This window comes from Streptomyces lincolnensis (assembly GCF_021173675.1).
In the GTDB taxonomy this organism is placed as follows: domain Bacteria; phylum Actinomycetota; class Actinomycetes; order Streptomycetales; family Streptomycetaceae; genus Streptomyces; species Streptomyces lincolnensis_B.
Window position 1 is genome coordinate 115,344 of sequence record NZ_JAIHON010000001.1, and the last position, 56,513, is coordinate 171,856.

The 56,513-nt window shown below is 72.4% G+C and carries 51 protein-coding genes and 1 pseudogene (2 of these 52 cut by a window edge); 24 read left to right on the top strand and 28 right to left on the bottom strand.

What is annotated here, in order from left to right:
* Positions 1-96, top strand: the final stretch of a protein-coding gene (locus K4B79_RS00515; RefSeq protein ID WP_232024135.1) for a hypothetical protein. Its footprint begins 753 nt before the window's first position; the window shows 96 of its 849 coding nt (coding positions 754-849); its start codon lies off the left edge, out of view; its stop codon occupies positions 94-96.
* 55 nt (positions 97-151) lie between these two features.
* Here the strand turns inward: K4B79_RS00515 and K4B79_RS00520 are convergent, their stop codons facing one another.
* The 4 genes from K4B79_RS00520 to K4B79_RS00535 are packed head-to-tail and all read right to left on the bottom strand — an operon-like array spanning position 152 to position 3,930.
* Entirely contained in the window at positions 152-607 is a 456-nt protein-coding gene (locus tag K4B79_RS00520) for a MaoC family dehydratase (protein WP_232024136.1), read from the bottom strand.
* Between the two features lie 8 nt (positions 608-615).
* Positions 616-2,115: an acyl-CoA synthetase gene (locus K4B79_RS00525; protein WP_232024137.1), complete on the bottom strand. Its 1,500-nt coding sequence runs from the start codon at positions 2,113-2,115 to the stop codon at positions 616-618.
* A 10-nt stretch (positions 2,116-2,125) separates the two neighbouring features.
* Positions 2,126-3,010 carry an amidohydrolase family protein gene (locus tag K4B79_RS00530; RefSeq protein ID WP_232024138.1) on the bottom strand — a complete coding sequence of 295 codons (885 nt, stop codon included), beginning with the start codon at positions 3,008-3,010 and terminating at the stop codon, positions 2,126-2,128.
* 2 nt (positions 3,011-3,012) lie between these two features.
* Positions 3,013-3,930 carry an SDR family NAD(P)-dependent oxidoreductase gene (locus K4B79_RS00535; RefSeq protein ID WP_308280345.1) on the bottom strand — a complete coding sequence of 306 codons (918 nt, stop codon included), beginning with the start codon at positions 3,928-3,930 and terminating at the stop codon, positions 3,013-3,015.
* A 260-nt stretch (positions 3,931-4,190) separates the two neighbouring features.
* Between K4B79_RS00535 and K4B79_RS00540 the strand changes: the two genes are divergently transcribed.
* From K4B79_RS00540 to K4B79_RS00555, 4 genes are all read left to right on the top strand, one after another.
* Positions 4,191-4,616 (top strand): MarR family winged helix-turn-helix transcriptional regulator, encoded by a 426-nt coding sequence (locus K4B79_RS00540; RefSeq protein ID WP_232024139.1) that lies wholly within the window; start codon positions 4,191-4,193, stop codon positions 4,614-4,616.
* A gap of 10 nt (positions 4,617-4,626) precedes the next feature.
* A complete protein-coding gene (locus K4B79_RS00545; RefSeq protein WP_232024140.1) occupies positions 4,627-5,457 on the top strand; it encodes an IclR family transcriptional regulator in 831 nt (276 codons plus the stop codon).
* A gap of 93 nt (positions 5,458-5,550) precedes the next feature.
* Positions 5,551-6,753, top strand: a complete 1,203-nt coding sequence (locus K4B79_RS00550; RefSeq protein ID WP_232024141.1) for a sensor histidine kinase — start codon at positions 5,551-5,553, stop codon at positions 6,751-6,753.
* Positions 6,750-7,418: a response regulator gene (locus K4B79_RS00555; RefSeq protein ID WP_232024142.1), complete on the top strand. Its 669-nt coding sequence runs from the start codon at positions 6,750-6,752 to the stop codon at positions 7,416-7,418. Before K4B79_RS00550 ends, K4B79_RS00555 begins: the two co-directional genes overlap by 4 nt.
* 2 nt (positions 7,419-7,420) lie before the next feature.
* Here the strand turns inward: K4B79_RS00555 and K4B79_RS00560 are convergent, their stop codons facing one another.
* Entirely contained in the window at positions 7,421-7,828 is a 408-nt protein-coding gene (locus tag K4B79_RS00560) for a VOC family protein (protein WP_232024143.1), read from the bottom strand.
* A 204-nt stretch (positions 7,829-8,032) separates the two neighbouring features.
* Here K4B79_RS00560 and K4B79_RS00565 point away from each other — a divergent pair, with 204 nt between their 5' ends.
* Both K4B79_RS00565 and K4B79_RS00570 read left to right on the top strand, forming a co-directional pair.
* Positions 8,033-10,132 (top strand): MMPL family transporter, encoded by a 2,100-nt coding sequence (locus K4B79_RS00565; RefSeq protein ID WP_232024144.1) that lies wholly within the window; start codon positions 8,033-8,035, stop codon positions 10,130-10,132.
* Positions 10,133-10,359: 227 nt separating this feature from the next.
* A complete protein-coding gene (locus K4B79_RS00570; RefSeq protein WP_232024145.1) occupies positions 10,360-11,745 on the top strand; it encodes a glycoside hydrolase family 16 protein in 1,386 nt (461 codons plus the stop codon).
* 45 nt (positions 11,746-11,790) lie between these two features.
* Here K4B79_RS00570 and K4B79_RS00575 read toward each other — a convergent pair whose 3' ends face one another.
* Together K4B79_RS00575 and K4B79_RS00580 are read right to left on the bottom strand one after the other, a co-directional pair.
* The gene (locus K4B79_RS00575) at positions 11,791-12,228 is read right to left on the bottom strand and encodes a spore germination protein GerW family protein (protein ID WP_232024146.1); all 438 of its coding nucleotides are present in this window, start codon (positions 12,226-12,228) and stop codon (positions 11,791-11,793) included.
* A 108-nt stretch (positions 12,229-12,336) separates the two neighbouring features.
* Positions 12,337-13,254: a helix-turn-helix domain-containing protein gene (locus K4B79_RS00580; protein WP_232024147.1), complete on the bottom strand. Its 918-nt coding sequence runs from the start codon at positions 13,252-13,254 to the stop codon at positions 12,337-12,339.
* Positions 13,255-13,400: 146 nt separating this feature from the next.
* Between K4B79_RS00580 and tkt the strand changes: the two genes are divergently transcribed.
* From tkt to K4B79_RS00620, 8 genes are all read left to right on the top strand, one after another.
* Positions 13,401-15,476, top strand: a complete 2,076-nt coding sequence (gene tkt / locus K4B79_RS00585) for a transketolase (RefSeq protein ID WP_232024148.1) — start codon at positions 13,401-13,403, stop codon at positions 15,474-15,476.
* A gap of 19 nt (positions 15,477-15,495) precedes the next feature.
* Positions 15,496-16,641, top strand: coding sequence for a transaldolase (gene tal, locus K4B79_RS00590; RefSeq protein ID WP_232024149.1), 1,146 nt, complete (start codon positions 15,496-15,498; stop codon positions 16,639-16,641).
* Positions 16,638-18,269, top strand: coding sequence for a glucose-6-phosphate dehydrogenase (gene zwf, locus K4B79_RS00595; protein WP_269462953.1), 1,632 nt, complete (start codon positions 16,638-16,640; stop codon positions 18,267-18,269). Before tal ends, zwf begins: the two co-directional genes overlap by 4 nt.
* Entirely contained in the window at positions 18,266-19,201 is a 936-nt protein-coding gene (opcA, locus tag K4B79_RS00600; protein ID WP_232024150.1) for a glucose-6-phosphate dehydrogenase assembly protein OpcA, read from the top strand. The genes zwf and opcA overlap by 4 nt, the downstream gene beginning before the upstream one ends.
* Positions 19,194-20,876: a glucose-6-phosphate isomerase gene (gene pgi / locus K4B79_RS00605; protein ID WP_232024151.1), complete on the top strand. Its 1,683-nt coding sequence runs from the start codon at positions 19,194-19,196 to the stop codon at positions 20,874-20,876. Before opcA ends, pgi begins: the two co-directional genes overlap by 8 nt.
* Positions 20,877-20,886: 10 nt before the next feature.
* Complete coding sequence (gene gnd, locus K4B79_RS00610) at positions 20,887-21,765, top strand: phosphogluconate dehydrogenase (NAD(+)-dependent, decarboxylating) (RefSeq protein WP_232024721.1); 879 nt, start codon at positions 20,887-20,889, stop codon at positions 21,763-21,765.
* Positions 21,766-21,772: 7 nt separating this feature from the next.
* Positions 21,773-22,360, top strand: a complete 588-nt coding sequence (locus K4B79_RS00615) for a histidine phosphatase family protein (RefSeq protein WP_232024152.1) — start codon at positions 21,773-21,775, stop codon at positions 22,358-22,360.
* A 132-nt stretch (positions 22,361-22,492) separates the two neighbouring features.
* Complete coding sequence (locus K4B79_RS00620) at positions 22,493-23,956, top strand: membrane-associated oxidoreductase (protein ID WP_232024153.1); 1,464 nt, start codon at positions 22,493-22,495, stop codon at positions 23,954-23,956.
* Positions 23,957-23,984: 28 nt separating this feature from the next.
* On the opposite strand, the gene K4B79_RS00625 is transcribed toward K4B79_RS00620, so the two are convergent.
* The gene (locus K4B79_RS00625; protein WP_232024154.1) at positions 23,985-25,781 is read right to left on the bottom strand and encodes a bifunctional sugar phosphate isomerase/epimerase/4-hydroxyphenylpyruvate dioxygenase family protein; all 1,797 of its coding nucleotides are present in this window, start codon (positions 25,779-25,781) and stop codon (positions 23,985-23,987) included.
* Between the two features lie 76 nt (positions 25,782-25,857).
* Complete coding sequence (locus tag K4B79_RS00630) at positions 25,858-26,739, bottom strand: shikimate dehydrogenase (RefSeq protein WP_232024155.1); 882 nt, start codon at positions 26,737-26,739, stop codon at positions 25,858-25,860.
* Between the two features lie 153 nt (positions 26,740-26,892).
* Here K4B79_RS00630 and K4B79_RS00635 point away from each other — a divergent pair, with 153 nt between their 5' ends.
* The gene (locus tag K4B79_RS00635) at positions 26,893-27,558 is read left to right on the top strand and encodes a TetR/AcrR family transcriptional regulator (protein WP_232024156.1); all 666 of its coding nucleotides are present in this window, start codon (positions 26,893-26,895) and stop codon (positions 27,556-27,558) included.
* Positions 27,559-27,871: 313 nt separating this feature from the next.
* On the top strand, positions 27,872-29,212 hold the full coding sequence (locus tag K4B79_RS00640) for an MFS transporter (protein WP_232024157.1): 1,341 nt from the start codon (positions 27,872-27,874) through the stop codon (positions 29,210-29,212).
* Positions 29,213-29,457: 245 nt separating this feature from the next.
* On the opposite strand, the gene K4B79_RS00645 is transcribed toward K4B79_RS00640, so the two are convergent.
* The 3 genes from K4B79_RS00645 to K4B79_RS00655 form a co-directional block, all read right to left on the bottom strand.
* The gene (locus K4B79_RS00645) at positions 29,458-29,781 is read right to left on the bottom strand and encodes an STAS domain-containing protein (RefSeq protein ID WP_232024722.1); all 324 of its coding nucleotides are present in this window, start codon (positions 29,779-29,781) and stop codon (positions 29,458-29,460) included.
* A 350-nt stretch (positions 29,782-30,131) separates the two neighbouring features.
* Positions 30,132-30,704 (bottom strand): RNA polymerase sigma factor, encoded by a 573-nt coding sequence (locus K4B79_RS00650; protein WP_232024158.1) that lies wholly within the window; start codon positions 30,702-30,704, stop codon positions 30,132-30,134.
* Positions 30,701-30,970 (bottom strand): hypothetical protein, encoded by a 270-nt coding sequence (locus K4B79_RS00655; RefSeq protein ID WP_232024159.1) that lies wholly within the window; start codon positions 30,968-30,970, stop codon positions 30,701-30,703. Before K4B79_RS00655 ends, K4B79_RS00650 begins: the two co-directional genes overlap by 4 nt.
* Before the next feature lie 425 nt (positions 30,971-31,395).
* Here K4B79_RS00655 and K4B79_RS00660 point away from each other — a divergent pair, with 425 nt between their 5' ends.
* Genes K4B79_RS00660 through K4B79_RS00670 form a run of 3 tightly spaced genes read left to right on the top strand, consistent with a single transcriptional unit; the run spans position 31,396 to position 35,776 of the window.
* A complete protein-coding gene (locus K4B79_RS00660; RefSeq protein WP_232024160.1) occupies positions 31,396-34,818 on the top strand; it encodes a CHAT domain-containing protein in 3,423 nt (1,140 codons plus the stop codon).
* Positions 34,815-35,129 (top strand): hypothetical protein, encoded by a 315-nt coding sequence (locus tag K4B79_RS00665; protein ID WP_232024161.1) that lies wholly within the window; start codon positions 34,815-34,817, stop codon positions 35,127-35,129. Before K4B79_RS00660 ends, K4B79_RS00665 begins: the two co-directional genes overlap by 4 nt.
* On the top strand, positions 35,126-35,776 hold the full coding sequence (locus K4B79_RS00670) for a hypothetical protein (RefSeq protein ID WP_232024162.1): 651 nt from the start codon (positions 35,126-35,128) through the stop codon (positions 35,774-35,776). The genes K4B79_RS00665 and K4B79_RS00670 overlap by 4 nt, the downstream gene beginning before the upstream one ends.
* A gap of 49 nt (positions 35,777-35,825) precedes the next feature.
* Here the strand turns inward: K4B79_RS00670 and K4B79_RS00675 are convergent, their stop codons facing one another.
* Both K4B79_RS00675 and K4B79_RS00680 read right to left on the bottom strand, forming a co-directional pair.
* Complete coding sequence (locus K4B79_RS00675; RefSeq protein ID WP_232024163.1) at positions 35,826-36,236, bottom strand: VOC family protein; 411 nt, start codon at positions 36,234-36,236, stop codon at positions 35,826-35,828.
* 368 nt (positions 36,237-36,604) lie between these two features.
* Positions 36,605-37,054 carry a PPOX class F420-dependent oxidoreductase gene (locus tag K4B79_RS00680; protein WP_232024164.1) on the bottom strand — a complete coding sequence of 150 codons (450 nt, stop codon included), beginning with the start codon at positions 37,052-37,054 and terminating at the stop codon, positions 36,605-36,607.
* A gap of 183 nt (positions 37,055-37,237) precedes the next feature.
* Between K4B79_RS00680 and K4B79_RS00685 the strand changes: the two genes are divergently transcribed.
* Both K4B79_RS00685 and K4B79_RS00690 read left to right on the top strand, forming a co-directional pair.
* Positions 37,238-38,473, top strand: a complete 1,236-nt coding sequence (locus K4B79_RS00685) for a serine hydrolase domain-containing protein (RefSeq protein WP_232024165.1) — start codon at positions 37,238-37,240, stop codon at positions 38,471-38,473.
* A gap of 166 nt (positions 38,474-38,639) precedes the next feature.
* The gene (locus tag K4B79_RS00690) at positions 38,640-39,659 is read left to right on the top strand and encodes a hypothetical protein (RefSeq protein ID WP_232024166.1); all 1,020 of its coding nucleotides are present in this window, start codon (positions 38,640-38,642) and stop codon (positions 39,657-39,659) included.
* A gap of 60 nt (positions 39,660-39,719) precedes the next feature.
* On the opposite strand, the gene K4B79_RS00695 is transcribed toward K4B79_RS00690, so the two are convergent.
* From K4B79_RS00695 to ribA, 5 genes are all read right to left on the bottom strand, one after another.
* The gene (locus K4B79_RS00695) at positions 39,720-40,874 is read right to left on the bottom strand and encodes a saccharopine dehydrogenase family protein (RefSeq protein WP_232024167.1); all 1,155 of its coding nucleotides are present in this window, start codon (positions 40,872-40,874) and stop codon (positions 39,720-39,722) included.
* The gene (locus K4B79_RS00700) at positions 40,867-41,934 is read right to left on the bottom strand and encodes a saccharopine dehydrogenase (RefSeq protein ID WP_232024168.1); all 1,068 of its coding nucleotides are present in this window, start codon (positions 41,932-41,934) and stop codon (positions 40,867-40,869) included. Before K4B79_RS00700 ends, K4B79_RS00695 begins: the two co-directional genes overlap by 8 nt.
* Entirely contained in the window at positions 41,931-43,076 is a 1,146-nt protein-coding gene (locus K4B79_RS00705) for an NAD(P)/FAD-dependent oxidoreductase (RefSeq protein ID WP_308280347.1), read from the bottom strand. The genes K4B79_RS00700 and K4B79_RS00705 overlap by 4 nt, the downstream gene beginning before the upstream one ends.
* Positions 43,073-44,053: an ornithine cyclodeaminase family protein gene (locus K4B79_RS00710; RefSeq protein ID WP_232024169.1), complete on the bottom strand. Its 981-nt coding sequence runs from the start codon at positions 44,051-44,053 to the stop codon at positions 43,073-43,075. Before K4B79_RS00710 ends, K4B79_RS00705 begins: the two co-directional genes overlap by 4 nt.
* 121 nt (positions 44,054-44,174) lie before the next feature.
* Entirely contained in the window at positions 44,175-44,834 is a 660-nt protein-coding gene (ribA, locus tag K4B79_RS00715; protein ID WP_232024170.1) for a GTP cyclohydrolase II, read from the bottom strand.
* Positions 44,835-44,872: 38 nt separating this feature from the next.
* Here ribA and K4B79_RS00720 point away from each other — a divergent pair.
* A pseudogene (locus K4B79_RS00720) lies at positions 44,873-45,622 on the top strand (creatininase family protein); the annotation flags it as partial.
* On the opposite strand, the gene K4B79_RS48515 reads toward K4B79_RS00720, so the two are convergent.
* From K4B79_RS48515 to K4B79_RS00745, 5 genes are all read right to left on the bottom strand, one after another.
* Positions 45,505-46,725: a lysylphosphatidylglycerol synthase transmembrane domain-containing protein gene (locus K4B79_RS48515; protein ID WP_374208410.1), complete on the bottom strand. Its 1,221-nt coding sequence runs from the start codon at positions 46,723-46,725 to the stop codon at positions 45,505-45,507. The pseudogene K4B79_RS00720 and the gene K4B79_RS48515 sit on opposite strands and share 118 nt — an antisense overlap.
* A gap of 719 nt (positions 46,726-47,444) precedes the next feature.
* Positions 47,445-48,599, bottom strand: coding sequence for a class I SAM-dependent methyltransferase (locus K4B79_RS00730; protein WP_232024171.1), 1,155 nt, complete (start codon positions 48,597-48,599; stop codon positions 47,445-47,447).
* 11 nt (positions 48,600-48,610) lie between these two features.
* Positions 48,611-49,840, bottom strand: coding sequence for a glycosyltransferase family 4 protein (locus tag K4B79_RS00735; RefSeq protein WP_374208402.1), 1,230 nt, complete (start codon positions 49,838-49,840; stop codon positions 48,611-48,613).
* Entirely contained in the window at positions 49,837-50,235 is a 399-nt protein-coding gene (locus K4B79_RS00740) for a 6-pyruvoyl trahydropterin synthase family protein (protein WP_067442843.1), read from the bottom strand. The genes K4B79_RS00735 and K4B79_RS00740 overlap by 4 nt, the downstream gene beginning before the upstream one ends.
* Before the next feature lie 116 nt (positions 50,236-50,351).
* Entirely contained in the window at positions 50,352-51,335 is a 984-nt protein-coding gene (locus tag K4B79_RS00745) for a zinc-dependent alcohol dehydrogenase (protein ID WP_232024172.1), read from the bottom strand.
* A 108-nt stretch (positions 51,336-51,443) separates the two neighbouring features.
* Between K4B79_RS00745 and K4B79_RS00750 the strand changes: the two genes are divergently transcribed.
* Complete coding sequence (locus K4B79_RS00750) at positions 51,444-52,217, top strand: CDP-alcohol phosphatidyltransferase family protein (protein WP_232024726.1); 774 nt, start codon at positions 51,444-51,446, stop codon at positions 52,215-52,217.
* Between the two features lie 26 nt (positions 52,218-52,243).
* Here the strand turns inward: K4B79_RS00750 and K4B79_RS00755 are convergent, their stop codons facing one another.
* The 4 genes in view from K4B79_RS00755 to K4B79_RS00770 are tightly spaced (at most 15 nt apart) and all read right to left on the bottom strand, a layout consistent with a single transcriptional unit that may run on beyond the window.
* Positions 52,244-52,690, bottom strand: coding sequence for a GNAT family N-acetyltransferase (locus K4B79_RS00755; protein ID WP_232024173.1), 447 nt, complete (start codon positions 52,688-52,690; stop codon positions 52,244-52,246).
* 12 nt (positions 52,691-52,702) lie between these two features.
* Positions 52,703-53,947: an MDR family MFS transporter gene (locus tag K4B79_RS00760; protein WP_232024174.1), complete on the bottom strand. Its 1,245-nt coding sequence runs from the start codon at positions 53,945-53,947 to the stop codon at positions 52,703-52,705.
* Positions 53,944-55,725: an ABC transporter permease subunit gene (locus K4B79_RS00765; protein WP_374208403.1), complete on the bottom strand. Its 1,782-nt coding sequence runs from the start codon at positions 55,723-55,725 to the stop codon at positions 53,944-53,946. The genes K4B79_RS00760 and K4B79_RS00765 overlap by 4 nt, the downstream gene beginning before the upstream one ends.
* Before the next feature lie 15 nt (positions 55,726-55,740).
* Positions 55,741-56,513: the 3' portion of an ABC transporter substrate-binding protein gene (locus K4B79_RS00770; RefSeq protein WP_232024176.1), read on the bottom strand. Its footprint extends 721 nt past the window's final position; 773 of the gene's 1,494 nt are visible here — the last part of the coding sequence; its start codon lies off the right edge, out of view; its stop codon occupies positions 55,741-55,743.

Genomic DNA, 56,513 nt, shown 5'->3' on the forward strand with positions numbered 1-56,513 from the left:
GACGTCACCGACGGCACCCTGCGGGTGGAGATGATCCCGCCGGGGGTGTGCGCGGTCTCGACGGCGGTGTACTCCTACCGGCAGGCGACCGGCTGATCACCCCACCGGACCGGCGGCCGGAGCCGTCTCGGCCGCCGTCCTGCCCCGGTGCTCAGGCGTAGAACCGCGACAGGCTCTGCAGCACCGCCGCCGGCTTGGCCCCGCCCTCGATCTCGATGCTGCCGTCGACGGCGATCTGCACCCCGCCGGGCACGTCCTCGACCTCGGCCAGCCGCGCGACCAGCCGGATGCGCGAGCCGACCTTCACCGGGGCGGGGAAACGCACCTTGTTCAGGCCGTAGTTGACCTTCGTGGTGACGCCCTGGACGTCGAGCAGTTCGGTGAACAGCGGGATGAACAACGACAGCGTGAGATAGCCGTGGGCGATGGGGGCGCCGAACGGGCCCTCGGCCGCGCGCTCGGGGTCCACATGGATCCACTGGTGGTCGCCGGTGGCGTCGGCGAAGGTGTTGATCCGCTCCTGGGTCACCTCGATCCACTCGCTGGTGCCGAGGTCGCCGCCGGCGAGCTTCTTCAGTTCGTCGAGGCCGTTCACGGTGAGGCTCATGGGGTTCCTTAACTGTTGCCGTAGCGCTTGCGCACCCGGGACTTGAGGAGCTTTCCGGAGGCGGTGCGCGGGAGTTCGTCCGCGATCACCACCGACTTGGGGATCTTGTACTTGGCGAGGCGTCCGGACAGCGAGGCGAGCACCTCGTCGGAGTCCAGTGCGGCGCCCTCGCGCGGGACGACGACGGCACGCGGCACCTCGCCCCACTTGTCGTCCGGGACGCCGATGACCGCGCACTCGACGATGTCCGGGTGGGCGAGGAGGAGGTCCTCGATCTCGGCGGGGTAGATGTTCTCCCCACCCGAGATGATCATGTCCTTGATGCGGTCGACGATGAAGACGTAGCCGTCCTCGTCGACCCGGGCCGCGTCGCCGGTGCGGAACCAGCCGTCGGCGAACGCCGCCGCCGTCTCCTCCGGCAGTCCCCAGTAGCCGGACATCACGGCCGGGCCGCGCACCACCACCTCGCCGTTCTCGCCCGGCTCCACCGGGGTGAGGTCGGGCCGCAGGACCCGTACGTCGGTGAAGAAGTGGGGTACTCCGGCCGAGCCCGCCTTGCTGACGGAGCGCTCCCCGTCGAGGAAGCAGACACCGAGCGCCTCGGTCATGCCGTAGCCCTGGAGGAAGGTCAGACCGCGCGCCTGGTACACCTCGATGAGCGGGGTCGGCACCGGGGCGCCGCCGCAGCTGAGCATGCGCAGGCTGGACAGGTCCGCCTGCGGCCAGCGCGGATGGCGGGCGATCTGCTCGAACATCGCCGGCACCCCGAACATGTAGGTGATCCGGTGCCGGGACACCAGGTCGAGGGTGTCGCCCGGGTCGAACGCCTCGACCAGGACGCAGGTGCCGCCCTTGAGCAGCACCGGCAGGGCCAGCACGGTCAGGCCGGCGATGTGGAACAGCGGCGCGGAGACCAGGGCCCGCTCGTCGGCGTGCAGGTCCTTGTCGATGAGGAAGTTGACCGCGTTCCAGGTCGCGTTGGCGTGCGAGAGCATCGCGCCCTTGGGGCGGCCCGTCGTCCCCGAGGTGTACAGGATCAGGCAGGTGTCGTCGGCGGCGACCGGCTCGTCGATCGGCTCGTCCGGCGCCTCGGCGAGCGCCGCCTCGTACTCGGCGCCGACCTCCAGATACGTCCGGACGTCCGTGCTGCCGGGCAGTCCCGCGACCAGCCCGGTGTGCGAGGGGCCGTAGACGAGGACCTTCGCTCCGGAGTCGGCGAGCTGGTAGGCGATCTCGGGGCCGGCGAGGCGGGTGTTCTGCGGTACGAAGATCGCGCCGAGCATGCCCGCCGCGAACAGTGTTTCGAGGAAGGAGGGGTGGTTGGGTCCCAGGTAGGCGATGCGGTCGCCGCGCCGGACGCCCCGGGCGCGCAGGGCGTGGGCGAGGCGGGTGGTGCGGGTGTGCAGCTCCGCGTAGCTGACGGCCGTGTCGCCGTGGATCAGGGCGGTGCGGTGCGGTGTCTTGCGGGCCCGGCGCGCGGGCCACGACCCCAGTCCCTCGTTGCGCATCTGTGGCCCCTTACGGTTTCGTCAGCCCGAGCAGGCGGGCGGCGTTCTCCTTGAGGATCTTCGGCTTCACCTCGTCCTTGATCGACAGCTTCTCGAAGTCGGCGAGCCAGCGGTCGGGGGTGAGGACGGGGAAGTCGGAGCCGAAGAGGACCTTGTCCTTGAGCAGCGTGTTGGCGTACTGCACCAGCTGCGGCGGGAAGTACTTCGGCGACCAGCCGGACAGGTCGATGTGCACGCCCGGCTTGTGGGTGGCGACGGCGAGGGCCTCGTCCTGCCAGGGGAAGGACGGGTGCGCCAGGATGATCTTCAGGTGCGGGAAGTCGGCGGCCACGTCGTCCACATGGAGCGGGTTGGAGTACTTCAGCCTGATCCCGCCCCCGCCGGGGACGCCGGCGCCGATGCCCGTCTGGCCGGTGTGGAAGAGGGCGATCGTGCCCGTCTCCTCGATCACCTCGTAGAGCTCGTAGGCCACCGAGCGGTCGTTGGGGAAGAAGCCCTGGATGCTGGGGTGGAACTTGAAGCCCTTCACCCCGTACTCCTCGACCAGGCGCCGGGCCTGCTTCACGCCCGCCCTGCCGCGGAAGGGGTCGATGGAGGCGAAGGGGATCAGCACGTCCGCGTTGGCCGCCGCGGCCTCGGCGACCTCCTCGTTCGGGACGGGCGGGGTGCCGGTGGCGGACTCGGCGTCGACCGTGAAGATCACCGCGGCCATCTTCCGCTCGCGGTAGTAGGCGGCGGTCTCCTGAAGCGTCGGCTTCCGCTTGCCCTCCACCTTGAAGTAGGCGGAGGAGGCGTCGTGCAGATCGTCGTCCAGGGAGGAGTGGCCCCGGGAGGAGACCTCCGCGTGGGTGTGCACGTCGATCGCGACGAGTTCCTCGACGTTGAGGTTCGCCATGGTCAGGCCTCCGGGAACTTCGGGGCCGGGACGCCGACACTCTCGGGTTCGGCGCCGACCGAGGTGTGCCAGACGTCGGCCAGGGTCTCGGGGGTCCAGCCGCCGTCGGCGTAGGCCGCGCGGATCTCCTGCGGATGGGACCAGAGTGCCACCTTGTCGCCGCCGATGCCGATCGCCTGGCCCGTGATGCCCCGGGCGGCCTCGGAGGCCAGGAAGGGCACGAGGGCGGCGCAGTCCTCGGGGGTGCCGAAGCCCTCGCCCTTGCGCAGGAAGGCCGGGAGCGGCTCGCCGTTCCTCATGGCCTCGATGTAGGGGGCGAAGGCGGGGATGGTCTCGGTCATCGCGGTGGCGGCGACCGGCACGATCGCGTTGACGGTGATGTTCGCGCGGCCCAGCTCCATGGACCAGGTGCGGGCGAAGGCGGCGATGCCGGCCTTGGCGGCGGAGTAGTTCGTCTGCCCGAAGTTGCCGCGCTGCCCGGCCGGGGAGCCGACCAGGATCAGGGTGCCGCCCTCGCCCTGCTCGCGCATCCGGACGGCGGCGGCGCGGGCGCAGGTGAAGGTGCCCTTGAGGTGGGTGGTGATCACCGCGTCGAAGTCCTCGTCGGACATCTTCCACAGGACCTTGTCGCGCAGGATGCCCGCGTTGGTGACGAGGATGTCGAGCCGGCCGAACTCCTCCACGGCACGGGCCACGAGCCGGTCGGCGGCCTCGGAGGTACCGACCGGGACGACCTCGGCGACGGCCGTGCCGCCCGCCTCGGTGATCGACTTCACGGCCTGCTCGGCCACCGCCTCGTCGATGTCGTTGACGACCACGGAGGCGCCGTGGGCGGCCAGGGCCTGCGCGTAGGCGAGGCCGAGGCCCCGGCCGCTGCCGGTGACGACGGCGACCTTGCCGGAGAGATCGATGCTGGGCACGACGGTGTCCCTTCCCATGGGGGTACGGCTGAGGGTGCGACTTCGGTACGGGTTCGGTACGGGGGTGGTGCGGGTGTGGTGCGGCTACGGGATCGAAGCTAAGAGCAATAATTGTTGACGTCAATAGTTGTTGATGACCTACGGGTGCGTCATGCTGGAATCTCCGTGTCCCACCGACGCCGCGGACCGAGCCCAGGGAGCCCGCCATCACACGCCAGCACGTCACGAACCCGAACCCGATCGACGCGGACGAGCCGTGGATGCGCGGGCTGCACGCGGACACGGGCTATCTGCTGTACCGGCTCGGGCTGCGCTCGGGTCAGCTGTTCAACACGTTCCTCCAGGAGTCGGGGCTGCGGCTGCGCCACTACGCGGTGCTGCGCTTCCTCGCCGGCTCCGACGGCGCGCTCCAGCGCGAGCTGAGCACCCGGCTCGGCTACGACCCCAGCGCCATCGTCGGACTGGTCGACGACCTGGAGAAGCTGGGGTTCGCCGAGCGCCGCCCCTCCCCCGACGACCGGCGCAGCCGCATCGTCGTGCTCACCGCCGACGGCCGCGCCTTCCTGCGCGACACCGACGAGGCCGGGCTGCGCGTCACGAACGACCTGCTCCTGCCCCTCGACTCCGCCGAACGCGATGTGCTCCACTCGCTGCTCCAGAGAATCGCCGAGACCGGACTCGGGTGAGGGCCTGCCGATGACCACCGACGCCGACCGGCCCCGGGCCGTACGGAGCAGGAGTGCCGGGCCGCGGCGCGGCGTGCGGTCCGACGGCGCCCGGTCCGCGCCCGACCGGCTGCTGTCGGTCCTCGGGGCGTTCGACCACGACCACCCCGCGCTGTGCCTCACCGACATCAGCCGCCGGGCCGGTCTCTCGCTGACCACCACCCACCGCCTGGTCGGCGCGCTCACCGACTGGGGCGCCCTGGAGCGGGACGAGTCCGGCGTCTACCACGTGGGGCTGCGCCTGTGGGAGGTCGCGGCCCTGGCCCCGCGCGGACTCGCGCTGCGCCAGGCGGCGCTGCCGTACCTGGAGGACCTGTACGAAGCCACCCACGAGAACGTGCAGTTGGCGGTGCGCGACGGCTCCGAAGTGGTCTACATCGAGTGGATCGCCGGGCACTCCTCGGTCGGCGTGCACATCCGCGTCGGCGCCCGCTGGCCCCTGCACGTCACCGGCGTCGGACTGGCCCTGCTGGCCTACGGCGACCCCGAGCTCCAGGAGCGGTACTGCGCGGGACCACTCGCCGCCTTCACGCCGTACACGATCACCGAACCGGGCCGGCTGCGCCGGGTGCTGGCCGAGGTGCGGCGCTCCGGTGTGGCGGTGAGCGACCGTCAGGTCACCGACGACGCCCTGTCGGTGGCGGCGCCCGTCCGCGGTCCGGACGGTCAGCTGGTGGCGGCCGTCTCGGTCGTCGTGCCGCAGGAGAGCGCCCAGGTGCCGGCGCTGATCCCGGCCGTGCGGCTCGCGGCGCGCGGCATCTCGCGGGCGCTGGGATGGCAGCCGGAGACGAGCGGCTCGTAGGCCTCGCCCGGCGGTGGATATCCCTCGCACCGGTGAGGACGCGGCCGCCGGGCCATCGTGATACTGGGACGGTCCCCCGCTGAGGAGCCGCCCATGTCCGCTCTCCCCCGGACCTCGTGGATCGGGCCCGTCGTCACCCGTCTGAGGACGACCAACCCGTACGTCGTCGACACCGCGCTCGCCGCGCTCGTGCTGTTCGCCGCCTCCCTGCAGTGGCTGTTCCCCGACGAGGGCGACGACCGTCTCACCTGGCAGGGCTGGCTGCTCGCCGCCGCCACGGCGGTGCCCCTGATCTGGCGGCGCCGCTTCCCCTACACCTCCGCCTGGGCGGTGTCGGTGGCCACCCCGGCGATGGCCGTCTACCACGCGCCCCCGCCGGACGTGCTCTACGGCGGTTTCGTCGTCCTCTACACGATGGCCGCCCGGGGCCGGACCGGGCAGCGGCGCACCATGCTCGTGGGCTGGCTGCTCGGATCCGTGCTGACCATGGCGCTCAAGGAGCACTCCCAGCCCTTCGAGTACGCCTTCCACGTGACCGGCACGATCTGCGCCTACGGGCTCGGCGTGCTCGCCCGGGTCCAGCGCGCCTACACCGCCGCCGTCGAGGACCGGGCCCGGCGCCTGGAGCGGGAGCGGGCCGCGGAGACCGCGCGGGCCATCGCGCAGGAACGCGCCCGGATCGCCCGGGACATGCACGACATCCTGGCCCACGCGGTGAGCCTGATGGTCGTCCAGGCCGAGGCCGGTCCGGTCGTGGTGCGCAGCGATCCGGCACGCGCCGAGGCCGCCTTCGACGCGATCGCGGCGAGCGGACGGGACGCGATGACCCAACTCCGCCGGATCCTCGGGGTGTTGAAGGAGGAGGAACGCAGAAACGGCGCGACCCGGCTGCCCCAGCCCGACCTCGCCGGACTGCCCGCGCTGATCCGTCAGGTCGCCGCCTCGGCCGACCTGCGCGTCGACCTGCGCGTCACCGGCGCACCACGCCCGCTCGCCCCGGACACCGAGGTCGCCGCCTACCGGGCCGTGCAGGAAGCCCTGACCAACACCGTGAAGCACGCGTACGCTTCCTGCGCACAGGTCGAACTCCACTGGGGCGAGGACGGGTTGACACTGACGGTGACGGACGACGGCAGGGGTCCGGCGCACTCCCCGGGCGGGCACGGGCTCATCGGGCTGCGGGAACGGGCCGCCGCCTGCGGGGGCAGCGCACAGGCCGGTCCGGGCCCGGACGGCGGGTTCCGGGTGGTCGTACGGCTGCCGGTCGCCGCCGACCGGGAGGCGGCCGTCGGGTGAGCATCCGGGTGGTCGTCGCCGACGACCAGGAGCTGGTCCGCAGCGGCTTCAGCATGATCCTGGAGGCGCAGCCGGACATCGAGGTGGTCGCCGAGGCCGGGGACGGCGCCGAGGCGGTCGACGCGGTGCGGCGGCACGCACCCGACGTGCTGCTCCTCGACATCCGCATGCCCGTCATGGACGGCCTGGAGGCGGCCCGGCGGGTGTGCGCGCAGTCCGGCTGCAAGGTGGTCATGCTGACCACGTTCGACCTGGACGAGTACGTGTACGAGGCCCTGTACGCGGGCGCCAGCGGCTTCCTCCTCAAGGACGTCCGCCGGGACGACCTGGTGCACGCCGTCCGCGTGGTCGCCGCCGGCGACTCCCTGCTGGCCCCCGCCGTCACCCGCCGCCTGGTCGCCGACATCGTGCGCCGCCGCCACGAGGAGGCCACCGCCGCCGTCACCCCGGACCGGCTCGACGTCCTCACGGCCCGCGAGGTCGAGACCCTGCGGATGCTCGCCCGCGGGCTGTCCAACGCGGAGATCGCCACGACCCTCTTCGTGAGCGAGCACACCGTGAAGACCCACGTCAGCAACGTCCTGAGCAAGCTGGGCCTGAGGGACCGCGTACAGGCGGTGATCTGCGCGTACGAGACCGGCCTGGTGACACCGGGTGCTCCCTAGGACTACTCCTGGTCCAGCTCCGTGAACAGGGTCAGCTGGAGCGAACCCGGCGCCTCCAGGCGGGAGTTGAGGGAGTTCCACGGCGTGCGGGTCGGCTCGGCGACCACCTCCGCTCCCGCCTGCGCGAGCCTGACCGTGGTGGCCTTGGAGTCGTCCACCTCGAACGCCACCCGGATGTGCCCGGCCACCCGCCGCCCGACCTCCACCTCGTCGATGAAGGCCGCGTGGTTCGGGTCGGTCAGCTCCAGCGTGGCGCGGCCGGCCTCCAGGATGGTGACCCGGCCCCCGGGCGAGGAGAACGCGGCGCGTTCGGGCAGGCCGAGGACGTCACGGTAGAAGCGCAGCGCCTCGTCGTAGTCGTCCGCGGTGACGACGAGACGGAGTTCACGGACGGCGGGTGCGTCGGACATACGGGCTCCTCGAAGATCGCGGGTGTCTGTTCTCCCTCAACCCGCCGACCGGTACCGGTGATTCCTCCCTCCGGGGGATGAGAAGCCGCGCCGGATCCCCCGTACGGGCGAGGCCGCGAAACCGCTCGCCCCGGCGATCCGGTGATCACGCCCGAGGCACGACGCTGAGGACGCCATCGACCACCGACCTCGCCGGGAGGCACCGTGCTCTCCACACTCGCCAGGGCCTCGACCCGTCGCCCGCTGACCGTCATCTGCCTCTGGGTGGTCTTCCTGCTGCTCGGTTTCGGGCTCGGGACGGGTGTCTTCGGCAAGCTCTCCGACGACGTGCCCGACGTGCCCGGCACCGAGTCGGACCGGGCCGACGACCACCTCTCCGGCATCTCCCCGACCGGCGAGAGCGTCACCGCCGTCGTCGCGGGCGAGTCCGTGTCCGACGCCGCCCTGCGCGTCCAGGTCGAACGGACCGTGGCCGAGGTCCGCGAGATCGCCGGGGTCGCCACCGTCCCGGACCCCTACGGCACACCCGGCCTCGTCGCCCGCGACGGACAGGCCCTCATCATCCCCGTCACCTTCGAGGGCGGCCTGAGCGACGAGGCCGAGGAGGAGGCGACGGACGCGGCCGTGGCCCGCATCCAGGAGATCGACGCGCCCGACGTCCACGTCAGCGGCGGCGAACTGCTCGGCAGGCAGCTCGGCGAACGCGCCCAGGAGGACGTGAAGAACGCCGAGTTGATCTCCCTGCCGATCGTCCTCGCCCTGCTGCTCGTGGTGTTCGGCGGGCTGCGCGCCGCCGCGCTGCCCCTGGTGATCGCGGTCAGCGGGATCGCGGGCGCGTTCCTGGCGCTGTTCGCCTTCAGCCAGGTCACCGACATCTCGGTGTACGCGATCCAGGTCACCACCATGCTCGGCCTCGGACTCGCCGTGGACTACGCCCTGTTGATGCTGGTCCGCTTCCGCGAGGAACGCCGGCACACCGAGGACGTCGTCGAGGCCGTGCACCGTACGGTGGCGGCGGCCGGGCGGACCGTGCTGTTCTCCGGGCTCACGGTCGCCGTCAGCCTGACCGGTCTGCTGGTCTTCCCGAGCGTGTTCCTGCGCAGCATGGGCCTGGCGGTGGCCGCGGTCGTCGTCATCGACATGCTGGCCGCGGTGACGCTGCTGCCCGCCCTGCTCGCGAAGTTCGGCGGGAAGATCGCCCCCTCCCGCGCGAAGGCACAGGGCGAGGAGGGCCGCCTCTTCGCCCGCCTCGCCCGCTTCGCCGCCCGCCGCCGGATCGCCGTCCTGGTCACCGTCGTCCCGGCCCTGCTGGTGCTGGCCCTGCCGGTCACCGGGATGCGGATCGCCATCGGCGACGCCCGGCAGCTGCCGTCCTCCACCGAGGCGCGGCAGTTGTACGACACCGTGGGCGCCCACTTCCCGCCGGGCACCGGGGTGTCTCCGGTGACCGTCCTCGACCCCGGTACCGACCCGGCCACGGCCGACCGGATCCGCGCCCTGTCCCCGACCGCCGAGTCCCGCGAACTACCGGGCGGCCACACCGTCGTGGAGCTCCAGCCGCCCGGGAGCGTGGACGGAAAGGCGGCGACCGACCTGGTCGAGCGCGTCCGGGACGTCCGCGGCGACGAACCGGTCGAGGTGACCGGCGTCGCGGCCCGGCTGGTCGACTTCCGCGCGATGCTGGGCGAGCGGGCGCCCTGGGCGGCGCTGACCGTCCTGGCCGGGATCTTCGTCCTGCTGTTCGCGTTCACCGGCTCGGTGCTGATCCCGCTGCGCACGATCGCGACCACGCTGCTCAGCCTGGGCGCCGCGCTCGGGGTCGTGGTCTGGGTCTTCCAGGACGGCCACCTGGCCGGACTGCTCGGCGCCGAGGGCCTGGGCGCGCTGAGCCTGACCGCCCCACCGCTGATCATCGCGATCGCCTTCGGTCTGGCCATGGACTACGAGCTGTTCATCCTGGCCCGGATGCGGGAGGCGCGGCAGCACGGCGGCGACGACCGGGAAGCCGTGGTGACCGGGCTGCGCCGCTCCGGCCGGGTCGTCACCTGCGCCGCCCTGCTCCTCGCCGTCGTCTTCGGCGCCTTCATGACCGGCGGCTTCTCCCCCATCCTCCAGATCGGCCTCGGCCTCACCCTGGCCGTGCTGATCGACGCGACCGTCGTACGGATGCTGCTCGTCCCCGCGACGATGGCGCTGCTCGGCCGACGGGCCTGGTGGGCGCCGAAGCCGCTGCGGCGGGCGCACGAGCGGTTCGGGCTGCGGGAGGAGGAGGCGACCCGGGAGTCGGTGACGACGAGCGCCTGACGCGGACCGGAAGGACAGCACCACGGCGGGTCATCGCCGTGGTGCTGTCCTTCCGTCCGTCCGGTTGAGCCGATTCGCACTGTTCATGGAGTGAACTCACCTGCGGCGGACCGACTTTCACTGTTTCACCTCTTGACGACCGGAGGTGCCGAGAGCACATTGGGCCCACTTTGAGAGCGCTCTCAGAGGCACCCGCGCACCCTTTCCCATACCCGAGAGGCACCCCCATGCGTGAAACCTCCGGAAAGCCCAGACGCCGGCGCGGCCTCGCCGCGGTCCTCGCCACGTTCGGCCTCGCCGCCGCGGTGGCCGGTGCCGCCACCCTCCCCGCGAACGCGACCGCGCCCCCACCCCCCTCCGGCTGGACCCAGATCTTCGTCGACGACTTCAACGGCTCCGCGGGCACCGGCGTGAACACCTCCAACTGGCAGTACGCCACCGGGACTTCGTATCCGGGCGGGCCCGCCAACTGGGGCACCGGCGAGGTCGAGACGATGACCAACAGCACGAGCAACGTCTCGCTCGACGGCAACGGCAACCTGCGCATCACCCCGCTGCGCGACTCCGCCGGCCGCTGGACCTCCGGCCGCATCGAGACCAACCGCACCGACTTCCAGCCCCCGGCCGGCGGCAAGCTCCGGGTGGAGGCCCGGCTCCAGATGCCGAACGTCACCGGCGTGCCCGCCGAGGGCTACTGGCCCGCGTTCTGGATGCTGGGCGCGCCCTACCGGGGCAACTACCAGAACTGGCCGAGCGTCGGCGAGCTGGACATCATGGAGAACGTCCACGGCCGCAACCAGGTGTGGGCCACCATGCACTGCGGCGTCAACCCGGGCGGCCCGTGCAACGAGACGACGGGCCTCGGCAACTCCACCACCTGCCCGGGCAGCACCTGCCAGTCCGCCTTCCACACCTACACGATGGAGTGGGACCGCTCGGTGTCCCCGGAGACGATCCGCTTCCTCGTCGACGGCACCCAGTTCCACTCGGTCAACGCGAGCCAGGTGGACGCGACCACCTGGTCCAACGCCACCAACCACGGCTTCTTCATCATCCTGAACGTGGCGATGGGCGGCGCCTTCCCCGACGCCTTCGGCGGCGGCCTGGACGCGGACACCCGCTCCGGCGTCCCCATGGTCGTCGACTACGTCCAGGTGCTCTCGGCCGGGGGCGGCGGCACCACACCTCCGCCGTCGGGCACCCGGGACGCCTACGGCACCATCCAGGCCGAGTCCTACGACAGCCAGTCCGGCACCAGCACCGAGACCACCTCCGACACCGGCGGCGGCCAGAACATCGGCTCCCTCGCGAACGGTGACTGGGCGCTCTTCCGGGGCGTGAACTTCGGCTCCACCGGGGCCACCCAGTTCGTCGCCCGCGTGGCCGGCGGCGCGCCGGCCGGCGTCAGCGGCCTGGTCGAGGTCCGCCTCGACAGCCGTACCGCCACCCCCGTCGGCAGCTTCTCCCTCGCCAACACCGGCGGCTGGCAGTCCTGGAGAACGGTCCCGGCCAACATCAGCCGCATCACCGGCACCCACGACGTCTACCTCACCTTCACGAGCGGCCAGCCGGCGGACTTCGTGAACGTCAACTGGTTCACCTTCGGTCGCTGACACGGCGGTCGGCCCGGCGCCCCGCGAACTCGCGGGGCGCCTTCGTCACGTGCGTCGGCGGAGCACCCGGGCGGCTCTCGGGAGCAGGGTGCCGACGGCCTTCGGGAGCAGGGCGCCGACGGCGAGGGCCGCGAGCGGGACCATCACGTCCGCCCACGGGTCGCGGATCGGTCGGTACGTGGTGAAGCCGTCCCGGATCTCGATGTAGCCGACGGGCCGGGACTCGGCCCCTCCGCCACCGGTGCCGGTGGCCCCGTCCCCGTCCGGGTGTCCGACCCCGCCGCCGAACCCGACGGAGACCCTGGCGACCGGAATGACCGTGGCGCCGTGGGCGGTGACGGGCTCGCCGTAGACGACGGCCGCCGATGCCTGGCCGCCGAGCTTCTCGGCGAGGCGTTCCAGCAGGGTGGCGGAGGTCGGGGCCGCCGTCGCGTCCGCGGCGGCCCGGCGTTCGGGCGCGGTGTCGTGCTCGGGGTCGCTCATGGCGGGTGGCTGTCCTTCGTGGGAGCGGTGCGTGGAGGTACGGCCTTGCGCGAGCCGCTTCACGATAGGCGGGAGGCCGTCCCGCCACCAGGGTCGTCGAGGTGCCCGCTACCGCAGCTCCGCCCGGAAGGCCGCCGGCGTCATCTCCGTGTGCTGCTGGAAGAACTTGGAGAAGTTGGCCGCGTCGGGGAAGCCGACGGCCGCGCCCACCCGTCCGATCGGCATGTCCGTGTGGGCCAGGAGCCGTTTCGCCTCCAGGATCACGCGCTTGTCGATGAAGCCCTTGGGGGTCTGACCGGTCGCGGCGCGGACCGCGCGGACGAGGGTGCGGCGGGAGTAACCGAGGGCGTCGGCGTAGGCGCTGACGCTGTGGTTGGTGGCGAAGCCCTTCTCCACGGCGTCGCGGAAGAGGGTGAAGGTGGTGTCGGACTGCCGGCGGACCGCCTCCGCGGAACTGGTCGCCAGATGGGCCAGGCGCAGCAGGAACGCGGTGAGGGAGTGGCGCAGGACCGCGGTGTGCAGGCTGAGCGGGAGGGTCGTGGTGTCCTCGTACTCCCTGCGCAGTTGGGCCAGGGACGACGTGAGCCCCTCCAACTGGGGCCCGGACGGGCGCAACAGCGGCGGCAGGTCGTAGCGGTACAGGCCCGTGGCCTCCACCGTGGCGCGGGGCAGGAAGCCGGGCTGCATGGTCAGGACGGTTCCGCGGTACCCGCTCGTGGGCGCGAAGCGGTGCACCTGGCCCGGCCGGATCCACAGCAGGTCGCCGGCCGTCGCCTCGTACTCGGCGAAGTCGACCATGTGGCGTACCGGCCCGCCGCTGAACAGCATCACGATGTGGAAGTCGATGCGGTGCACGCGATGCAGGGGCACGTCGGCCGGCCAGGCGGTCTCGCCTCCCATCGGGCCGACCTGCATGCCCACCCCCCACACGCTCCGCTCGACCGGAAAGGGGAACGTTCTGATCCCGTCCACCCCGCCGTCACCGTCTCCGCCTTGGATGGAGTCTTGGATGGTTCTGTCCGCCATGTCCTTCTCGTGCCGCCTAGCCGGAGCGTTCCGTGTCCCACTTTCACCACAGGCTGACACACGGCGACCTTCCCCCGTATAAGTCAGACTTTTAGATTTGAACGCGTCAGGCCAGCTACTTCGCTCCGATCGAGGACTTCTTGAAGATGAGCACGCAGACCACGGACAGCTTCGAATGGACCGAACTCGACCGGCGTGCCGTCGACACCGCGCGCCTGCTCGCCGCCGACGCCGTGCAGAAGGTCGGTAACGGCCACCCCGGCACCGCGATGAGCCTCGCCCCGGCGGCGTACACGATCTTTCAGAAGGTGATGCGTCACGATCCGGCCGACCCCGAGTGGACGGGCCGCGACCGCTTCGTGCTCTCCCCCGGGCACACCTCGCTCACCCTCTACACCCAGCTCTTCCTCGCCGGGTACGAGCTGGAGCTCGACGACCTGAAGGCCTTCCGCACCCACGGGTCGAAGACCCCCGGCCATCCCGAGTACGGTCACACGGCCGGCGTGGAGACGACGACCGGCCCGCTCGGGCAGGGTGTCGCCAACGCCGTGGGCATGGCGATGGCCGCCCGCTACGAGCGCGGCCTGTTCGACCCGGAGGCCCCCGAGGGCGAGTCCCCCTTCGACCACACCATCTGGGGGATCGTCTCCGACGGCGACCTCGAGGAGGGCATCTCCGCCGAGGCCTCCTCCCTGGCCGGCCACCAGAAGCTCGGCAACCTGGTCTTCCTCTACGACGACAACCACATCTCCATCGAGGGCGACACCGCGACCGCCTTCTCCGAGGACGTGCTGAAGCGGTACGAGGCCTACGGCTGGCACGTCCAGCGGATCGAGCCCGGCGAGGACGGCGACATCGACGTCCACGCCCTGTACGCGGCCCTGAAGTCCGCGCAGGCCGAGACCGAGCGGCCCTCGATCATCGCGATGCGCACGATCATCGCCTGGCCGGCCCCGAACGCCCGGAACACCGAGGCCTCGCACGGCTCCGCGCTCGGCGCGGACGAGGTCGCCGCCACCAAGCGCCTCCTCGGCTTCGACCCCGAGCAGAGCTTCGAGGTCGCCGACGAGGTCCTCGCCCACACCCGCAGGGCCCTCGACCGGGGCGCCGAGGCGCACGCCGCCTGGGACAAGCGGATCGACAAGTGGCGCGGCGCGCAGCCCGAGCGGGCCCGGCTCTTCGACCGGATCGTGGCCGGTCAGCTGCCCGAGGGCTGGGAGTCGGCGATCCCGGTCTTCGAGGAGGGCAAGGCGGTCGCCACCCGCGCCGCCTCCGGCAAGGTGCTCCAGGCGCTCGGCGCGGTCGTCCCCGAGCTGTGGGGCGGCTCGGCCGACCTGGCCGGCTCCAACAACACCACCATCGACAAGACCAGCTCCTTCCTCCCCAAGGGCAACCCGCTGCCGGAGGCCGACCCGTACGGCCGCACCATCCACTTCGGCATCCGCGAGCACTCCATGGCCGCGGAGATGAACGGCATCGCCCTGCACGGCAACACCCGCATCTACGGCGGCACCTTCCTGGTGTTCTCCGACTACATGCGCAACGCCGTCCGCCTGTCCGCGCTGATGCAGCTGCCCGTGACCTACGTCTGGACGCACGACTCCATCGGCCTCGGCGAGGACGGCCCCACCCACCAGCCCGTCGAGCACCTCGCCTCGCTGCGCGCCATCCCGGGCCTGAACATCGTCCGCCCGGCCGACGCCAACGAGACCGCGATCGCCTGGGCCGAGATCCTGAAGCGGCACGCCACCGACCCGGCCCCGCACGGCCTCGCGCTGACCCGCCAGGGCGTGCCGACGTACGCGCCCAACCCCGATGCGGCGAAGGGCGGTTACGTCCTTCAGGAGGCGTCGCAGCAGACCCCGGACGTCGTCCTGATCGCCACCGGCTCCGAGGTCCAGCTCGCCGTCGCCGCGCGCGAGCGGCTGGAGGCCGAGGGGGTCGCCACCCGGGTGGTGTCGATGCCGTCCGTGGAGTGGTTCGAGCAGCAGCCGCGCGAGTACCGCGACAGCGTCCTTCCGCCGTCCGTGCGAGCCCGTGTCGCGATCGAGGCCGGGATCGGTCTGACGTGGTACCGCTTCGTAGGTGACGCAGGACGCATCGTCTCCCTCGAACACTTCGGCGCCTCCGCCGACGCCAAGACCCTCTTCGCCGAGTACGGCTTCACCCCCGAGAACGTCGTCGCCGCGGCCCGGGAATCGCTGGCCGCCGCGCGTGGTTGATCCGACCGCCAGAAAGAAGATGATCACTGTGACCGAAGCAACCGCGACCGCGGGAGCACTCAAGCGCCTGTCCGACGAGGGCGTCTCCATCTGGCTGGACGACCTCTCCCGCAAGCGGATCGAGTCCGGCAACCTCGCCGAACTCGTCGAGACGAAGCACGTGGTGGGTGTCACCACCAACCCGTCCATCTTCCAGGCCGCCATCGGCTCCGGAGAGGGCTACGACGAGCAGCTGACCGACCTCGCCGTACGGGGTGTCACGGTCGACGAGGCCGTACGGATGATGACGACCGCCGACGTGCGCGCCGCCGCCGACATCCTGCGCCCGGTGTACGACGCCACCCTCGGCCGGGACGGCCGGGTCTCCATCGAGGTCGACCCGCGCCTGGCGCACGACACGGCGGCCACGATCGCCGAGGCCAAGCAGCTCGCCTGGCTGGTCGACCGCCCCAACGTCATGATCAAGATCCCGGCGACGAAGGCCGGCCTCCCGGCGATCACCGAGGTCGTCGGCCTCGGCATCAGCGTCAACGTCACGCTGATCTTCTCCCTGGAGCGCTACCGCGAGGTCATGGACGCCTACCTCGCCGGACTGGAGAAGGCGCAGAAGAAGGGCCTGGACCTCTCCTCGATCCACTCAGTGGCCTCCTTCTTCGTCTCCCGCGTCGACTCCGAGATCGACAAGCGGCTGACGGTCCTCGGCACGGACCAGGCCCTGGCGTTGAAGGGTCGGGCGGCCCTCGCCAACGCGCGGCTGGCCTACGAGGCGTACGAGAGTGTCTTCGCCGGTGAGCGCTGGACCGCCCTCGGCGGTGCCCGCGCCAACAAGCAGCGCCCGCTGTGGGCCTCGACCGGCGTGAAGGACCCGGCGTACAAGGACACCCTGTACGTCGACGAGCTGGTCGCGCCGGGCACCGTCAACACGATGCCCGAGGCCACGCTGAACGCCACCGCCGACCACGGCCGGATCACCGGCGACACGGTGAGCGGCGGCTACGCGCAGGCCCGCGCGGACCTGGCCGCCGTAGAGGCGCTCGGGATCTCGTACGACGAGGTCGTGCGGCAGCTGGAGGAGGAGGGTGTCGCGAAGTTCGCGGTGGCCTGGCAGGACCTGCTGGACGCCGTGACGAAGTCGCTGAACGGCAAGGGGGTGGACGGGGAATGAGCAAGAAGGCTTCCGAGAAGGCGGCGACCGCGCCCGAGGAGGCGGCCGCTTCCGAGCAGACCGCGTCGGAGGGTGCGGAGGTGACCGTCCCGGTGCTCCCCGCGGCCGAGTGGTCCAACCCGCTGCGGCACCCGCAGGACCGCCGGCTCCCCCGGATCGCCGGACCGTCCGGACTCGTCATCTTCGGCGTCACCGGCGACCTGTCCCGCAAGAAGCTGATGCCGGCCGTGTACGACCTGGCCAACCGCGGCATGCTGCCGCCGGGCTTCTCGCTGGTCGGCTTCGCCCGCCGGGACTGGGAGGACGAGGACTTCGCACAGATCGTCCACGACTCCGTCCGCGAGCACGCCCGCACCGAGTTCCGCGAGGAGGTCTGGCAGCAGCTCGCCGAGGGCATGCGGTTCATCCCGGGCGACTTCGACGACGACACGGCGTTCAAGCAGCTGCGCCAGACCGTCGACGACCTCGACAAGGCGCGCGGCACCAGCGGCAACTACGCCTTCTACCTCTCCGTACCGCCGAAGTTCTTCCCCAAGGTCGTCCAGCAGCTGAAGAAGCACGGCCTCGCCCAGGCACCCGAGGGTTCCTGGCGGCGCGCGGTGATCGAGAAGCCGTTCGGGCGGGATCTGGTGAGCGCCCGTGAGCTGAACACGATCGTGCACGACGTGTTCGAGCCGGACCAGGTCTTCCGGATCGACCACTACCTCGGTAAGGAGACCGTCCAGAACATCCTGGCGCTCCGCTTCGCCAACCAGATGTACGAGCCCATCTGGAACCGGTCGTACGTCGACCACGTACAGATCACGATGGCCGAGGACATCGGCATCGGCGGCCGGGCCGGCTACTACGACGGCATCGGCGCCGCCCGTGACGTCATCCAGAACCACCTGCTCCAGCTGATGGCGCTCACCGCGATGGAGGAGCCGATCGCCTTCGACGCCGAGTCGCTGCTCACCGAGAAGCTCAAGGTGCTGAAGTCGGTGCGGCTGCCGGAGAACATCGGCGAGCACACGGTGCTGGCGCAGTACGCGGAGGGCTGGCAGGGCGGCGCGAAGGTGGCCGGGTACCTCCAGGAGGAGGGCATCGACCCGCAGTCGAGGACCGACACCTACGCGGCCATCAAGCTGGAGATCGACAACCGCCGCTGGGCGGGCATCCCCTTCTACCTGCGCACCGGCAAGCGGCTCGGCCGCCGGGTCACCGAGATCGCGGTGGTCTTCAAGCGGGCGCCGCACTCCCCCTTCGACTCCACCGCCACCGAGGAGCTCGGCCAGAACGCGATCGTCATCCGGGTCCAGCCGGACGAGGGCATGACGGTCCGTTTCGGCTCGAAGGTGCCGGGCACCTCGATGGAGATCCGGGACGTGTCGATGGACTTCGCCTACGGCGAGTCGTTCACCGAGTCCAGCCCGGAGGCGTACGAACGCCTCATCCTGGACGTCCTCCTCGGGGACGCCAACCTGTTCCCCCGCCACCAGGAAGTGGAAGAGTCCTGGAAGATCCTCGACCCGATCGAGGAGTACTGGGCGAACCACGGCAAGCCCGCACAGTATGCCTCCGGCAGCTGGGGACCCGAGGAAGCCGACGAGATGCTCGCACGAGACGGACGGAGCTGGCGCAGGCCATGAAGATCGACCTGACCGACACCACGGCAAGCAAGATCAACAAGGCGCTGGTGCAGGGTCGCCGCGCCATCGGCACCCCCGCGGTGGGCATGGTCCTGACGATGGTGATCGTCACGGACGAGGAGAACGCCTACGACGCGATCAAGGCCGCCGAGGAGGCCTCGCACGAGCACCCCTCGCGCACCCTGGTCGTCATCAAGCGGCACGCCCGCACCCCGCGCGACCGCCAGTCCTCGCGCCTGGACGCCGAGGTACGGGTGGGCGCCGACGCGGGCACCGGCGAGACGGTGATCCTGAGGACCTACGGCGAGGTGTCCGACCACGCCGACTCCGTCGTGCTGCCGCTGCTGCTGCCGGACGCCCCGGTGGTCGTGTGGTGGCCGGTGGACGCGCCGGAGAACCCGGCGAAGGACCCGCTGGGCGCGCTGGCCCAGCGCCGGATCACCGACCTGTACGCGGTGGACGACCCGCTGAAGGTCCTCCAGACCCGGGTGCGCTCCTACGCACCGGGCGACACCGACCTCGCCTGGACCCGGCTGACCCCGTGGCGCTCGATGCTCGCCGCCGCCCTGGACCAGGCCCGCGTGCAGGTGATCTCGGCCGCGGTCGAGGCCGAGGAGGAGAACCCGGCCGCCGAACTGCTGGCCCGCTGGCTGGAGGCCCGGCTCGGCGTCACCGTCGACCGGGTCGTCACCGCCGGGCCGGTCGTCACGGCCGTCCGCCTGGGCACCGCCAACGGCGAGATCGTCATCGACCGCCCCGAGGGCCCGCTGGCCACGCTGTCCCTGCCGGGCCAGCCCTCGCGCACCCTCGCGCTGAAGGTCCGCTCCACCTCCGAACTCATCGCCGAGGAGCTCAGGCGCCTCGACGCGGACGAGATGTACGCCATCGCCCTGCGCGGCGAGGCACCCAAGGAGATCTCCGCACATGTCTGACTCTGTCTCGGGCTCCGTCACGGGCTCTGTTCCGGGCTCCCCCAAGCTCACGCGCCGGCCCCAGTGGACCGCCCTGGAGGACCACCGCGCCGCGTTCCACGCCCATCTGCGGGAGCTGTTCGCCTCCGACGCCGGGCGCGCGGAGCGCTATGTCGTGCGCGTCGGCGACCTGCGGATCGACTACTCCAAGAACCTGGTCACCGACGAGACCCTGGCCCTGCTCCAGGAACTGGCCACCGCCACCGACGTGTTCGGGCTGCGGGACGCCATGTTCGCCGGCGAGAAGATCAACATCACCGAGGACCGGGCCGTCCTGCACACCGCGCTGCGTGCCCCGGCCAACGCGGTCATCGAGGTCGACGGCGAGAACGTCGTGCCCGAGGTGCACACCGTCCTGGACCGGATGGGCGCCTTCGCCGACCGGGTGCGGTCGGGCGAGTGGACCGGCCACACCGGCCGGCGGATCAGGAACGTCGTCAACATCGGCATCGGCGGTTCCGACCTGGGCCCGGCGATGGCCTACGAGGCCCTGCGGGCCTACACCGCACGGGAGTTGACCTTCCGGTTCGTGTCCAACGTGGACGGCGCCGACCTGCACGAGGCCATCCGCGACCTGGACCCGGCGGAGACCCTGTTCATCGTCGCGTCCAAGACCTTCACCACCATCGAGACCATCACCAACGCCACCTCGGCACGCTCCTGGCTGCTGGACGGGCTCGGCGGCGACGAGAAGGCCGTCGCCCGGCACTTCGTGGCGCTGTCGACCAACGCGCAGAAGGTCACCGGGTTCGGCATCGACGCGGACAACATGTTCGAGTTCTGGGACTGGGTCGGCGGCCGCTACTCCTTCGACTCGGCGATCGGTCTCTCCCTGATGATCGCCATCGGCCCGGACCGCTTCCTGGAGATGCTCGACGGGTTCCGCATCGTCGACGAGCACTTCCTCAACGCCCCCGCCGAGGACAACGCCCCGCTGCTGCTGGGCCTGCTGGGCATCTGGTACGGCAACTTCTTCGGCGCCCAGTCGCACGCGGTGCTGCCCTACAGCCACTACCTGTCCAAGTTCACCGCCTACCTCCAGCAACTGGACATGGAGTCCAACGGCAAGTCGGTGGACCGGGACGGCAACCCCGTCGACTGGCAGACCGGCCCGGTGGTGTGGGGCACGCCCGGCACCAACGGCCAGCACGCCTACTACCAGTTGATCCACCAGGGCACCAAGCTCATCCCGGCCGACCTGATCGGCTTCGCCCGTCCCGTCGCCGAGCTGGGCGACGAACTCAAGGCACAGCACGACCTGTTGATGGCCAACCTGTTCGCGCAGGGGCAGGCGCTCGCCTTCGGCAAGACCGCCCAGGAGGTCCGCGCGGAGGGAGTGGCCGAGGAGCAGGTCGCGCACCGCACCTTCCAGGGCAACCACCCCACGACGACGATCCTGGCCAAGGAACTCACCCCGTCCGTCCTGGGGCAGCTCATCGCCCTCTACGAACACAAGGTGTTCGTCCAGGGCGCCGTGTGGAACATCGACTCCTTCGACCAGTGGGGCGTCGAACTCGGCAAGGTCCTCGCCAAGCGCGTCGAACCCGCCCTCACCCAGGGCGCGGACGTCCCCGGCCTCGACCCCTCCACCGCCGCCCTCGTGGCCGCCTACCGTGAACTGAAGGAAGTGCGCTGACATGACAGCGATGCAGTTGGGTCTCATCGGTCTCGGCAAGATGGGCGGCAACATGCGCGAGCGGATCCGCCGCGCCGGCCACACCGTCATCGGCTACGACCGCAACCCCGAGCTCTCCGACGTGGCGAGCCTGGCCGAACTGGTCGACAAGCTCGAAGGCCCCCGCACGGTCTGGGTGATGGTCCCGGCAGGCGCGGCCACCCAGTCCGTCGTGGACGAGCTCGGCGACCTCCTCTCCCCCGGTGACACGGTCGTCGACGGCGGCAACTCCCGCTGGACGGACGACGAGAAGCACGCCGAGGAGCTGGGCGCCAAGGGCATCGGCTTCGTCGACGCGGGCGTCTCCGGCGGTGTCTGGGGCCTGAAGAACGGCTACGCCCTGATGGTCGGCGGCGACAAGGAGCACGTCGACCGGCTCCGGCCGATCTTCGAGGCGCTCAAGCCGGAAGGTCCGTACGGCTTCGTCCACGCGGGCAAGGTCGGCGCCGGGCACTTCTCCAAGATGGTCCACAACGGCATCGAGTACGCCATGATGCAGGCCTACGCCGAGGGCTGGGAGCTGCTGGAGTCGGTGGACTCGGTGACCGACGTGCGCGAGGTCTTCCGCTCCTGGCAGGAGGGCACGGTCATCCGTTCCTGGCTGCTCGACCTGGCGGTCAACGCCCTGGACGAGGACGAGCACCTGGAGAAGCTGCGCGGCTGGGCCGAGGACTCCGGCGAGGGCCGCTGGACCGTCGAGGCGGCCATCGACAACGCGGTGCCACTGCCCGCGATCACGGCGTCGCTGTTCGCCCGGTTCGCCTCCCGCCAGGACGACTCCCCGCAGATGAAGATGGTCGCGGCCCTGCGCAACCAGTTCGGCGGCCACGCCGTCGAAGCGAAGAAGTAGGCGCGCCGTGGGGGATCTCCTTCTGGTCCGCCACGGCGAGACGGAGTGGAGCGCGTCGGGACAGCACACCAGCTGGACCGATCTGCCCCTCACCCGGCAGGGCGAGGAACAGGCCAAGTCCCTCGCTCCGCTCCTCTCGGCCCGGACCTTCGCCCTCGCGCTGGCCAGCCCGCTGGACCGCGCACAGCGCACCGCCGAACTGGCGGGCGTCACCGGGGTCGTCACCGACCCCGACCTGCACGAGTGGGACTACGGCGCCTACGAGGGCGTCACCACCGTCGACATCCACCGCACCCGCCCCGACTGGTACCTGTGGACCGACGGGGTGCCGCCCGGCCCGGAAGGGCACCCCGGCGAGTCGCCCGCCGAGGTCGGGGCACGCGCCGACCGGGTCCTCGCCCGCGTGGACACCGCCCTCGCCGGGGGCGACGTGCTGCTGGTGGCCCACGGCCACTTCCTGCGCGTCCTCACGGCCCGCCGGCTGGGTCTGCCCCCGGCGGACGGACGGCTCTTCCAGCTGGCGACGGGGACGGTCGGCCGGCTGTCCACGGAACACGGCCGGCCGGTGATCGCGGAGTGGAACACCCGGCCGTAGCACCATGGACTGAGGAAACCAGGCCGTAGAGCCATGGAACGAGGAACCGGCCCCGGCCGGCCGGACGGTGACAACCGACGGCCGGCCGGGGCCGGTTGACAGCGCGAGGGGACCGCGTCAGAGTCGCCGCTGATGGAGATCGACGAGCTGACCCCCGCCGAGCTGCGCATATGGCGCGCCTTCCCCCGCGGCGAGTCCGTGAACTTCCGCGCGGCGGACGACGAGGATCCCGCCGACGGCTCCTCCTGGGGCCCCGAACGCACCGTACGGGCAACCGTGTTGCGGGCCCTGCTGCTCAACGGCCCGCAGGAGGACGGGGAGATCCCCGCGCTGAAACTGGCGGGCGCGCGCATCAGCGGCACGCTCGACCTGCGCTACGGCACCTGCGACCACGCCGTACGGCTGAGCCACTGCCACTTCGCGGGCGTACCCCAGTTGTACGGGGCCCGGCTGCGGCAGCTGAACCTGAGCAACTCCGTCCTGCCGGGGCTGACCGCGGGCGCGCTGCGGGTGGAGGGCGTGCTGAGGCTGTCGGACTGCGTGGTGCACGGGCCGGTGCGGCTCGGCGGCGCGCAGATCGCGAACGCGCTGTTCATGGAGCGCACCCACCTGACGGCCCAGGACGCCTCCGAGCCCGTCCTGCAGCTGAACCAGATGACCACCGGCGACGACCTGTGGGCGCCCGGCCTGGTGCTGGACGGCGAGATGCGGCTCAACGGCGCCACCATTGCCGGGTCGATCAACATGAACGAGGCGCGGCTCGACCGCCCCGGGCGGCCCGTCCTGGACGCCGAGACCCTCACCGTGGAGGGCGACTTCCGCCTGCGGCAGTCTCAGGTGCGGGGCTGGATCGGTCTGCGGGGCGCCCGGATCGGGGGCCGCCTCGACCTCTCGCACGCCCATCTGGTGAACCCCGGGGACGCGGCGCTGCGGGCGAGCAGCTGCACCATCGGGGAACTCTGGGTGCGCCGCGGCCCCCGTATGGAAGGCACCCTGAACCTGCGCCGGACCCAGCTGGAGGTCCTGTTCCTGGAACCGGAGAAAGTGCCGGACACGGTTCTGCTGAACAACCTCGTCTACACCACGCTCACCCCGCACGTGCCCGCCGAGCAGCGGCTGCCGATGCTGGAGCGCGACGGCGACGGCTATGTCCCGCACGCCTACGAGCAGCTCAGCGCCTCCTATCTGCGCATCGGCGACGACCGCGCGGCCCGTCTGGTCCAGCTCGCCAAACAGCGCCGCCACCGCCGCACCCTGCCCTGGTACGGCCGGATCTGGGGGCACGTCCAGGACGCCACCGTCGGCTACGGCTTCCGGCCCCTGCGCGCGTGCGGCTGGCTGCTGTCGCTGCTCGCGATCGGCTCGGTCGCCTACGGACTGCACCACCCGCGCCCGCTCAAGCCGTCCGAGGCCCCGGACTTCAACCCGGTGTTCTACACGCTCGATCTGCTGCTGCCGGTGATCTCCTTCGGCCAGGAGAGCGCCTTCGCCCCGCGGGACGGGTACCAGACGCTGTCGTACGCCCTGGTCATCGCCGGCTGGATCCTGGCCACGACGGTGTTCGCCGGCGTGACCCGGACCGTCAGCCGCCAGTGACCGGCCGCCGGTGACCGGCCGACACCGATCAGCCCCCGGTGAGCCGCTTCAGCGCGTGCTGGGCGGCCAGCCGGACGGGGGCGTTCTGGGCGCCGTAGCCCCGGTAGCCGCCGTCGCGCTGGGCCAGTTCGAAGAAGACCCGGCCGACGGTGCGGGTGTAGCAGTGCCGGAACTCGCCGTGCGCGTCACGGTCGTAGAGGATGCCGAGCTCGCGGTAGGTCTCCAGCTCGCCGGCGGCGAACTCGAAGCGGGCGGCGAGGTCGTCGTAGTAGTTCGCGGGGATCGGCAGCAGGCGTCCGCCGGCCTCGGTGAAGCGGCGGGCCGCGGCGACCACGTCGTCGGTGGCGAGCGCGATGTGCTGGGCGTGGACGGTGTCGTCGGTGGGGGCCGCGCCGACGGAGAGCGCGATGCGCACACCGCCGTCGGGGGTGGTGACGGCCCGGCTGCGCAGCAGGCCGTAGGGGTCGGCGACGTCCACGCTCTCCTGCGCGTGCAGGCCGAGGACGCTGCGGTGGAAGAGGGCCGCCTCGTCGAAGTGGTGCCAGGGCTGGGTGAGCGCGAGGTGGTCGATGCGGGACACCTCCGCGGCGGCGGACGGGTGCTCGGTGTCCTCGAAGTCCGCGCGCCAGTTGGGAAGGTCGGCGCGGTCGGTCGCGCAGAAGAACAGCTCGGTGCCGTCCGGCGCGGCCACGGCGTCGAGCGGGGCGTCCTCGGGGGCGCGGCGGCGGGGCAGGACCGGGGCGAGGAGGGCCTCGGCGCGGCGGGCGGCGGCCGACGGGTCCGGTGACTCCAGGCCGATCGCGGCGAGCTGGGTGCCGTCCCGGCGTACGGCCGTCCCGGTGTTGACCAGGATCCGGGCCTCGCCCTGCTGCCACAGGTCGACGGGCTTGCTGCGGTGCCGGGCCGTGCGGGTGAAGCCCAGGGCGCCGAGGAGCGCCGCGAGGGGGTCGGCGTCCGGGGTGACCAGTTCGGCGAAGGCGACTTGCGTGGGCACGGCCGGCGCGGGCGGCGCGGCCACGCCCACCGTCTCCTGGAGGACCAGGAGGGAGCGGCGGGCGTCCACGGCGGTGGGGCCGGCCTCGGCCTGGCGGAAGACGTCGTTGAAGACCTCCAGGGAGAGCGGACCGTCGTAGCCGGTGCGCAGCACCTGGGTGAGCAGTCCGGCGACGTCGAAGCCGCCCTGGCCGGGGAAGCAGCGGTGGTGGCGGCTCCACTGCAGGACGTCCATCGCGAGCAGCGGGGCGTCGGCCAGCTGGAGGAAGAAGATCTTCTCCCCGGGGATGTCCGCGATGCCCTTGGGGTCGGAGCCCCTTGAGAGGATGTGGAAGCTGTCCAGGCAGGTGCCGAGCGCCGGGTGGCCGGCCGTCTCGACGATGTGCCAGGCGTGGTCGTAGGTGCTGACGTGCCGCCCCCAGGCGAGCGCCTCGTAGGCGACCCGGATGCCGAAGTCCTGGGCCAGGGCGGCGAGTCGGGCCAGCTGCTCGGCGGCGAGGGCGTCGTCGTCGACGGCGAGCGGGGAGACGCTGGAGCACACCAGGACGGTGTCGGCGCCGAGCCTGCCCATCAGCTCGAACTTGTGCCGGGCGCGGCGCAGGTTCCGGGCGAACTCCTCCTCCGGTACGGCCTCGATGTCCCGCATCGGCTGGTAGAGGTCGACGGTCAGGCCGAGGTCGGCGCAGCGGGCGCGGATCTCCTCGGGGGTGAGGGGGCTCGCGAGGAGGTCGTTCTCGAAGATCTCGACGCCGTCGAAGCCGGCCCGGGAGGCGGCCGTGAGCTTCTCGGTGAGGGATCCGCTGAGGGAGACGGTGGCGATGGACGTGCGCACGTCGGTACCTCTGTTTCTCTGAAGGTCCCTTGCTGACGAGGGGGCCGGGCCTCTTGGGGCGCTGGGGGCCTGGCTCTTAGGGGCGGGCGGCCACCGCACCGGCCGTCAGGTCGGTGAAGTCCGCGAGCATCCGCGCGGCGTCGGGTTCCCGGCCGGTGAACAGGCGGAAGGCGTCCACGGCCTGGAAGACGGCCATGCCGCCGCCGTCGAGCGTGGCGCAGCCGAGCGCCCGGGCGGCGCGCAGCAGCTCGGTCTGCAGCGGGCGGTAGACCACTTCGGCCACCCACAGCCCGGGGTGCAGGAGTTCCGCGGGGAGGGGCAGGCCGGGGTGGGCGGCCATACCGGTGGGGGTGGCGTGCACGAGGCCGTCGGCCCGGGTGAGCAGCGCGGGCAGCCGGTCGGGTCCCGCGGCGGCCGCCCGGTCCGGGCCGAAATGGCGGTTGAGGGAGTCGGCGAGGCCGGCGGCCCGCTCGGGCAGCGGGTCCGTCACGGTGATCCGCTCGGCGCCCAGGGTGAGCATGGCGTGCGCGACGGCCGCGCCCGCGCCGCCCGCGCCCAGCTGCACGACCCGTTCCAGGGGGACGTCGGGCAGGCCGCGCGCGAAGGAGGCGGCGAAGCCGGTGACGTCGGTGTTGTGGCCGACGGCCCGGCCGTCCTCCTCGAAGACGACGGTGTTGACCGCGCCCAGGGCCTCGGCCTGCGGGGCCAGCGCGTCGAGGTGCCCGATCACGGTCTGCTTGCCCGGATGCGTGATGTTGAGCCCGTCGAAGCCCAGGTCGCGGGCCGAACGCACCAGGTCGCCCACCGCCTCGGCGCCGACACCGAGCCGGTCGAGGTCGATGATCCGGTACAGATGGCGCAGACCCTGCCGGTCGGCCTCCCGCTCGTGCAGGGCGGGGGTGAGCGAGGGGCCGATGCCCGATCCGATCAGACCGACGAGATACGAGTCCTTGGCCATCACGGACCTCCTGAGCGCCACTAATGTACGAACTAGTACGTTAGCTATATCAGCATCGCGGGAGCACGGGAAGTGCCCGCCGGGAATCCGTCGGTCCGTCACCACGGCCTGCTTCTAGAATCTGCGGCACTGGCCCCCGCCCGAAGGAACCCGATGACCAGCGTCGAAGAACCGGCACGACCCAACGGGCGCATCCGTGACGCCGCGCGCACCCAGGCCGAGATCCTCGACGTGGCGACCCAGGAGTTCGCCCGGGTCGGCTTCGCCGGCGCCCGGGTGGACGAGATCGCCGCCCGGACCCGCACCACGAAGCGGATGATCTACTACTACTTCGGCGGCAAGGAGCAGTTGTTCACTGCCGTGCTGGAGCGGGCGTACGGCGTGATCCGCGAGGCCGAGCAGTCGCTCGACGTCGAGCACCTGGACCCGGTGGCGGCCATCCGGCGCCTGGCCGAGCTCACCTTCGACCACCACGAACAGCACCCCGACTTCATCCGCCTGGTGAGCATCGAGAACATCCACGGCGCGGAGCACATCGCGGGCTCCGAGAAGCTCGGCAAGATCGGCTCGCCGGCCCTCGACGTGATCGGCCGGATCCTGGAGCAGGGGCAGCGGTCCGGCCTGTTCACGGCCGACGTGGACGCCGTCGACCTGCACGCGATGATCAGCTCCTTCTGCTTCTTCCGGGTCGCCAACCGGCACACCTTCGGCGCCTTGTTCGGCCGCGACCTGGTCGATCCGGCGCAGCGGGAGCACTACCGGAACATGCTCGGCGACATGGTGATCGCCTATCTGACGGCGGACCGCGCGGCGGACTAGGCGGGGCGGGCGGCGGACCATGGCCGGGCGCGGGTCGACTCGCGGCCCGGGGCGCGGGTCGGCTCGCGGGCCGATGTACGGCCGGGTCGCCGACCCCGGAGATCCTTCCGCCCGGACCTCTTGACACGCGGGAAACGTGAGCGCAACATCCGTAGCCAACCGCTACTAACTATCCAGTGCGTTAATTAACCGGGCCGCAAGGACGCGACGCCGTCCCCGCCCTGCCCGGACGGCCGCCCCATCACCCCAGGGATCGGCTCCCCTCCCCTCCGCTCACTCCGACTACGTTGGAGTTCCCTCGAAGGAGCACGCCGTGTCCGTCGCCCCAGCCCCTGCCGGCCAGCCGAAAAAGGCGGCGACTGCCGCCTGGATCGGCAGCGCACTGGAGTACTACGACTTCTTCATCTACGGCAGCGCCGCCGCCCTGATCTTCCCGGACGTCTTCTTCGACGAGTCCGACCCGGCCACCGCGACCCTGCTGTCGCTGGCCACGTTCGGCGTGGCCTACGCCGCCCGGCCGGTCGGCGCGCTCTTCCTCGGGCACTACGGCGACAAGCTCGGCCGCAAGAAGATCATGGTGTTCACCCTGATCCTGATGGGCCTGTCGACGTTCCTCATCGGCTGCCTGCCCACCCGCGACCAGGTCGGCACCCTGGCCCCGGTCCTGCTGGTGCTGTGCCGCGTGCTCCAGGGCATCTCGGCCGCCGGTGAGCAGGCCAGCGCCAACTCCATGACCCTGGAGCACGCGCCACCGCACCGGCGCGGCTTCTTCACCAGCTTCACGCTCAGCGGCACCCAGGGCGGCCAGCTGCTCGCCACGCTGGTCTTCATCCCTGTCGCCGCGCTGCCCGAGGACCAGTTGCTGTCCTGGGGCTGGCGGCTGCCGTTCTGGATGAGCATCGCGGTCGCCGTCGTCGGCTACGTCATCCGCCGCAAGCTGGAGGAGACCCCGGTCTTCGAGCAGCAGACCGCCTCCGAGGGTGTCGTGAAGCTGCCCCTGGCGATCCTGCTGCGCGAGCACTGGACGGACGTCCTGCGGGTGATCGGCGGCGCGCTGATCGCCTCGGTCAGCACGATCTTCACGGTGTGGGCCCTGTCGTACGCGACCAGCGACTCGGTCGGGATGTCCCGCTCGTCGATGCTGTGGGTGGGGGCGCTCGCCAACCTCGTCGCGCTCGCCGCGATCCCGCTGTGGGCCACCCTGTCGGACCGCATCGGCCGCCGCCCGGTGTTCCTCATCGGCTCCGTCGGCAGCGCGGTGACCATGTTCCTCTACCTGTGGTCCATCTCCACGGGCTCCTACCCGCTGACCCTCTTCCTCGGCATCGTCACCTTCGGTGTCGTCTACAGCGCCGCGAACGGCGTGTGGCCCTCCTTCTACGGCGAGATGTTCGCCACCAAGGTCCGGCTGTCCGGCATGGCCATCGGCACGCAGATCGGCTTCGCCGTGGCCGGGTTCGCGGTCACCTTCGCCGCGCAGATCGCGGGTCCGAACGGCGACGACTGGTCGGCGGTGGCCCTGTTCACCGCGGCCCTGTGCGTCCCGCCGGTGATCGCCGCCGTCACGGCACGCGAGACCCACAAGGTGCCGACGGAGCTCCTGGGCGAGCGGGTCTCCGGTGAGGCGGGGCGGCGGGAGACGGTGTCGGCCTGATCCGCTCTCCCTCTTTGAGCCCCCTTGGAGCCCCCCGGACTACGGGCCCCTTGGAGCCCCCGGACGCCGTGACGGCCGGGGGCTCGGGCCGGAGAGGCGGGCCCGCTCGTCAGACCGCGGGCCCGTTCGGCATGCAGGGACGGTACTGCGGGCCGCCGACAGCCGAGCTCTCCCGTACACCGCCGGCCGAGTTCTCGTCCCGCGAGCGGACGGGCGTCGCCCAGTTCACGCACGCCCACGTCCACTCAGCGGAGGTGACTGGCGGGATCCGCGACGGAATTCTCCATCGTCAGGATGCGATCGAGGCGCGTGTGCGTGAGCAGCCGGTGCATCTGAGGAGGCACGTCACGCAGGACCAAGCGGCGCCCGCAACGCCCGGCACGACGGTGTACCCCCATGATCACACCCAAGCCGGTGGCGTCCCACGAGCCGAGGTCCCGCAAATCCAGCACGAGATCTCCCGCGCCGTCGTCCACGGCCGCGTGCAGAGCGGTGCGAGCGGCCGCGGCGACACTGACATCGAGGCGACCGTGCAGTGCCACTGCGTCGTTCCCGCCGGTGACGGACATCCCCGGCACCTCGACCAGAACGGTTGCCGGGAGTGCGGCGGTCTCCGCTTCCGGGGCGTCGGCGGAGGCGCGCTCGGCGTACCGCTTCCGCTCCGGCAGACCCCTCACAGGGTCGTTCACGGGGGAGATACCCACGGGCACCGGCCACGGCGACCAGTCGTCCCGACGCTGCTCAGACAGCTCTTCCTGGGCCATCCACCCCTGAAGTTCGGTCCAGCCTTCAGCAGCACTCGGTGTCGGAAGGTGCGTATCGACCACGCGATCGAGGCGCTTGAGAAGGTCCTCCGCCCGTACCGGCCCGCCTGCCGTGGAAGGAGAGTCCGGCGCGTCAGGCCAGTCTCGGCTGTTGCTCATCCCGCCGCCTCCTCTCCCAGGTCCTCTTCTCTCCAGTCCGAGGGGAAGACCACCTCGTCCCCCAGATCCGCGGCCAGTGCGCTGCGCGCATTGCGCAGGTGGACCCGCACTGTGCTCTGCGCGATGTCCAGGTGTTCTCCGATCTCACGGTTCGTCCAATCGCCCTGCCATCTCAAGAGTGCCACTCGTCGCTGAGCGGTGGGCATGCAGTCGATGACCTTCCAGCACTTCTGAAGCAGCAGATTGGATACCGCGGTTCGGGGCGTATCCAGATCGGCGGCCAGGTCCTGACCGGCGAGGCCGATCACCGAACGGGTGGTTGCTCGCCATTGGTCGAAGACCTTGTTCTTCAGAACCTGGTATAACCAAGCCCGTTGACCGCTCGCGTCGTAGGTCCGCAGCGCGCCCCACTGCACGGCGGCAGCCTGGAAGGTCTCCTGGACCAGGTCCTGGGCGAGGTGGCGTTCGTCCCTCAGCATCCGGGACGCGAACCTGATCAGGTCGTCTCGGTGCCGCATATAGACGTCCTCGACCTCGGCCCAGTATTCCCGTGGGACACGAGGCGTCACGAGTGCCGCTCCGGACACGATGCCGGCTCGCCGCCGACCTGAACCATCATTTTCGGTCCCCCGGTGCCTCGTTCCTGCGCCACCACGGTGCCGGGCGGTGACTGCGTGGTGATGGCCAGCAGAGTCTTGCGCCGTGATCGCTCCGACAGGATTCTCACCACTCCCGTGACGAGCATGACAGAACATGCGGACCACGGCAGTGCGTGCAGCCCGAGCACGGCCCACTCAACCAGCCACGCACGAAAGGGGGATGGGATGACGTTCATGCCAGTACATCTCCCGCCGCGGCAAAAGCGTTTAGGGCCGGTTCGCACTGACGACGGCCGCCGGGACGCGGAGACGGCACCTGCGAAGCAGGACTGCGCGTCGCACAGCGGAAGACCCGCGCGGGGCGCGGGACGCCGGTACTTCGAAGCCGCCGCTTCCCTGTGCGGGAGACGCAGCCCCGGTGAACTGATCACTCGTCGGCCTGCCGCCGCGTGGTTCCCAGTAGCCCATCACCACGCGCATCCGGGTGGCTTCGCGCGTCCACGGGCCGACGTTCACCCTCGGCGTGCCGCTGATGGTGGGGTACGTCCTCTTTCGTGATCGGCCCGTACGGGCCCGGCTCAGCGCCGTAGGCTCTCGTCTCAGGCCTGGTCCGGTCGATGACGGCGTAGGGGGCGAAGTGCGGTTGTCGCTACGGGAATTGATGGACCTGCGGATTCCGCCTCCTGAACTCACCGTCCCGGTGCTGGGCCCCATCCGGGACAGAACCGTCCTGGGCCCTCCGGAGGATCTCGCGCCGCACGAACGCCAGTGGTGGTACGCGATGGCCGGCGCGGTCTGCGAACGGCTGGGCGATCCGGACGGGACCGTGCGCCACTTCGGCGCCGCCCTGGCCGAGCTGGACGACGAGAGCGACGACCGGCCCGACGCGGAGTTCCGGCTCGGTGTGGCTCTGCACTCCCGCTTCACCGCGGGGGGACAGTCCGACGATGTCGACGAGGCGATCCGCCTCTTCCGCGGTGTGCTGGCCGTGGCCGACCAGGGCACCTGGCCGCGTCTGATGGCCGCCGCGCACCTGGGACGCTGTCTCGCCGACCGGTTCACGGCGGCCGGGGATCCGGCCGACCTGACCGCGGCCACGAACGTGCTGGAGGTCGAACTCGACGTGGCGGGTCAGCCTCCGCGCGCGGGCGACGACCACGACCCCGAAGAGGTCCGCACCTGGATTTCCGCTCTCGACGTGCTGTCTGAATGCCTGCGCGAAGAGGCCGAACTCGGCCACGACGAAGGCCTGTTGGCCATGGCCGAGGAGCGGGCCCGCGAGGCTCTGGACCTCGCGGGCGACGACTCCGGGCTGCGCGCGGCACCGGAGAAGGGACTGGCGCGTACCCTGCTCGCCCGGGCGATGTGGACGAAGTCGCCGACGGATCTCGACGAGGTGATCCGGCTGCTCGCCCCCTCGGCACCCCTCGCCCAGGCGGAAAACCCGGCGGCACGCGCGGTGAACCTGGGCATCGCCCACTTCGAGCGCTACCGGCTGCTGGGCGATCCCGGCGACCTGACACAGGCCCGTACGGTCCTCGAAGAAGCCCTGCCCGTACTGCCCCGGGGTTCGATCGCGCGCGCCGGAGCCCAGCTCAACCTCGCGGTCGTGCTGCGGGAGACGGCCGCCACCGCGGCTGACGGACCCGCGCTGCTGGACCTCGCCGTGGAACTGGCCGACGAGGCCGCCGACACCGCACAGCCGCGCTCGCCGCTGTCCGTCGCTGCGACCGCCGCCGCGGCCGAGGCCCGGATCGCCCGACAGGCCCAGGGCGCGGGCGGCGGTGCGGAGGATCTGGAGACCGCCTGTCGGCGCATGGAGGTGATGGCTCCGCATCTGCCGCCCGGGGGCGGCATGCTGGCCGCCTCCTTCCGCGATGCCTGGGGCAGCGCCCTGGTACGGGCCGCGGGCCTGACCTCTTCTTCCGCGGCCCTCGACCAGGGGGTGGCCTTGTTGCGCCGGGCGCTGGCCGATCCGGGCGGACTGCCCGACCGGCCGCGTACGGCGGGCAATCTCGCCGCCGGTCTGTACGAGCGGTTTCTCGCCCGGGGCTCGATGGACGACCTGGACGACGCCATCGCGCTGTGGCAGGAGGCCGTGGACTCCCGCCGCCCCGGAGACCCGCACGGTGTCATGGCCCGCAGCGGACTGGCTGTGGCGCTGCATCAGCGGTACGACCGGCGCGGAACGGCCGCCGATCTGGACGAGGCGGTGGAGCGGTTGACGGCCGCGGCCGCGCTGGGAACGGACCCAGCCGAGCGCCGAGCCGTCTTGACCAACCTCGGCCACGCCCACCAGGCCCGCTACGAGATCACCGACGATGCCCAGGAGCTGGCCAGGGCCGTGGCCGCGCAGCGCGAGGCCCTCTCGCTGCGCGGGCCGCAGGCAGGCTCCCCGGTCAACGCCCGCATCGGGCTGGCCCTCGCGTTGGGCGCGCAGGCGGAACGCCTGGGTTCGATCGCCCTGGCCGAGGAGGCGGCGGACCATGCCGAGGCGGCCCATGCCGAGGCCGATGCGGCGTCGCGGGTGTGGGTGTCGGTCGTGTTCGTTCTGGCCGGACTCACTCGCCTGCGCCATGCTCTGACCGCCGCTCCCGAACTGCTGCGCCGAGCCGAGGAGTTGTACGGGCGGGGGTATGAGGCGGCTCGCGAGCGGTATCCGGCGGCGGCCGCGGAAGGCGCCATGGAGTGGGGTCAGTGGCAATCCCGGCTGGAACGGTTTCCCCAGGCGGTGGCCGCCTTCGACCTCGCCGAGCAGGCGGTGGGCCGCCTGGTGGCCGAGCAGGGGCAGCGCGCGGCCAAGGAGAGCTGGCTGCGGACCTCGCGCGGTCTGCCCGCCGCGGTGGCCGTGGCGGCTTGGCGGGCCGGTGACACGGCCGGTGCGGTCGGCCGTCTGGAACGCACCCGAGCCCTGCTGATGGCCGAGCGCCTGCGACTGGGCGAGACCGCCGCCGACGCCACGACCGACCGCCTGTTGTCCACCGGCACAGTCATCTACCTGGTCCCCGGCGAAGAGACGGGTGTGGCTTTCACGGTCACGGACCAGGCTGTGAAGGCCACCGCCCTCGACGGCCTCGGGGCGAGCGCACTCGCCCGGTGGCAGCACGAGGGGTGGGGTGTCGCCGATCGGCTGGAGCCGTTCGCCCGATGGGCATGGGAGCAGGTACTGGGCGAGGTGGTTCCCGGGCCCGGCACATCGTTCACCCTGATCGCCGTGGGCGATCTGGTGCACCTGCCCTGGCAGACGGCATGCCGGGAGTCCGGCACCGACCGTGCGGACCGGTTCCTGCTCGACGACCACGCGGTCGGCTTCGCGCCCTGTCTGCGCGTGTTGCCCACCCATGCCTCCCACCGGACGCCCCGCTACCTCGGCGTGGCCGTGGGACGCGGCACCGGTCTGCGCGAACTCGCCTTCGCCGAACGGGAGGTGAGGGCCTGTGCCGCTCGCTTCTCGCAGTCCCTGCTGTTGGTGGACGAGGCAGCCACGCCCGAACGGGTCCTGGAGTGGTTCGGCCAGGGGGGCGGGGTCGCTCACTTCGCCTGCCACTCCGAGACCGACCCCGCCGATCCCCTCTCCTCCGCGCTCGTCCTCGGCGGCGGCGCCCGTCTCACCGTACGAGATCTGCTGGATGTGCGCGGCGGACTCGACCTGGTCCTGCTTTCGGCCTGTGCCACCTCCATCACCGGTCGCGACCTGCCCGACGAGGTGGTGGGTCTGCCGGGCACTCTCATCGGGGCCGGAGCCCGGGGGGTGGTCGCGGCGGACTGGCCGGTCAACGACCTCGCCGCGTGTCTGTTGATGACCGACTTCGTGGGCCGGTGGGCCGACGGGGCACTACCTGCCGAGGCGCTGCGCGCCGCCCAGACACAGCTGCGGGATCTGCGGCACGGCACCCTGGCGAGGCGGCTGAGGGTCCTGCGCGGCCCCTCCCCGGCCCAGGCGCCACCGGCCGCGTTTCCACCGGCGCCCGCGCGTCCCTTCGCAACGCTCGCCGACTGGGGTGCGTTCACGTACACGGGGCACGCCGGTTCCGGCTCTCCGCACGTCCACCTACGACGGGACCGCACGGGAGAACACTCATGAGCACGCCACCGTCACTGCGCTACCAGCACGGCACCGACGCGGAGTTCGCCCGGCGAGCGGCGGCCACCTTCACCCTGGAGCATTTCGACTCCGCACTGGTGCTCTTCGGGCCGTGCCCGCGCTGCGGCCAGCAGATGACCTTCACCGTCATCGAGGAACTCTTCCGCAGCGCCGATGGGGCGGCCCCCGTGCCCGCCCGACCGGTCGTCATGTACTGCACCGCCGAGACCGTGTACGAGGGCTCCCCCGACGGCCACACCGGCTGCGGCGCGTTCTGGAGTCTGCTGCTGCCGTCCGGAGCGGAGGCGTGAGCGGCGCTCTGCGGCCCGGTCCTGCGCCGACGGCCGCTCAGGTTCGTCGGGCCAGGTCGGTGCGGCGGGCTCTGGAACGGGAGCTCGGCCGGGTGCGCGAGGTCGCCGTGGCCTGGCGCAACGGACTTGGGGCGCTCCTGGCCGGACTCATCGGGTTCGGTCTGATCAGGGGTCGCAGCGATGTCGGACAGCTCGCCCCCGGCTGGTCCGTCACGGCGGGCGTGCTGCTGGTGGCCGCCCTGTCCGTGGGCGCGGCCGGAGCCTTCTGTCTGCTGCGCGCGGCACATGGCCGCCCCTCCGCCCGCCGGCTGTCCGAGTCGGACGCGACGGGACGGCCGCTCGAGGTCGAGGACCACGACGAGGCTCTGGCCAGCGCCCGCTTTCTGCGCACGGGGATCGTCTTGACCTGCCTGTGCACGGCCCTGCTCGTCACGGCGGTCGGCGTGACCTGGTACGCCCCGCCGAAGGATCCTCCGGGGCTGATGATCCGGCAGGGCACCGCCACACTGTGCGGGGAGGTCGTCTCGGCCCGCCGGGGCACGGTCGTGGTCAAGGTCGACGGTGTCGCCATGACCGTCGACCTGTCCCGGGCCGAGGCCGTCACCCCGGTCGTCTCCTGCCCCGCCGCCTCCCCGGGCACCGGGTAGGCCGGGACCGGTTCGTGGGCATCCTCCGGCCATGCCGCTCCCGCACCGTCTAGGCGTTCGACCAGCTCCGCGTGCACAGCACCAACCGGTAGCCGTCCGGGTCCTCGACGGTGACACCCCATTCGTTCCAGTACGGGTTGGGGGACAGGACCCGCTTGCCGCCGTGCCGTTCCAGGCGGGACACCAGGTCCTCCGGCACCGGTCCGTCGACGTAGATCACCAGGAGGTCCTCCTCGGTGGGGCGGGGTTCCACCGGGCGGGCGGGTTCGTGGACGAGCTCCAGGTGCCAGTCCGCGTCCGGCCGGCCGAGCATCAGCAGGTCGTGCCCGCCGGGTTCGGCACCGCCCTCGGCCCGCCAGACGACACCCAGGCCGAGTCCCTCGACCCAGAAGCGCTCGGCGGCGGCCAGATCACGGGACGGGCGGGCGATACGGATGTGGCTGCGGCCGTCTACGGGCATGGTTCCCTCTTCCCTGCGTGTACCGGAGGTGTACCGGGGGTGCACCGGCAGCGTAGGCAGCCATCGATCGTCGGCACATCGGCCGTCCGTCCTGCTCCCCGGGTCGTAGGACCACTCCGCGCGCCCACGCCCCGTTGACAGATGACGTTTCCGGCAACAACATCGGCCGAAACGCGCAGAAAAGAACAGCACGGCGGTACGGCAACGCCACACTCCGCCGTACTGTCCCGCGCCTCACCCCGACCACCGCGCACTCCGGCCGATTTCAGGGGCGGCCGGGGTGCGCGGCCCGCACCTTGACGCTCCCCCACCTGTTTCCCGGACGTTCCCTGACGTTCCCGGACGGGCCGGTGCCGCGCGGGCGGCTGTCAGTCCCGGTCGGGCTTTTCGGGGATCCCGTACGCGCGCTCCACCTTCAGCCGCAGCACCAGTCGGCGGTCGCGGACCATCGCGGCCCGGTAGTCGTCCCAGTCCGGGTGCTCTCCCAGGACGTCCCGGTAGAGGCGAATGAGTTCCTCCACCGTCTCGTCGTGCGGGTCCTTCGCGACCGGGGAGAGGTCGGCCGTTCCCTCGGCGACCGTGTAGGCCCACCGGTCGGCACTGGTGACGTGGTACGAGGCCCGGCTGTCACGGCGCAGGTTGCGGGTCTTGGCGCGGTCGTCGGTGATCGAGACCCGGATGATCCGTTCGTCGGGGTAGTAGGCGTGGTTGACGTTCGACAACTGGGGCCGGCCGTCGCCCTTGAGGGTGACCAGCACTCCACTGTGTCCCGTGGAGAGCGACCGGAGCAGCGCGTCCTCGTTCGCGTCCTGAGTCATGGCTCGGTCAACGGAAACGCACGCGTCGCGCATTCCCGGCGTCCGCTGTCGGGGCGTACGGCCCCCGTGAGTGACGATCATCATGATGAGGGGGGCCGAACCCCCGTTCCTGCGCGACGATGATGTCCGAGGTGATCCCGGCGAGTTGGCCGGACACCTTGCGGAACATGACGGAGGAGAGCGATGGCACAGCTGCGGCAAGAGGTGGACCCGACGGAGGCAGGGCTGGATCCGAAGGCGCTGGACCGTCTCGACCAGCATGTCGCCCACTTCGTGGACGAGGGGCGGCTGCCGGGCTTCCTGGTGTCCGTCGCACGCGGCGGACGCGTCGCCCACCTCACCACGCACGGCCACCGCGACCTCGCGGCCGGACTGCCCGTCGAGGCCGACACCCTGTGGCGGATCTACTCCATGACCAAGCCGGTCACCGCCGTCGCCGCGCTCCTCCTGGTCGAGGAGGGCCGCCTGTCGCTGGACGACCCGGTCGACCGCCACCTGCCGGCCTTCGCCGAACCGCGGGTGTACGTCGAGGGATCCGGTGCCGACATGGTGACCCGCCCCGCCCACGGCCCGATACGCGTCCGGCACCTGATGACCCACACCTCGGGCCTGACCTTCGCCTTCTACCACTCCCACCCGGTGGACGCCCTGTACCGCGCGGCGCACCTGGACTCGTCCGTCGTCCCGGGTTCCACCCTCGCGGAGACGGTCGACGTGTACGCGAGCCTGCCGCTCCAGTTCGAGCCGGGCACCCAGTGGAACTACTCGGTCGCCTCCAACGTGCTGGGCCGGATCATCGAGGTGGTGTCCGGGCAGCCGCTCGACACGTTCTTCGCCGAGCGGATCTTCGGACCGCTCGGGATGACCGACGCGGGATTCCGCGTCACCGACGAACAGGCGCCGCGGCTGGCCGAGTTGTACGGCGATGCCGACGCCGGCGGTATCGAGCCGATCCCGGGGCTCCCGCTGCGCGGCCGGCCGCGCTTCCTGTCCGGCAGCGGCGGGATGGTGGCCTCCGCCCATGACGTGCACCGCTTCATGGAGCTGCTGCGCCGCCGCGGCGAACTCGACGGCACGCGCCTGCTCACGCCGGAGTCGGTCGACCTGATGACCTCCAACCACCTTCCGGGCGGCGCCGACCTGCGCGCCTGCGGCAGCAAACCCGCACACGACGATCCCGGCAACGACGGCGTCGGCTTCGGCCTCGGCGTCTCCGTGGTGATCGACCCGACCCGCACGAACGCCCCCGCGGGCCTCGGTACGTACGGCTGGAGCGGTGTGGCGACCACGACGTTCTGGGTGGACCCCGGCCGCGATCTGACCGTGCAGTTCATGACCCAGCTGCGGCCGAAGAGCTCGCTGGCGCTGTATCCGGAGCTCAAGCGGTTGGTGCATGAGGCGGTCGCCGACCAGGGGTGATGCGGCCCCGAGGCCGGTCCGGCCGACAGCGGGTCAGGGCTCGGCTCAGGGGCGTCTCAGGGTCATCCCCGATCATTCGGAGCCCTGGTCCTGCCAGCCTGGGAGGGCGAGCGGGGAAGGCGGCCGCTCGGCACGGGGCGGCGGTCGTCGGGGGACGGGGGACGTGATGCGGGGCAGGCGTGGGTTCGTCGGGGCGACCGGGGCGGTCGCGCATCTGCGGTTGTTCACCTTGTCCGGCATCGCGACCGTGCTGGTCACCCGCGCCTTCCTGGCGCTGGCCGGATATCCCAGACTCGGCGGGGGCGAGGGCGGCCGGCTGCACATCGCCCACATGCTGTGGGGCGGGCTGCTGATGATGGCGGCGGCCCTGATCGCGCTGAGCTTCCTCGGCCGCCCCGCGCGCCTGGCCTGCGCGATCGTGGGAGGGATCGGCTTCGGGCTCTTCATCGACGAGGTCGGCAAGCAGATCACCGACGAGCCGGGCTACTTCTACCGGCCGGCCGCCGGCATCATCTACCTGACCTTCGCCCTGCTCCTGCTCCTCCCCCGGCTGCTGCGCGGCCGCTCCGACCTCACCCCGGAGCAACGCACCGCGCGCGCCGCCGACCTCGCGCTCACCGGCGTGGCGTCCGGGCTCACCCCGGCCCAGCGGCAGACGGCGATACGCCTGGTCGAGGGCGAGCGGAACGCGGTCGGCGAGGCACTGCTGCGGCTGCTGGCGACAGTGCCCGAGCGTCGGCCGGGCCTCTGGGAGCGACGGCGTCCGGGGGCGGCGCGGGTCCGGGACGCGCTGCGTCGGGCGGCGGGCCACCGGCTGGTGCTCACACTCGCGGTGGTCTGTGTGCTCACCGAGGCGCTGCTGTTCGCCGTGTGGCTGACCGTCGCGGGACTCGACGGCGAGCTGGCCTACGAGCCGCAGCGCGGCGCCCTGATGGGCATCCTGGTGAGCGCGGTGGCCTCGGCCGTGCTCGGGGCCGCCGGACTGGCCCGCCTGCGCGCGGACCGGCCCACCGCGTTGCGGCTGCTGCGTGCCGCGCTCCTGGTCGACGTCCTCGTCGGTCAGATATTCAAGTTCACGGTCAACCAGTTCGCGTCGGTCACGGAGCTGGTCTTCGACCTGTGCCTCCTGTGGGTGATCTCCACGCATCTGGTGCCGTTCGGATCCCGAGCGGCTCCCGCCCACTGACGCGCTTCCGCCGGCCGGCGGCTCCTGTCCGCCAGCGGCTCCTGTCCACCGGCGGCTCGTCTACCGGTCGACGCGGAGCGTGAAGTGGACGCCCTCGCGGGCGAGTTCGCCGAGCCACTCCTCGGAGCGTGCCGCCGTCTCCGCGGCCCGGGCCAGGCCCGGCGGGAGGGAGCCGTCGAGGATGTGGCGGACGCCGAGGGCGAGGGTGCGGGAGACACAGCGTGCCATCGCGCTCTCGTCCGGGTCGCCCACCAGATCCAGCAGGTAGGCGCCCGACCAGGTCCGGTCGGGCCCGCCGTGCACGTCCAGGGAGACGGCGAGGACGACACGGTCGCGGTCGGCGTCCGTGGTCGGGTACGTGGCGGCGAGTTCCCGGGCCAGGGCGGCGATCCGGGTGTCGTCGCCCGCCCGCAGCTCGGCGAAGACGTCGGCCCAGGCCCGCAGCCAGCCCTCCAGACGCAGGGTGCCGCGGACGAAGGTGCGTGGCTTCCAGCCGGCCGGCAGGCCGTACTGCTCCACGAAGGGCACGCTGTCCCGGTTGGGGTACACCTCGAAGGCCTCCCCGTCGACGACATGTCGCCGGGTCGCCTCCCAGGGCCGCTCGGCGGTGGTCTCGGCGCCGTCGTCGATGTAACGGGCGGGCGAGCGCAGGGCGTTGAGCACGCCGAAGGGGGCCCAGCTGAAGCGGTAGCGGAAGTCGTTCGGTTCGGCGGGGACACCCCCGCAGTAGGAGGTGAGGCGGTACGAGGCCGCCGTGTCGTCACCGACCGCCGCACGGGCGCGGGCGACCAGGCTGTGGGCGAAGAGGTGGTCGATGCCCGGGTCGAGACCGGCCTCGGTGAGGACGACGACCCCGGCCGCCACGGCCTCGGGGACCTGCTCCAGGACGGCGTCGGACACATAGCTGGAGCAGGCGAAGTGCGCCCGCCTCCGGACGCAGAGGGCCAGCAGTCCGGCGTGTTCGGTGGCCGGCAGCATCGACACCACCATGTCACCGGGGGCGAGTTCGGCCGCCAGGGCGTCCGGATCGTTGGCGCGCGGCTCGGCGCGGCCGGTGAGGCCGAGCGCGTCGAGGGCCTCGGCGGCGCGGGGCTCGGTGCGGTGCCACAGCCGTACCCGGTCGGCGGCCTCGCACAGGGCGGCCAGACCGCTGCCGGTGGACAGGCCCGCCCCGATCCAGTGCACGGTACCGCTCGCGGGAACCGGGTCAGACATGGCGGAACTCCCCTTCCTCTTCCTCGATGCCGAGTTCACGGCAGGCCAGGTGGAACCGGTCCCGGCAGCGTGCCCAGGGTCCGCCGGTCGAGAAGTCCAGCAGCTGGGGAAGCAGGGAGCCCGAGAAGTCGACGCTGGACTCCCGTGGGAGCAGGGACGGCAGGTTGTCGATGGCGATGAGGTCGAGCGGGGGTTCCTTGTGCAACCGGCGGACGGGTTCGGTCCACTCGGTGGTGCGGTCGTAGACCGGCAGGACGTTCAGCGGCGAGCCGACATCGCAGGTGACGTCGGAGAGGGTGCGCAGGCGGCGGGCGGGATCGTCCAGGTCCGCCTCGCGGACGAAGGGCGGGACGGGGGTGGTGGCCAGGACGCAGTTCACCAGCGCGTCGTGGGCGAGCAGGGCCGGGCGGTCCAGGTTCCGGGTCTCGTCCAGGTCCCAGCACGTCGGCTCGATCCCGGCGGTGTGGAGCGCGACGCGCGCGCCCCGGCCGCTGCGGCCCAGGGCCCCGATCACCAGCGCCGTGAACTCCGTGTCGGCGGCGACGGGCCTGAGGCGCTCCTCCAGCTCCTCCTGCGAGGTGGGCGTGAGGGGCGCGTCCAGCCTGCCCCGGTGCTGGAGCACGGCCAGGGCCGCGCCCAGGTATCCGGCCCAGTACCCGAAAGCCGCGAGTCTGCGGCCGGTGTCGTCCACCAGGTATTCGAGGTCGAGGAGCGTGCCGCCCCCGGCGGCGAACCGCCGCAGCAGTCCGGCCGCGCCCGGCTGCCGTTTGTAGGCGTGCCCGAAGAAGATGTGCCGGTGCCGCAACTCGGCGGGTTCGTCGGGGAGTTCCTTCAGGCCGAGGACGACGGCGTCCGCGGGCGCCGTCACCCAGGAGCCGGCCGGTGCGGTCCGGCAGCCGGCCGCCTCGTACTCCTCGACGGGGAAGATCCGCTGCGGGGACTCCTCGACGGTGAACGTCACGCCGGCGTCGACGAGCCGCCGGGCGTCGGACGGCACGATCGGCGTGCGCCGCTCGGTGGTACGGGCCTCGTGGCGCAGCCACAGATGAAGCTCGGTCATACCAGGTTGGCCTCCGGGCGCGGGGCGTCGGCCGCGAACCGGCCGGCGCTCAAGGGGCTGACGTCCACGAAGGGTACGCGGCCGAGGTACAGGTCGCGGACGACCTCGCCGACGGCGGGGCCCTGGAGGAAGCCGTGGCCGGAGAAGCCCGTCGCGTACAGGAAGCGGGAGACCGAAGTCGCCTCGCCGATCAGGGCGTTGTGGTCGGGGGTGTTCTCGTACAGGCCGGCCCAGCCGCCCGTGCGGCGCAGGTCCAGCAGGGCGGGCGCGCGCTGTTCCATGGCCGCGCACAGCCGGGGGATCCAGCGGTCGTGGGTGTCGGTGGCGAAGCCGGGCCGCTCGTCGGGGTCGGACATCCCCACGAGGAGCCCGGGGCCCTCGGAGTGGAAGTAGAGGCTGCTGGTGAAGTCGATGGTCATGGGCAGGTGGGGCGGCAGCCCCTCGACGGGTTCGGTGACCGCGATCTGCCGGCGCAGCGGCTGCACCGGCAGGTCCACCCCGGCCATCGCGCCGACCGCCCGCGACCAGGGGCCGGCCGCGCAGATCACCGTGTCGGTGGCGATACGGCCCAGCGTCGTCAGCACGGCGGTGATGGTGTCGCCGTGCCGTTCGATGCCGGTGACCTCGGTGTGCCGCAGGATGCGCGCGCCGTGCCGGCGGGCCTCGGCGGCGTAGCCGTGGACGACGGACTCGGGCGTGCAGTGGCCGTCGTCGGGCGAGAACGCGGCCGCGAGGAGTCCGTCGGTGCTGATCAACGGCGAGAGCCGGCGGGCCTCGGCGGGGTCGATCATGCGACTGGGCACGCCGAGGGAGTTCTGCAGGCGCACGCCCGCCTCGAAGGAGGCGACCTCCTCGGGTGTGGACAGCAGGAACAGATAGCCGACCCGGTGCAGCCCGATGTCCTGGCCGATCTCCTCCTCGAACCGTCCGAACGCCTCCAGGCTGCGCGCGCCGAGCTGGATGTTGAGCTCGTCGGAGAACTGCGCCCGTACTCCGCCCGCGGCCCTGGAGGTGGAACCGGCGGCGAGTTCGTCCCGCTCGATCAGGACCACGTCCCGTACCCCGGCGCGGGCCAGGTGGCAGGCGATGCTGGTGCCCATCACCCCGCCGCCGATGACGACGACACCGGCGCGGGCGATCACCGGGCGGCTCCCCGAGCCGCCTCGACGACGGCCCAGGCGGCGGCCGCGTCCTGGATGCCGAGGCCGACGCTGTTGTAGTGGACGACGTCCTGCGGGCCGGTGCGGGCGCGGCGCTCTCCGGTGAGCACGGCACCCAGCGGAACCAGGTCTTCCATGGTCAGCAGTCCTTCCCTCAGGGCGTCCACGACGGGCCCGGCGTGGAGCGCGGCGGTCTCGGGGTCGTCCACCACGACGGCTCCGCGGGCTCGGGCCCGCCGGAGCACCTCGGCGTCCACCTCGCGGCGGCCGGGCTCGAAGGAGCCCACACTGACGACGGTGCAGCCGTCGGCCAGCCACCGCCCGCGCAGCACGGGTGTGGTGCTGAGGGTGCAGGCCGCGACGACCGAGGCGCCGGTCACGGCCGTCTCGGCGGTGGCGGTCGGTTCGACGGGCAGGTCCAGTTCGGCGGCCAGGGTGTCGGCGGCGCGGGCGCGGTGGGCGGCGGTCGGGCTCCACAACCGTACGGACTTCACCTCCCGTACCCGGGCGATGGCCCGCGCGTGGGCGAGGGCCTGGGTGCCGGAGCCGAGGATCGCCAGGTCGACGGCGTCGGGGCGGGCCAGCGCGTCGACGGCGACGGCACTGGCCGCGGCGGTGCGCAGGGTGGTCACCACGGTGCCGTCCAGGACGGCGGTGAGGCGGCCGGTCACCGGGTCGAGCACGGTGATCACGGCGTGGACGGTGGGCAGTCCGGCCGCCGCGTTGCCGGGGTTGACGCTGCCGATCTTCGCGACGGCTCCGCTGTCCGCGGACAGCCGGGAGAGGTAGGCGAAGACGACGCTGTCGTCGAAGCGGCTGGGGTGCATGATCTTCGCCGGCAGGTCCGCTTCCTGCCGGCCGAGCGCGGTGAACGCGGCGCGCTGGGACCTGATCGCGGTGTCGAGGTCGAAGAGCTGCTCGACCCGGTCGGCGGCGAGGAAGAGGATGTCGTCGGTCACCTCGTGTTTCCTTCCCCCACGGGGGCCGCCTGTATGCCCGTCGGCGGGGAGGCTCCGGGCGCGGCGGCCGGTGCCGGTGCCGGTGTGCCGACACCGTGGCGGCCGCCGCGGGCCCAGGAGGTCAGGAGGAGCTGACCACCGCGTCCAGGTGGGGCAGGTGGTGGTCCAGCCGTTCCCGCTTGGTGCGCAGGTAGGTGATGTTGTTCTCGCACGGCGGTATCAGCAGCGGGACCGTCTCGGCGACCCGGATGCCGTGCCGCACCAGCGCCTCCCGCTTGCGCGGGTTGTTGGACATGAGCCGGACCGAGTTCACGCCCAGGTCGTGCAGGATCCCGGCGGCGACGCCGTAGTCGCGGGCGTCCACCGGCAGGCCGAGCGCGAGGTTCGCCTCGACGGTGTCCAGGCCCTCGGCCTGGAGCGCCATCGCGCGCAGCTTGGCTAGCAGCCCGATGCCGCGGCCCTCGTGACCGCGCAGGTAGACGACGACGCCGGCGCCCTCGGCGGCCACGGCGCGCAGCGCGGAGGCCAGCTGGTCGCCGCACTCGCAGTGCTGGGAGCCGAACGCGTCACCGGTCAGGCACTCGGAATGCAGACGGGTGAGCACCTCGTCCGTGCCGATCTCGCCGTAGACCAGGGCCACTTGTTCCTCGCCCCGGTCGTGATCGAGATAGCCGACCGCCTGGAATTTCCCGTACACGGTGGGCAGCGGGGCATTCACGACGCGTTCCACACCCGTGCGCTGTGGTGACTTCTTGCCGAGCACGCCAATTTTTTCTGTCATGATCTGTTTCCTAAGCAGAGACGAAAGGCCGTGAAAAGATGAGTGGTTCGGGAATACGGTCGGCGGCGTACGGTCTGGTGCCGGCGGACACTACGGAAGACGTACGGACACGAGGCGCGGGCGTCTCACCCCAGGTGGCCGTTCTTCCGGTCGGCAGCTTCGAACAGCACGGTCCGTACCTGCCGTTGGCGACCGACACACTGGTCGCCTGTGCCATCGCCCGGGAGATCGCCGGCGCGTACCCGGTGCACCTCCTTCCGCCGGTGACCATCGCCTGCTCGCACGAGCACGCGGCCTGGTCGGGAACCGTCAGCATCTCCTCCGTGACCCTTCACGCGGTGGTACGGGACATAGCGGCGTCGCTGCGCCGCTCGGGCGTCGAGGCCCTGGTGCTGGTCAACGGACACGGCGGGAACTACGTCCTGGGCAACGCCGTTCAGGAGTCCTCCGCGCGCGGTGAGCGGATGGCGCTGTTCCCGGCCCCGGAGGACTGGGAGGCGGCGCGGGAGCGGGCCGGGGTGGCGACCTCGCTGCTCACCGACATGCACGCGGGGGAAATCGAGACCTCCATCCTTCTGCACGCCCATCCCGAAATGGTCCGGCCCGGTTACGAGTCGGCCGATTTCGTCGCGGACGACCGCCGTCATCTGTTGTCCGTCGGGATGTCCGCCTATACCGATTCGGGCGTCATCGGCCGTCCTTCCCTGGGGTCCGCGGAAAAGGGGAAGGAACTGCTGGCGAGCCTCGCCGATTCCTTCGAGACGTATTTCTCGATCCTCACTTCGGCGGCGCCGGAGAGCGCCGGGGAAGCCGGGCGCGGGTAGTCGTCCGCCGCCCCGTGGCCGGGCTCCGGATCCGCTACGGCGGTCCTGGCTCCCGCCCTCGTCCCGCGCAGGCCCGTGTACCAGCGGGCGGCCAGGACGACGGCCCCCGGCAGGGCGGCGACGAAGCTGAGCACGCCGTAGACCACCGCGACCGCGAGGCCGCTGCTCGCGCCGAGGCCCGCCGCGCCGAACGCCCAGGCGGTGACGCCCTCGCGCGGGCCCCAGCCACCGACGTTGAGCGGCAGGCTCATGGCGAGCAGGGCGAGCACCGCGAGGGGCAGCAGGACGGCGACGGAGGCGGCGGAGCCGGTGACCCGGGCGGCGACGACGAACATGCCGAGGTGGCCGGAGAGGACGACGGCCGAGGACACCGCGACTCCGGTCCGGTTGCGGCGGGACAGCAGTCCCTCGCGGGCCTCGGCGAGCGTGGCGCGCAGGGCCCGTCCGCGGCGCGAGGGCGGCCGGTTCATCCGGAGGGCCACGGCGACCGCGAGCGCGCCCAGTGCGGCGAGTGCGACGAGCGGGGCGAGGTTGCGCGCGTCGTCCCGCACGGGCGACGGCAGGGTCAGCAGCACCGCCGCGCCGACGCCGGCCAGCACGAGCTGGCCCGCGGCCCGTTCCAGGACGACGGAGCGGACGCCGCGGCCGAGGTCGCCGGTGCTCTGCCCGTGCCGGACCGCGCGGTGGACGTCGCCGAGGACGCCGCCGGGCAGCGCCGCGTTGAGGAACAGCGCACGGTAGTAGTCCGCCACGGCCGGGGCGAGCGGCAGCCGGATGCCCAGGCCGCGGGCCACCAGCGCCCAGCGCCAGGCGCTGAACACGGTGGTGACCAGGCCGATCCCGAGGGCCACCAGGAGCGTCGCCCCGTCGATCCGCCGCAGTCCGTCCACGAACACGCCGGTGCCGAGGCGCCACAGCAGCACGGCGAGGATGACGGCACCCGCGACGGTGCCGAAGTGGGTGCGGACGGCACGGGAGTTGACCACGGCGAGCAGTGTGCGGAGTGCGCCGCGCCACGGGAACGCGGCGGGCGCCGTGGCGTCGGCGTCGGTCCGCTCCCCGGTCACGATCACACCGATCCGCTCCGCGGCGACGGCCGCACCGCCGGGCCGCCCACCGGCGTGGCCGTGCGCGGCGCTCCGCACGGCCAGCAGCTCCGCCCGCGCGGCGATCGCCTCGGCCCGGTCCGCGAAGGGCCCGGTCGGAGGCACGAGTTCCGCCACGGGCACCGCGAACACGACCGGCTCCGCGTGCCGCGACCCGCTCCGCCCCGACGCCGCACGGGCCGACGGCGCACCGGCCTCGGTCCCCCGCTCACCCGCCTCTACGTCCGGTCGGCCCGCCTCTACGTCCGGCTCACCCGCGGAGGCGGCCGCCGCGCCCGCGCCGACCCGCCCGCCACGCGCCCCGGCCGGCCTCGCCTGCGGCGCATCGTCCGGATGCCCCGCCCGACGCTCCGCCTCACCCGACGCGACCCGTGATTCGCCCGACCGCACGCTCAGCTCGCCTGCCTGCGCGGGCCTGGCGGTGGGCAGGGCGATCGGCCTGCCCGCGCGGTGCCGTTCGGCGCGTCGTGCGGACGCCCGGACGGTCGTTTCCCGCCACGGGGCGATCACCCCGCTCCCGTCGACGCCTGCGACACGCGGCTCGGTGCTCACGGGCCCCGGCCCGGCGCTTCTTCCGCGTGGCTCGCTCCTCCGGGCGCGGGACTTGATCGCCCCCACCCGCTGTCGTACTCCGGTACCGGCACCGGGCCGGGCCGCCCGTACCCGGACCGTCTCCACGCTCATGACGCTCCGCCTGTCGGGCGGGACAGGGCGAGGAGGTCGGTGTGGTGGACCACGACGCGCAACTCCCCCGCCGCACAGGCTTCGAGGCGCTCGCGCAGATACGGTTCCGCGCGCTCCTTCAGCTCGGGCCGCTCCTCGACGGCCGCGCCGACCCAGCCGCGCAGCCACTGGGCCGTCAGCTCGGACTCGGCGGGCCCGAGCCGCCAGGGGCTCGGGTGCAGCCGTACCGTCGCGCCGCGTTCGGAGAACGCCTCGCACGCGACGGTGACCGCGTCGGGGCCGAGCAGTCCGTCGCGGCGCTGGTGGGCGTTGAAGGCCGCGGCGATCTCCTCGTCCATCGGGTGGGACGGGGTGAGTTCGACGCGGCCGGCGACGGAGAGCGTCAGCAGGGCCGGACAGCCGGCCCCGGTGCAGGCGGCGGCGAGGGTGTCGATCTCCTCGCGGGTGAGGACGTCGAGCAGTGCGGAGGCCGTCACCAGCGAGGCGCCGGCGAGGGCGTCCGGGGTGAGCCTGCCGACGTCACCGCGCCGGGTCTCGACCGTGACGCGGCTGCCGTCGGCGGCGGAGCGCGGGGAGGCCACCGCCGCGAAGTGGAGCAGGTAGGGGTCGCGGTCGTGCAGGATCCAGTGCTGGGCGCCGTCGATCCGGGGGGCCAGCCAGCGGCCCATCGAGCCGGTGCCGCAGCCCAGGTCGTGGATGACGAGCCCGGCCTTGCCCGGCAGGTTGGCGAGCCGGATGCGCAGCGGGTCGAGCAGGTCGTGCGCCCGCGCGGCGGCGTCGGGACCCTCGCGCAGTTCCAGCCACTCGGGGGCGTAGCGCGGCGGGTCGTCGGGCCCGGCGTCCCGCAGCTTCACCGTGGGCCGCTCGCCGAGGCGAAGCACGGGCCCGGCCCCGGCGATGACGGTTTCGGCGTCCCCGGCGGCCTGGGCCAGGAACGACCCTCCGAGCTGCCCCGGTCCCGCCGCACCGGCCGCACCAGGGAGCACCCCGCCGACCTGCCCGGCCTGCCCGGGCTGCCCGGGCTCGTCGGTCTGCTCGTGCTGTCCCGAAGCCGCCCCGGCACCCCCGCCCGCCCCCGCATCCGTGAGCACCGGCTCCACCGCCTCCCTGGGCCCGGGCTGTGCCGGGATCCGTCCCGTCCGCTGAGTCATCGCCGTCTCCCTCATGCCGCCCTCCGGGGATCGCTCGACAGCCGGCCCAGTACCCCGGCCAGACTGCGGGCCGTGGCCGCCCAGCCGCCCAGGGCGGCCCGCCGCCCCCGGGCCGCGGCCTTCAGGCGCCGTCTGACGTCCGCCTCGCCGAACCAGCCGCGCAGTTCGGCGGCGAGGGCGGCGGGGTCCTCCGGCGGGACGAGAATGCCGGGCACCCCTCCGTCGGGGGCGCGGCCGACCGCCTCGGGCAGCCCGCCGACATCGGTGGCCAGCACCGGGATGCCGCGGGCGAGGGCTTCGGTCACCGCCATGCCGTACGTCTCGGCGTAGGAGGTGAGGACCATGAGGTCGGCGGCGTGGTAGCTGGCGTCGAGTTCGGCGCCGGCCTGGGGGCCCGCGAGATGCAGGCGGTCCTGGAGGCCGTACTTCTTGATCAGGACCCGCAGGCTCGCGACGTACTGCGGGTCGTGGGTGAGTCCGCCGACGCAGACGCAGCTCCACGGCAGTTCGGTCACCGTGGCCAGCGCCTCGATCAGCCGGTGCTGGCCCTTGCGCGGGGTCACCGCGGCGACGCACAGCAGCCGGGAGACGCCGTCGGTGCCGGGGGCGAGGGGGGCGATGTCGGCGCCGGGGGCGGCGACATGGACCCGGTCGGGGGCGAGCCCGTGGTGGGAGACGAGCCGGCGGACCGCCCAGTCGCTGGTGGCGACGACCGCGGGCACGGCCCGCAGGACGGCGCGTTCCCTGGCGTCCAGGTCGGCCGCCGTCGCCGGGTCCAGTCCCGTCTCGTCGCCGAGCGGGAGGTGGACGAGGACGGCGAGGTTCAGCCGCTCCGTCTCCGGTACGACGATCTCGGGGACCCCGCAGGCGACCAGGCCGTCCAGGAGGACGATCGTCCCGTCGGGCAGGTCCCGCAGTGTGCGGGCGAGTTCGGCGCGGGCCGCCGCTCCCGGGCGGGGCCATTCGCCGGGCACCGCGTGCTGGTGCACCTGCCAGCCGAAGCCGGCCAGGTCCAGGCTCACGCGCCGGTCGTAGGCGTTGCCGCCGCTCGGCACGGTCGGGTCGTCGACGCCGCCCGGCATGACGAAGTGCACGGAGCGCAGGGACATCGGGATGATCTCGGCGTTCTTGAGGGCGGAGTGCTGGACCGGCAGGTAGTCGAGCCGCGACTCGACACCGCCCGGTACGCCCGGCATCGCCTTCTCGACCTGTTCGATCTTCTCCAGGGTCACGTCGGTCACAGCGCACGCTCGTAACTCGCCCAGGCGACGTGCGATTCGTGCAGGGTGACCGTGAGGCCCGCGAGGCCCTTGGCGCCCTCGCCGAGGGCGCCCTTCTCGATCCGCTGGGCGAGCCGGTCCGCGATGACCTTGGCCAGGAACTCCGTGGAGGTGTTGACTCCGGCGAAGTCGGGCTCGTTGTCGAGGTTGCGGTAGTTCAGCTCGCTGACGACGGCACCGAGTTCCTGGGTGGCCAGGCCGATGTCTACGACGATGTTGTCGTCGTCCAGCTGTTCGCGCCGGAAGGTGGCGTCCACCAGGAACGTCGCTCCGTGCAGACGCTGCGCGGGGCCGAAGACCTCGCCGCGGAAGCTGTGGGCGATCATGATGTGATCGCGGACGGTGATGCTGAACAACGGACGACCCTCCAGGTGCGGCGCGTCTGGTCCCCCTGCTGATCCCTTCCGGGGGATGCCGTGTAGTACGGCTCTTCGCTTCCCCGTGTTCAGCGGCCTCTCACTCTTTTCTCAGGTCAGGCGCTCTTGTCGTACCTCACGAGGTGACACAGGGCCGGAATCTCCCCAGAGGTCAGTTTCGGCATCACCTCCGGCAGTTCCTCGAACGCGCTTTCCCCTGTGATGAGCGCGTCGAGTGACGGATCGGCGAGGAGGTCGAGCGCGAGAGCCAGGCGGTCGGCGTAGGAGCGGGTGGAGCGGCGGGCCGGGGAGACGGTGCCGACCTGGCTGCTGCGGATGACGAGCCGTCGGGAGTGGAAGGCCTCGCCGAGCGGGAGGCTCACCTTCCGGTCGCCGTACCAGCTCAGTTCGAGGACCGTGCCCTCGGCCCTGAGGAGTTCCAGGGAGCGGGCGAGTCCCTGTTCGGTGGCGCTGGCGTGGACGACGAGGTCGCAGTCGCCGCGGGCGTCGGCGGGGGAGGCGAAGTCGACGCCGAGGGCCTCGGCGGTCTTCGCGCGGGCGGGGTCGGCGTCGACCAACTGGACGCGGACGCCGGGGAAGCGGGCCAGCAGCGCGGCGACCGAGCTGCCGACCATGCCGCCGCCGACCACCGCGATCCGGTCGCCCACCAGGGGCGCGGCGTCCCACAGGGCGTTCACGGCGGTCTCGACGGTGCCGGCGAGGATCGCCCGTTCGGCGGGCACGGTCGGCGGTACGACCGTCACCGCGCTCGCGGGGACGACGTAGCGCGTCTGATGCGGGTAGAGGCAGAAGACCGTACGGCCGACGAGCGCCTCGGGCCCCTCCTCCACCTCACCGACGCTGAGGTAGCCGTACTTCACCGGGCCCGGGAAGTCACCGTCCTGGAAGGGGGCCCGCATGGCCGCGTACTGGTTTTCGGGGACGCCGCCGCGGAACACGAGTGTCTCCGTGCCCCGGCTGACCCCCGAGCAGAGCGAACGGACGACGACCTCGTCCTCGGCGGGGTCGGGAAGGGCCACGTGGCGTATCTCGCCGTGGCCCGGAGAGCTGAGCCAGAACGCACGTCCGGTGCGCTTCATCGGCATCCTCCTGAACGATCGGGAAGCTGTTCACGTACCGAGGTGTGCACAGGCCGCGCACAGTACGCGGCCTTGATCGACTCTGTCACCTGGCCGGAGGAATGTGCGGTGGCCCTGAACAACACTTACGAGGCAAGGCTGGTCCAGCAGGAGACCGCGGTGGGAGCGGGCCTGCAGATCCTGTTGCTGGCCCTGCTCGGAACGGCGATCGGCCTGGGGCCGGCGGGCTGGCTGACCGGCCTCGCCTTCGCCATCGCCACCTGGGCGGTGCTCTCGCGGGCCCTGCACCGGACGCGGCCGCGCTCCTTCGGGCCCGCCAACCGGGTGACGCTCGGCCGGGCGACGCTGGTCGGCGCGGTGACCGCGCTGGTCGCCGACTCCTTCGAGAGCTCGCCGCCGGTGACCGTGTTCGTCGGTCTGACGGCGGTGGCGCTGATCCTGGACGGCGTGGACGGCAAGGTCGCCCGCGCCACGGGCACCTCGACCCCGCTGGGCGCGCGTTTCGACATGGAGGTCGACGCGTTCCTGATCCTGGTGCTCAGTGTGTACATGTCGATGTCGCTGGGCCCGTGGGTGCTGCTGATCGGCGCCATGCGCTACGGCTTCGTCGCCGCGGCCCGGGCCTGGACGTGGCTGAACGCCCCGCTGCCACCGAGCACGGCCCGCAAGACGGTCGCCGCGCTCCAGGGTGTCCTGCTGCTGCTGGCCGCGTCGGGTCTGCTGCCGTACGCGGGGACCTTCGCCGTCGTCGCGGTCGCCCTGGCCGCGCTGGTCTGGTCGTTCGGCCGGGACATCCTGTGGCTGTACCGCACGCACCGGGCCGAGCGGGCCGTCGTGACGGAGATGCTGGAGCTGGTGGCGGAGCCGGTCCCGGCGTCCTGAAGGAACGTCACCCCTTCAAAGGAACGTCACCCCCTCAACGGCACCCGGTACACGCTCGACCCGCGCCGCCGGAAGCCCAGCCGCTCGTACACCCGATTGGCCGCCGCCCGGTCCGGGCGGGAGGTGAGATCGACGGTACGGGCCCCGGCCTCCCGGGCCAGCCGCAGAGCCTCATGGGTGAGCAGCCCGGCGACTCCGCGACCACGGGCCTCATGATCGACGACCACGTCCTCGATACGGGCCCGCAGCCCGGACGGCACGGGGAACATCACGAGGGTCAGGGTGCCGACGATCCGGCCGCCCGCTCGGGCGACGAGCACGGTGTTCGCGTCGCACGACAGGATCCGCCCGACCGCGGCGAGGTCGAGAGGTGCGGCGGTCCGCGACAGCTGCGGCAGCATCCGGGCGAGGGCGTCGACCAGTTCCTGGTCCGCCGACCCGGCGATCTCCACACGGACGTCCTGGGTCTCCATGGCCGGACCCTACTATCGGGGGCCGCCACCCGTGACTGCGGGCCGCGGCAGCAGCGCGACGGCCGCCGCCGGCACCGCGGCCAGCACCAGCCAGGGCACCGCGACCGGCAAACCGCTGTCCAGCAGGGTGCCACTGGCCGAACTGCCCACCAGGACGATCAGTCCGGACACCGAGGACAGCGCCCCCATGTACAGGCCGAGGCGGCCCTCCTCGGCGAGGTCGGGCACCCAGGCGCGGGCGACCGGGGCCACCAGCATCTGGCCGAGGGTCAGCAGGACGACGAGGCCGGCCGCGGGCAGCAGTCCCGCCGTACCGGTCCAGCCGGCGGGCCGGGCCGCGGCCACCACCGCGAACCCGGCGGCGATGATCAGCAGTCCGGTCACCATCGACCGGCGCAGGTCGAGCCGGTCCCCCACCCAGCGGGTGACGGGCAGCTGGGCGGTCACCACCAGCAGCGACGACAGCGCGAACAGCCAGGCCAGCGGCGCCTGCGAGCCCGCCGCGCGCTCCACCTCGGCGGGCAGGGCCAGATAGAGCTGGTTGTAGGCGAGCAGGTAGGAGCCGTAGGCGCAGCACAGCGCCAGGAAGCGCCGGTTGCGCAGCAGCGGCCCGATCCCGCCGCGCACCTCGACGCGTTCCCGGCCGGGTATGTGCTGCGGCAGCAGCCAGGCGTGCCCGGCGAGGACGAGGACGAAGATCCCCGCGCCGGCCAGGCACACCGTGCGGAAGTCCACCGACAGCAGCAGCGCGCCGAGCAGCGGTCCGACGAAGGCGCCGGCCTGTCCGGCGACGGTGAACAGCGCGAGCACGCGGGTGCGGGAGCCGCCCTGTTCCTCGTGGACGACCGCCTGCCGGGCCACCTCGGACTCCACGGCGGGCGAGAACAGCGCGGCCGCGAACCCGATCAGCAGGACCGCGCAGATCACCGACCAGGTCTGCGCGGCGTACCCGAGCCAGGCGAATCCGGCGATCCGCAGCACGCATCCGGCGAGCACGACCGGCCGGATGCCGTACCGGTCGGCGAGCGCCCCGCCGACCACGAACAGCCCCTGCTGGCTGAAGGTCCGCAGCCCGAGCACGAACCCGACCAGCCAGCCCGCCATCCCCACGGCCTGTCCGAGGTGTTCGGACAGGAACGGCAGCACGGCGAAGAAACCGACGTTGAAGGCGAGTTGAGTGAGGATCAGCAGCCGCAGCAGCGGCGAGAGCCGGTCACGCCCGGCCGCCTTGCGCGTGCCGGTCGTCAGGACGGTCATGGGGTTCCCACCAATTCCGGTGTTCGGGACGGCAGTTCGACCGCGGTCGCGGGGGTACGACGTCGGGGGCGCCGCCCGCGCCACCGCACCCCGCCCGCCGCGCTCACCGCGAACGCCCCGAGCAGGGCAAGGACGGCGGCGGGGGCGAGGACGGCCCAGGGGGCGCGTTCGGCATAGGGCTGGTTCTCGGCGAGGAGGAGGCCCCACTCCGGGGAGGGCGGCTGGGCGCCGAGGCCGAGGAAGGCGAGGGAGGCCAGCGCGAGCGCGATGCCGGGCAGGCGCAGCAGGGCGTGGCGGGTGACGGGCGGCAGCACGGCGGGCAGGAGTTCGTGCCGCAGCAGGTAGGCACGGCTCGCGCCGAGTCCGCGGGTGGCGGTGAGGTGGAGGGCGGCGCGTTCCTGGCGCAGCAGCGCGGCGGTGTGCGCCGCGAGGGGCGCCCAGGCGACGGCTCCCACGGCGAGCGCGGGGGTGGCGGTTCCGCTGCCCGCGACGGCGGTGACCAGGAGGGCGAGGAGGACGGGCGGTACGGCGTTCACGGTATCCACGAGCGGGCCGGAGACCCGGGGCAGCAGGCCGAGCAGGACGCCGGTGAGCAGGGCGGCGGCGCTGATCGCGGCGGCGAGCAGCAGGGTGTCGAGGGCGCCGTGGGAGACCCGGGCGAGGACGTCCCGGCCGAGCGCGTCGGTGCCGAACGGGTGGGTTCCGGAGGGAGCTTGGAGGCGTGCGGTGGTGTCCAGGGCGAGCGGGTCGCGGGGCAGGCCGAGCGCGACGACGGCGAGGAGCAGTCCGCCGTACACCAGGGGCAGGGTCCGGCGGGCCGGGGGTGCCGGGCGGTGCAGGGAGGACAGCGCTCCGTCGCGCAGGGCGGGGCCGGTGAGGCGGTGGGTGGCGAGGGCGGCGAGTCCGGCGGCCGTGGCGGCGAGCAGCAGGAGGGTGAGGGTGCCGGCCTGGAGGACGGGCAGGTCCTGGGCGAGTGCGGCCTGGAGGGTGGTGCGGCCGAGGCCGGGGATGTCGAAGATCTGCTCGACCGCGACGGCGCCGCCGGTCAGGCCTACGACGAACAGGCCCAGGTTGGGCAGCAGTCCGGGCAGGCAGCGGCGGACCGACTGGCGGGCGATGCGCCGGCCGGGCACTCCTCGGGCGTCGGCGGCCAGGGCCCACGGCTCGGTGAAGGCGCCGGGCAGCAGGTCGTCGAGGAGCCGGCCGAGCACGGCCCCGGCGGGCAGGCCGAGGGCGAGCGCGGGCAGGACCGTCCACTCGGGCCCGTACCAGCCGAGGGCGGGCAGCCAGCCCAGGTGTACGCCGACGACGGTGGCGAGGACGGACGCGGTGAGGAACTCGGGCAGAGCGGCCAGGACCGCCGAGCCGCCGCCTCCCGCACGCCGCCCGTGCAGGCCGCGGCGCGCGCCGAGCCACAGGGTTCGGGCGCACACCAGGGTGGCGGTGACCGCGGCCGCGACGAGGGCCACCGCCATCAGCAGCAGGGACACGCCGAGGGCCTGGAGCACCGCGGGGGTGACCTCGGTGCCGTTGAGCCAGGACCGCCCGGCGTCCCCGTGCCCCAGCCCGCCCAGCCACTGTCCGAGCAGGTGGAACGGGCCCTGGTCCAGGCCGAGTCGGGCGCGGATGTCCGCCAGCACCTCGGGCGTGGGGTCGCGGTCGGCCGAGCGGGCCTTCAGGACGGTCAGGGCGGGGTCGGTGCGGGTCAGCCAGGGCAGCAGGCCGATGCCGCACACGAGGGCGACCGCCAGCACGGCACGCCACAGGAGTGCGGTCACTTGCCGTCGCACGGGTCAGCGCCGCGTTCCGGTGCCGAGGAGGGTGCGCTCGTAGGGGTCGAGGAGCACACCGCTGACCGAGCCGCCGACGCCGGTGATGATCCGCTGGTGGACCAGCGGGACGACGGCGTCGGTGCCGAGGATCGCGGCCTCGGCGGTCATGGCCGCGTCCTGCCGCTTCGCGGTGTCGGCGATGCCCTCGGCCTTCGCCACGGCCCCATCGACGTCCTTGTCGCACAGCTGGGCGATGTTGAAGCCGCCGTCGCAGGTGTAGTCGCCGGCCAGGACGGCCACGGGGTCGCCGGTGTCGACGAGGGTGTTGCGGGCGAGGACGAACGCGTCGAACTTCCCCTCCAGCGCGTCGCTCTCCAGCCGCGAGTACTCGCGCACCTCCAGCGCGACCTTGAACCCGGCCTTCTCCAGCTGCTGCTTGAGCACCTGGGCGACTTCGGGGAGTTCGGGCCGGTTGTCGTAGGTGGCGAGGGTGATGCGCGCCCCGTTCGGGGCGCCGGCCTTCGCGCGTCCGGCCGGCTGCTGCCGCTTGCCCTCGGCCCAGGTGAGGGCGGGTCCGTAGATGCCGGCGCCGGGGTCGGCGTGCCCCTCGTACACGCCCTGGGCGAGCGCTGAGGTGTCGACGGCCGCGCGGGCGGCGGCCCGGAGCCCCGGGTCCTTGAAGGGGCCCGACCGCGCGTTGAGGAGCAGGCTCGTGGTGCGGGTGGTGGCCGTCTCCTTGCGGGTGTTCTTGTCGAGGGTGGCGGCCTGGGCGACCGGGACCGCCTCGGCGACGT

Coding starts and splice junctions, on each gene's coding strand:
- K4B79_RS00520 (WP_232024136.1), bottom strand. CDS start 607: ATGAGCCTCACCGTGAACGGCCTCGACGAACTGAAGAAGCTCGCCGGC.
- K4B79_RS00525 (WP_232024137.1), bottom strand. CDS start 2,115: ATGCGCAACGAGGGACTGGGGTCGTGGCCCGCGCGCCGGGCCCGCAAG.
- K4B79_RS00530 (WP_232024138.1), bottom strand. CDS start 3,010: ATGGCGAACCTCAACGTCGAGGAACTCGTCGCGATCGACGTGCACACC.
- K4B79_RS00540 (WP_232024139.1), top strand. CDS start 4,191: ATGCGCGGGCTGCACGCGGACACGGGCTATCTGCTGTACCGGCTCGGG.
- K4B79_RS00545 (WP_232024140.1), top strand. CDS start 4,627: ATGACCACCGACGCCGACCGGCCCCGGGCCGTACGGAGCAGGAGTGCC.
- K4B79_RS00550 (WP_232024141.1), top strand. CDS start 5,551: ATGTCCGCTCTCCCCCGGACCTCGTGGATCGGGCCCGTCGTCACCCGT.
- K4B79_RS00560 (WP_232024143.1), bottom strand. CDS start 7,828: ATGTCCGACGCACCCGCCGTCCGTGAACTCCGTCTCGTCGTCACCGCG.
- K4B79_RS00570 (WP_232024145.1), top strand. CDS start 10,360: ATGCGTGAAACCTCCGGAAAGCCCAGACGCCGGCGCGGCCTCGCCGCG.
- K4B79_RS00575 (WP_232024146.1), bottom strand. CDS start 12,228: ATGAGCGACCCCGAGCACGACACCGCGCCCGAACGCCGGGCCGCCGCG.
- K4B79_RS00580 (WP_232024147.1), bottom strand. CDS start 13,254: ATGGCGGACAGAACCATCCAAGACTCCATCCAAGGCGGAGACGGTGAC.
- tkt (WP_232024148.1), top strand. CDS start 13,401: ATGAGCACGCAGACCACGGACAGCTTCGAATGGACCGAACTCGACCGG.
- tal (WP_232024149.1), top strand. CDS start 15,496: ATGATCACTGTGACCGAAGCAACCGCGACCGCGGGAGCACTCAAGCGC.
- zwf (WP_269462953.1), top strand. CDS start 16,638: ATGAGCAAGAAGGCTTCCGAGAAGGCGGCGACCGCGCCCGAGGAGGCG.
- opcA (WP_232024150.1), top strand. CDS start 18,266: ATGAAGATCGACCTGACCGACACCACGGCAAGCAAGATCAACAAGGCG.
- pgi (WP_232024151.1), top strand. CDS start 19,194: ATGTCTGACTCTGTCTCGGGCTCCGTCACGGGCTCTGTTCCGGGCTCC.
- gnd (WP_232024721.1), top strand. CDS start 20,887: ATGCAGTTGGGTCTCATCGGTCTCGGCAAGATGGGCGGCAACATGCGC.
- K4B79_RS00620 (WP_232024153.1), top strand. CDS start 22,493: ATGGAGATCGACGAGCTGACCCCCGCCGAGCTGCGCATATGGCGCGCC.
- K4B79_RS00630 (WP_232024155.1), bottom strand. CDS start 26,739: ATGGCCAAGGACTCGTATCTCGTCGGTCTGATCGGATCGGGCATCGGC.
- K4B79_RS00635 (WP_232024156.1), top strand. CDS start 26,893: ATGACCAGCGTCGAAGAACCGGCACGACCCAACGGGCGCATCCGTGAC.
- K4B79_RS00645 (WP_232024722.1), bottom strand. CDS start 29,781: ATGTCCGTCACCGGCGGGAACGACGCAGTGGCACTGCACGGTCGCCTC.
- K4B79_RS00655 (WP_232024159.1), bottom strand. CDS start 30,970: ATGAACGTCATCCCATCCCCCTTTCGTGCGTGGCTGGTTGAGTGGGCC.
- K4B79_RS00660 (WP_232024160.1), top strand. CDS start 31,396: ATGGACCTGCGGATTCCGCCTCCTGAACTCACCGTCCCGGTGCTGGGC.
- K4B79_RS00665 (WP_232024161.1), top strand. CDS start 34,815: ATGAGCACGCCACCGTCACTGCGCTACCAGCACGGCACCGACGCGGAG.
- K4B79_RS00675 (WP_232024163.1), bottom strand. CDS start 36,236: ATGCCCGTAGACGGCCGCAGCCACATCCGTATCGCCCGCCCGTCCCGT.
- K4B79_RS00680 (WP_232024164.1), bottom strand. CDS start 37,054: ATGACTCAGGACGCGAACGAGGACGCGCTGCTCCGGTCGCTCTCCACG.
- K4B79_RS00685 (WP_232024165.1), top strand. CDS start 37,238: ATGGCACAGCTGCGGCAAGAGGTGGACCCGACGGAGGCAGGGCTGGAT.
- K4B79_RS00690 (WP_232024166.1), top strand. CDS start 38,640: ATGCGGGGCAGGCGTGGGTTCGTCGGGGCGACCGGGGCGGTCGCGCAT.
- K4B79_RS00695 (WP_232024167.1), bottom strand. CDS start 40,874: ATGTCTGACCCGGTTCCCGCGAGCGGTACCGTGCACTGGATCGGGGCG.
- K4B79_RS00700 (WP_232024168.1), bottom strand. CDS start 41,934: ATGACCGAGCTTCATCTGTGGCTGCGCCACGAGGCCCGTACCACCGAG.
- ribA (WP_232024170.1), bottom strand. CDS start 44,834: ATGACAGAAAAAATTGGCGTGCTCGGCAAGAAGTCACCACAGCGCACG.
- K4B79_RS00730 (WP_232024171.1), bottom strand. CDS start 48,599: ATGACTCAGCGGACGGGACGGATCCCGGCACAGCCCGGGCCCAGGGAG.
- K4B79_RS00745 (WP_232024172.1), bottom strand. CDS start 51,335: ATGAAGCGCACCGGACGTGCGTTCTGGCTCAGCTCTCCGGGCCACGGC.
- K4B79_RS00755 (WP_232024173.1), bottom strand. CDS start 52,690: ATGGAGACCCAGGACGTCCGTGTGGAGATCGCCGGGTCGGCGGACCAG.
- K4B79_RS00760 (WP_232024174.1), bottom strand. CDS start 53,947: ATGACCGTCCTGACGACCGGCACGCGCAAGGCGGCCGGGCGTGACCGG.